General features: G+C 70.1%; 50 protein-coding genes and 1 riboswitch (1 of these 51 running past the window's edge). Of the genes, 34 read left to right on the top strand and 16 right to left on the bottom strand.

Going from position 1 to position 57,671, the window contains the following annotated elements:
• Both C4B68_RS10115 and C4B68_RS10110 read left to right on the top strand, forming a co-directional pair.
• Positions 1-489, top strand: a complete 489-nt coding sequence (locus tag C4B68_RS10115; RefSeq protein WP_099503862.1) for a DUF485 domain-containing protein — start codon at positions 1-3, stop codon at positions 487-489.
• Positions 486-2,078: a solute symporter family protein gene (locus C4B68_RS10110; protein WP_099503861.1), complete on the top strand. Its 1,593-nt coding sequence runs from the start codon at positions 486-488 to the stop codon at positions 2,076-2,078. The genes C4B68_RS10115 and C4B68_RS10110 overlap by 4 nt, the downstream gene beginning before the upstream one ends.
• Positions 2,079-2,110: 32 nt before the next feature.
• Here C4B68_RS10110 and C4B68_RS10105 read toward each other — a convergent pair whose 3' ends face one another.
• The 5 genes from C4B68_RS10105 to C4B68_RS10085 form a co-directional block, all read right to left on the bottom strand.
• Positions 2,111-2,791: a response regulator gene (locus tag C4B68_RS10105; RefSeq protein ID WP_099503859.1), complete on the bottom strand. Its 681-nt coding sequence runs from the start codon at positions 2,789-2,791 to the stop codon at positions 2,111-2,113.
• Complete coding sequence (locus C4B68_RS10100) at positions 2,788-4,527, bottom strand: sensor histidine kinase (RefSeq protein WP_240634285.1); 1,740 nt, start codon at positions 4,525-4,527, stop codon at positions 2,788-2,790. The genes C4B68_RS10105 and C4B68_RS10100 overlap by 4 nt, the downstream gene beginning before the upstream one ends.
• A 194-nt stretch (positions 4,528-4,721) precedes the next feature.
• A complete protein-coding gene (locus tag C4B68_RS10095) occupies positions 4,722-5,666 on the bottom strand; it encodes a sucrase ferredoxin (protein ID WP_099503857.1) in 945 nt (314 codons plus the stop codon).
• 381 nt (positions 5,667-6,047) lie between these two features.
• Positions 6,048-6,284, bottom strand: a complete 237-nt coding sequence (locus C4B68_RS10090; RefSeq protein ID WP_099503855.1) for a hypothetical protein — start codon at positions 6,282-6,284, stop codon at positions 6,048-6,050.
• Between the two features lie 126 nt (positions 6,285-6,410).
• Positions 6,411-6,944: a DUF6082 family protein gene (locus C4B68_RS10085; RefSeq protein ID WP_306511433.1), complete on the bottom strand. Its 534-nt coding sequence runs from the start codon at positions 6,942-6,944 to the stop codon at positions 6,411-6,413.
• 371 nt (positions 6,945-7,315) lie between these two features.
• Between C4B68_RS10085 and C4B68_RS10080 the strand changes: the two genes are divergently transcribed.
• Positions 7,316-8,371, top strand: coding sequence for a CobW family GTP-binding protein (locus C4B68_RS10080; protein WP_099504011.1), 1,056 nt, complete (start codon positions 7,316-7,318; stop codon positions 8,369-8,371).
• A 1-nt stretch (position 8,372) separates the two neighbouring features.
• On the opposite strand, the gene C4B68_RS10075 is transcribed toward C4B68_RS10080, so the two are convergent.
• The gene (locus C4B68_RS10075; RefSeq protein ID WP_099503851.1) at positions 8,373-10,829 is read right to left on the bottom strand and encodes a DNA gyrase/topoisomerase IV subunit A; all 2,457 of its coding nucleotides are present in this window, start codon (positions 10,827-10,829) and stop codon (positions 8,373-8,375) included.
• Between the two features lie 262 nt (positions 10,830-11,091).
• On the opposite strand from C4B68_RS10075, the gene C4B68_RS10070 reads away from it, so the two are divergent.
• From C4B68_RS10070 to C4B68_RS10055, 4 genes are all read left to right on the top strand, one after another.
• A complete protein-coding gene (locus tag C4B68_RS10070; RefSeq protein ID WP_099504009.1) occupies positions 11,092-12,438 on the top strand; it encodes a M16 family metallopeptidase in 1,347 nt (448 codons plus the stop codon).
• A complete protein-coding gene (locus C4B68_RS10065; RefSeq protein WP_099503849.1) occupies positions 12,435-13,823 on the top strand; it encodes a M16 family metallopeptidase in 1,389 nt (462 codons plus the stop codon). The genes C4B68_RS10070 and C4B68_RS10065 overlap by 4 nt, the downstream gene beginning before the upstream one ends.
• A gap of 214 nt (positions 13,824-14,037) precedes the next feature.
• Positions 14,038-14,198: riboswitch (cyclic di-AMP (ydaO/yuaA leader) on the top strand.
• Between the two features lie 13 nt (positions 14,199-14,211).
• Positions 14,212-14,976 (top strand): M23 family metallopeptidase, encoded by a 765-nt coding sequence (locus tag C4B68_RS10060; RefSeq protein WP_099503847.1) that lies wholly within the window; start codon positions 14,212-14,214, stop codon positions 14,974-14,976.
• 330 nt (positions 14,977-15,306) lie between these two features.
• Positions 15,307-16,002 carry a GntR family transcriptional regulator gene (locus C4B68_RS10055; RefSeq protein ID WP_099503845.1) on the top strand — a complete coding sequence of 232 codons (696 nt, stop codon included), beginning with the start codon at positions 15,307-15,309 and terminating at the stop codon, positions 16,000-16,002.
• Between the two features lie 226 nt (positions 16,003-16,228).
• Here C4B68_RS10055 and C4B68_RS10050 read toward each other — a convergent pair whose 3' ends face one another.
• Complete coding sequence (locus C4B68_RS10050; protein WP_099503843.1) at positions 16,229-16,510, bottom strand: HPr family phosphocarrier protein; 282 nt, start codon at positions 16,508-16,510, stop codon at positions 16,229-16,231.
• 175 nt (positions 16,511-16,685) lie between these two features.
• Between C4B68_RS10050 and C4B68_RS10040 the strand changes: the two genes are divergently transcribed.
• The 5 genes from C4B68_RS10040 to C4B68_RS10020 all read left to right on the top strand — a co-directional run bounded on the left by C4B68_RS10040 (position 16,686) and on the right by C4B68_RS10020 (position 24,373).
• Entirely contained in the window at positions 16,686-19,568 is a 2,883-nt protein-coding gene (locus C4B68_RS10040) for a bifunctional acetate--CoA ligase family protein/GNAT family N-acetyltransferase (RefSeq protein WP_099503842.1), read from the top strand.
• Positions 19,569-19,688: 120 nt separating this feature from the next.
• On the top strand, positions 19,689-20,276 hold the full coding sequence (locus C4B68_RS10035) for a DUF5998 family protein (RefSeq protein ID WP_180289322.1): 588 nt from the start codon (positions 19,689-19,691) through the stop codon (positions 20,274-20,276).
• Positions 20,276-21,517: an alkaline phosphatase family protein gene (locus C4B68_RS10030; protein ID WP_099503838.1), complete on the top strand. Its 1,242-nt coding sequence runs from the start codon at positions 20,276-20,278 to the stop codon at positions 21,515-21,517. The genes C4B68_RS10035 and C4B68_RS10030 overlap by 1 nt, the downstream gene beginning before the upstream one ends.
• A 49-nt stretch (positions 21,518-21,566) precedes the next feature.
• Positions 21,567-22,217: a thymidine kinase gene (locus tag C4B68_RS10025; RefSeq protein ID WP_099503836.1), complete on the top strand. Its 651-nt coding sequence runs from the start codon at positions 21,567-21,569 to the stop codon at positions 22,215-22,217.
• Positions 22,218-22,933: 716 nt separating this feature from the next.
• Positions 22,934-24,373, top strand: coding sequence for an ATP-binding protein (locus tag C4B68_RS10020; protein WP_099503834.1), 1,440 nt, complete (start codon positions 22,934-22,936; stop codon positions 24,371-24,373).
• Between the two features lie 209 nt (positions 24,374-24,582).
• Here the strand turns inward: C4B68_RS10020 and C4B68_RS10015 are convergent, their stop codons facing one another.
• Positions 24,583-25,029: an IS110 family transposase gene (locus tag C4B68_RS10015; RefSeq protein WP_099503833.1), complete on the bottom strand. Its 447-nt coding sequence runs from the start codon at positions 25,027-25,029 to the stop codon at positions 24,583-24,585.
• Positions 25,030-25,193: 164 nt separating this feature from the next.
• On the opposite strand from C4B68_RS10015, the gene C4B68_RS10010 reads away from it, so the two are divergent.
• The gene (locus tag C4B68_RS10010; RefSeq protein ID WP_206337074.1) at positions 25,194-28,580 is read left to right on the top strand and encodes a phosphodiester glycosidase family protein; all 3,387 of its coding nucleotides are present in this window, start codon (positions 25,194-25,196) and stop codon (positions 28,578-28,580) included.
• A gap of 342 nt (positions 28,581-28,922) precedes the next feature.
• On the top strand, positions 28,923-29,519 hold the full coding sequence (locus C4B68_RS10005) for a thymidine kinase (RefSeq protein WP_099503829.1): 597 nt from the start codon (positions 28,923-28,925) through the stop codon (positions 29,517-29,519).
• Between the two features lie 72 nt (positions 29,520-29,591).
• Here C4B68_RS10005 and C4B68_RS10000 read toward each other — a convergent pair whose 3' ends face one another.
• The gene (locus C4B68_RS10000) at positions 29,592-30,395 is read right to left on the bottom strand and encodes a VOC family protein (RefSeq protein WP_099503827.1); all 804 of its coding nucleotides are present in this window, start codon (positions 30,393-30,395) and stop codon (positions 29,592-29,594) included.
• Positions 30,396-30,735: 340 nt separating this feature from the next.
• Here C4B68_RS10000 and C4B68_RS09990 point away from each other — a divergent pair, with 340 nt between their 5' ends.
• Positions 30,736-31,563: a sulfurtransferase gene (locus tag C4B68_RS09990; RefSeq protein ID WP_099503823.1), complete on the top strand. Its 828-nt coding sequence runs from the start codon at positions 30,736-30,738 to the stop codon at positions 31,561-31,563.
• A gap of 88 nt (positions 31,564-31,651) precedes the next feature.
• Here the strand turns inward: C4B68_RS09990 and sepH are convergent, their stop codons facing one another.
• Positions 31,652-32,737, bottom strand: coding sequence for a septation protein SepH (gene sepH, locus C4B68_RS09985; protein WP_099503821.1), 1,086 nt, complete (start codon positions 32,735-32,737; stop codon positions 31,652-31,654).
• A 439-nt stretch (positions 32,738-33,176) separates the two neighbouring features.
• Between sepH and C4B68_RS09980 the strand changes: the two genes are divergently transcribed.
• A complete protein-coding gene (locus C4B68_RS09980) occupies positions 33,177-33,758 on the top strand; it encodes a hypothetical protein (protein WP_306511430.1) in 582 nt (193 codons plus the stop codon).
• A 134-nt stretch (positions 33,759-33,892) separates the two neighbouring features.
• Here C4B68_RS09980 and C4B68_RS09975 read toward each other — a convergent pair whose 3' ends face one another.
• Both C4B68_RS09975 and C4B68_RS09970 read right to left on the bottom strand, forming a co-directional pair.
• Positions 33,893-35,212, bottom strand: coding sequence for a D-arabinono-1,4-lactone oxidase (locus tag C4B68_RS09975; protein ID WP_099503819.1), 1,320 nt, complete (start codon positions 35,210-35,212; stop codon positions 33,893-33,895).
• A complete protein-coding gene (locus tag C4B68_RS09970) occupies positions 35,172-36,410 on the bottom strand; it encodes an MFS transporter (RefSeq protein ID WP_099503817.1) in 1,239 nt (412 codons plus the stop codon). The genes C4B68_RS09975 and C4B68_RS09970 overlap by 41 nt, the downstream gene beginning before the upstream one ends.
• A 337-nt stretch (positions 36,411-36,747) precedes the next feature.
• Here C4B68_RS09970 and C4B68_RS09965 point away from each other — a divergent pair, with 337 nt between their 5' ends.
• Both C4B68_RS09965 and C4B68_RS09960 read left to right on the top strand, forming a co-directional pair.
• Complete coding sequence (locus C4B68_RS09965) at positions 36,748-37,875, top strand: ferrochelatase (protein WP_099503816.1); 1,128 nt, start codon at positions 36,748-36,750, stop codon at positions 37,873-37,875.
• A gap of 8 nt (positions 37,876-37,883) precedes the next feature.
• On the top strand, positions 37,884-38,699 hold the full coding sequence (locus C4B68_RS09960; RefSeq protein WP_099503814.1) for an inositol monophosphatase family protein: 816 nt from the start codon (positions 37,884-37,886) through the stop codon (positions 38,697-38,699).
• 88 nt (positions 38,700-38,787) lie between these two features.
• Here C4B68_RS09960 and C4B68_RS41820 read toward each other — a convergent pair whose 3' ends face one another.
• Positions 38,788-38,961, bottom strand: a complete 174-nt coding sequence (locus C4B68_RS41820) for a hypothetical protein (RefSeq protein WP_167459062.1) — start codon at positions 38,959-38,961, stop codon at positions 38,788-38,790.
• Positions 38,962-39,450: 489 nt separating this feature from the next.
• Between C4B68_RS41820 and C4B68_RS09955 the strand changes: the two genes are divergently transcribed.
• The 4 genes from C4B68_RS09955 (at position 39,451) to C4B68_RS09940 (ending at position 42,958) form a co-directional block, all read left to right on the top strand.
• Positions 39,451-40,104: a response regulator transcription factor gene (locus C4B68_RS09955; RefSeq protein ID WP_099503812.1), complete on the top strand. Its 654-nt coding sequence runs from the start codon at positions 39,451-39,453 to the stop codon at positions 40,102-40,104.
• Positions 40,105-40,110: 6 nt separating this feature from the next.
• The gene (locus C4B68_RS09950; RefSeq protein WP_099503810.1) at positions 40,111-41,343 is read left to right on the top strand and encodes a sensor histidine kinase; all 1,233 of its coding nucleotides are present in this window, start codon (positions 40,111-40,113) and stop codon (positions 41,341-41,343) included.
• 393 nt (positions 41,344-41,736) lie between these two features.
• A complete protein-coding gene (locus C4B68_RS09945; RefSeq protein WP_003997302.1) occupies positions 41,737-42,033 on the top strand; it encodes a DUF4193 domain-containing protein in 297 nt (98 codons plus the stop codon).
• Between the two features lie 13 nt (positions 42,034-42,046).
• Positions 42,047-42,958, top strand: a complete 912-nt coding sequence (locus C4B68_RS09940; protein WP_099503808.1) for a hypothetical protein — start codon at positions 42,047-42,049, stop codon at positions 42,956-42,958.
• A 40-nt stretch (positions 42,959-42,998) separates the two neighbouring features.
• Here the strand turns inward: C4B68_RS09940 and C4B68_RS09935 are convergent, their stop codons facing one another.
• Entirely contained in the window at positions 42,999-43,460 is a 462-nt protein-coding gene (locus C4B68_RS09935; protein ID WP_099503806.1) for a DUF3093 domain-containing protein, read from the bottom strand.
• Positions 43,461-43,728: 268 nt separating this feature from the next.
• Between C4B68_RS09935 and C4B68_RS09930 the strand changes: the two genes are divergently transcribed.
• From C4B68_RS09930 to C4B68_RS09900, 7 genes are all read left to right on the top strand, one after another.
• Positions 43,729-44,313 carry a PaaI family thioesterase gene (locus C4B68_RS09930; RefSeq protein ID WP_099503804.1) on the top strand — a complete coding sequence of 195 codons (585 nt, stop codon included), beginning with the start codon at positions 43,729-43,731 and terminating at the stop codon, positions 44,311-44,313.
• Positions 44,310-44,825 (top strand): dUTP diphosphatase, encoded by a 516-nt coding sequence (dut, locus tag C4B68_RS09925; RefSeq protein WP_099503802.1) that lies wholly within the window; start codon positions 44,310-44,312, stop codon positions 44,823-44,825. Before C4B68_RS09930 ends, dut begins: the two co-directional genes overlap by 4 nt.
• A 1-nt stretch (position 44,826) precedes the next feature.
• Positions 44,827-45,585 carry a DUF3710 domain-containing protein gene (locus C4B68_RS09920; protein ID WP_099503800.1) on the top strand — a complete coding sequence of 253 codons (759 nt, stop codon included), beginning with the start codon at positions 44,827-44,829 and terminating at the stop codon, positions 45,583-45,585.
• A gap of 262 nt (positions 45,586-45,847) precedes the next feature.
• Complete coding sequence (locus tag C4B68_RS09915) at positions 45,848-48,403, top strand: sensor histidine kinase (RefSeq protein WP_104879970.1); 2,556 nt, start codon at positions 45,848-45,850, stop codon at positions 48,401-48,403.
• Entirely contained in the window at positions 48,400-49,083 is a 684-nt protein-coding gene (locus C4B68_RS09910; RefSeq protein ID WP_099506154.1) for a response regulator, read from the top strand. The genes C4B68_RS09915 and C4B68_RS09910 overlap by 4 nt, the downstream gene beginning before the upstream one ends.
• A 113-nt stretch (positions 49,084-49,196) precedes the next feature.
• The gene (locus C4B68_RS09905) at positions 49,197-49,595 is read left to right on the top strand and encodes an OB-fold nucleic acid binding domain-containing protein (RefSeq protein ID WP_099506153.1); all 399 of its coding nucleotides are present in this window, start codon (positions 49,197-49,199) and stop codon (positions 49,593-49,595) included.
• A gap of 3 nt (positions 49,596-49,598) precedes the next feature.
• Positions 49,599-50,318, top strand: coding sequence for a DUF3159 domain-containing protein (locus C4B68_RS09900; RefSeq protein ID WP_099506152.1), 720 nt, complete (start codon positions 49,599-49,601; stop codon positions 50,316-50,318).
• Positions 50,319-50,584: 266 nt separating this feature from the next.
• Here the strand turns inward: C4B68_RS09900 and C4B68_RS09895 are convergent, their stop codons facing one another.
• On the bottom strand, positions 50,585-51,262 hold the full coding sequence (locus C4B68_RS09895) for a potassium channel family protein (protein WP_099506151.1): 678 nt from the start codon (positions 51,260-51,262) through the stop codon (positions 50,585-50,587).
• Complete coding sequence (locus tag C4B68_RS09890) at positions 51,262-51,933, bottom strand: potassium channel family protein (RefSeq protein ID WP_099506150.1); 672 nt, start codon at positions 51,931-51,933, stop codon at positions 51,262-51,264. The genes C4B68_RS09895 and C4B68_RS09890 overlap by 1 nt, the downstream gene beginning before the upstream one ends.
• 555 nt (positions 51,934-52,488) lie before the next feature.
• Here C4B68_RS09890 and C4B68_RS09885 point away from each other — a divergent pair.
• The 5 genes from C4B68_RS09885 to C4B68_RS09865 all read left to right on the top strand — a co-directional run.
• Entirely contained in the window at positions 52,489-54,537 is a 2,049-nt protein-coding gene (locus C4B68_RS09885; protein ID WP_099506163.1) for an APC family permease, read from the top strand.
• Between the two features lie 113 nt (positions 54,538-54,650).
• Complete coding sequence (locus tag C4B68_RS09880; protein ID WP_099506149.1) at positions 54,651-55,982, top strand: class I SAM-dependent RNA methyltransferase; 1,332 nt, start codon at positions 54,651-54,653, stop codon at positions 55,980-55,982.
• 295 nt (positions 55,983-56,277) lie between these two features.
• Complete coding sequence (locus tag C4B68_RS09875; protein WP_099506148.1) at positions 56,278-56,556, top strand: hypothetical protein; 279 nt, start codon at positions 56,278-56,280, stop codon at positions 56,554-56,556.
• Positions 56,553-56,951: a type II toxin-antitoxin system VapC family toxin gene (locus C4B68_RS09870; RefSeq protein WP_099506147.1), complete on the top strand. Its 399-nt coding sequence runs from the start codon at positions 56,553-56,555 to the stop codon at positions 56,949-56,951. The genes C4B68_RS09875 and C4B68_RS09870 overlap by 4 nt, the downstream gene beginning before the upstream one ends.
• A gap of 84 nt (positions 56,952-57,035) precedes the next feature.
• Positions 57,036-57,671, top strand: partial view of a TIGR02677 family protein gene (locus C4B68_RS09865; RefSeq protein WP_099506146.1) — the start only. It continues 921 nt past the right edge of the window; only the first 636 of its 1,557 coding nucleotides appear in the window; it begins with the start codon at positions 57,036-57,038; its stop codon lies beyond the right edge, outside the window.

Raw genomic sequence — 57,671 nt, 5'->3', positions numbered from 1 at the left:
GTGGAGAAGCACGACGGCGTCGACACCGGGAAGGCCCGGTTCGACGACCCCTGGTACGACGCGCTCGCCTCCGGCTGGGGTGAGTTGGACGGCACGGGTGCGCCCGCTCCCGCCGTGCCGGCGGCCCGCCCGGAGCACGAAGGACGGGCGGGCGGGGCGGCCGGTGTCTATGTGGAGGTGCAGCGCAGTGCGGCCTTCCAGGAAGTGCGCAGCCGGTACCGGAGGTTCGTGGTCCCGGGCGTCGCGGTGTTCTTCACCTGGTACGTGGGCTATGTGGTGACCGCGACGACGGCGCCCGAGTTCATGGCCCGGCCGGTCGCCGGTGCCGTGAACGTGGCGCTGCTCGCAGGGCTCGGGCAGTTCCTCACGACGTTCCTGTTCACCTGGGCGTACGCGCGCCATGCGCGGCTGCGGAGGGACCGGGCCGCACTCGACCTGCGCTGGGACACCCAGGAGCTGACGCGGAACGTCAGAGGTGGTGAGCGGTGACCGGCAACCATCAGACGCTGGCGTTGCTGCTGTTCAGCGCGTTTGTGGCGGTGACGCTGGCGATCACGACGTGGGTGAGCCGCAACCGGCATGGGTCGGCGGAGGAGTTCTATGCCGGTGGGCGGCTGTTCTCGCCGATGGAGAATGGTTTTGCCATCTCCGGTGACTACATGTCGGCGGCCTCCTTCCTCGGGGTGACGGGACTCATCTCGCTCTACGGCTACGACGGGTTGTTGTACGTCGTGGGGTTTCTCGTGGCGTGGCTCGTGGTGCTGTTCCTGGTGGCCGAACTGGTGCGCAACTGCGGGCGGTTCACGCTCGCGGACGTGGTCGCGGCGCGGATGAGCGAGCGGCCGGTGCGGATCGCGGCGGGAACTTCGTCGGTGACCGTGTCCGTTCTGTATCTGGTGGCGCAGATGGTGGGAGCGGGCAGCCTGGTCGCGCTCCTGCTGGGGGGCACGAGCGACGCCGCGCGGAACTGGACGGTGATCGGCGTCGGCGCGCTCATGGTGATCTATGTGTCGCTGGGAGGGATGCGGGCCACCACGTGGATTCAGATCGTCAAGGCCGTCCTGCTGCTGAGCGGGGCCATGGCACTGACCGTGCTCGTCCTGGTGCGATTCCACGGGGACTTCAACGAGTTGCTGCGGGCGGCGGCGGCGCGCAGCGGGCACGGTGACGCGTTCCTGGCGCCCGGGCTGAAGTACGGCGGGGACTGGACGGCGCGCTTCGACTTCATCAGCCTTGGCCTTGCGCTGGTGCTCGGCACGGCCGGGCTGCCGCACATCCTGTCCCGCTTCTACACCGTGCCGACGGCGCGGGCCGCGCGCCGCTCGGTGGTCTGGTCGATCGGACTCATCGGGGGCTTCTACCTGATGACGATCGTCCTGGGCTTCGGCGCGGCCGCGATCGTCGGTCCGCAGACGGTGCGGGGGTCGAACGCGGCGGGGAACACGGCGGTCCCGCTGCTGGCGCTCGATCTGGGCGGTGGCACGAATTCAACGGGAGGAACGGTTCTTTTCGCGATCGTCGCCGCCGTTGCCTTCGCCACGATCCTGGCGGTCGTCGCCGGAATCACCCTCGCGTCCTCGGCGTCCGTGGCCCACGACCTGTACGCGTCGTTGCGCCGTCGGCACGCGAAGCCGCGCAGCGAGGTGGCCGTGGCGCGAGCGGCGGCCGTCGGCATCGGCGTCGTCGCGATCGGCCTGGGGCTGCTCGCCCGCGATCTCAACGTGGCCTTCCTGGTGGGCCTCGCCTTCGCGGTCGCCGCGTCCGCGAATCTGCCGGTGCTGCTGTATTCGCTGTTCTGGCGGTCCTTCACGACGCGCGGCGCGGTGTGGGCCGTCTACGGCGGCCTGGTGCCGGCGCTGGTGCTCGTGCTGCTGTCGCCGATGGTGTCGGGGAGCCCCGCATCGCTGTTCCCGGGCGTGGACTTCCAGTACTTCCCGCTGGAGAACCCGGGCCTCGTCTCGATCCCCCTGGGCTTCCTCGCGGGCTGGCTCGGCACGGTCACCTCGGCGGAGCCTCCGGACGAGGCCAAGCACGCCGAGACCGAGGTGCGCGCGCTCACCGGAGCCGGGGCCGTCTGAGAGCGCCCAGAGCCGCCCCGTGCGAGGCGCGATCAGGCGCGGGTCGCCCAGACGTAGCGATGTTCCGGGCGGCCCGCGTCGCCGTATTTGAGGGTCAGTCTGGCCCGTCCCGTGCGCTCCAGGAGCTTCAGATAGCGCTGGGCGGTCTGCCGGCTCAGTCCGGTCTCCTCCGCGACCTCCTGGGCCGACAGCGGGCCTTCGGCGCTCACCAGGGCGCGGCGTACGAGCTCCGCGGTCGTGGGGGAGTGGCCCTTCGGCAGATCCGGCTCCGCGCTTGCCGAGAGGGCGCCGAAGATCCGGTCCACCTCGGACTGTTCGGCCTCGCCGCCGCCGTCGAGGGTGCGGCGCAGATCCGCGTATGCCTCCAGCTTGGTGCGCAGGCCCGCGAACGCGAACGGCTTGACCAGGTACTGGAGGGCGCCCTGCCGCATCGCCGCCTGGACGGTCGAGATGTCACGGGCCGCGGTCACCATGATCACGTCGGTCTGGTGGCCGCGCCGACGCATCTCCTGGACGACCGCGAGGCCCGTCTCGTCCGGCAGATAGTGGTCCATGAGGACCAGGTCCAGGCGGGGCAGTGCCTCCATCCGGCGCAGCGCCTCGGCCGCGCTGTGCGCCTGGCCCGCGACATGGAAGCCCGGAACCTTCTCCACGTAGGCGGCGTTGACCCGCGCCACGCGGGTGTCGTCGTCCACGACCAGGACCTCGATCATCGCGACCCCTCCTTGGCGCCCTCGGCGTCGTCCTTGGCTTCCGTGACAGCGGTGACGGCGGTCTTCGGGGAGGGCTCCGCCGCGAGCCCCGGATCCGTCGGTGCCTCCGGGTCCGTCAGTGCTTCCGGGTCCGTCAGCGCCTCCGGCAGTACGACCGTGAACTCCGCGCCCCCGCCCTCCGCCTCGGCGACCGCCGCGCTGCCACCCTGCCGCTCGGCGAGCCGGCGCACCAAGGAGAGACCTATTCCGCGCTTTCCGTGCGCCGGGGGCTTCTTGGTGGTCCAGCCGTCGGTGAAGATCAACTCCCGGCGCTCCTCCGGTATGCCCGGCCCGGTGTCCCGTACCCGCAGCACGGCGGTACGCCCCTCGGCGCGCAATTCGACCTCCACGCGTGCGTGGGGCGTGCCCGCGACGGCGTCGAGCGCGTTGTCGACGAGGTTCCCGACGACGGTCACCAGTCCCCCCGGGTCGATCAAACGATCCGGCAACAGTGTCCTGTCCGAGATCCGCAGGGCCACACCGCGCTCGGCCGCGACGGTCGCCTTGCCGACCAGCAGGGCGGCGAGCAGGGGATCGTGGATCTTCTCGGTGACCTGTTCCGCGGTCACCCTGTGGTCGCCGACCACCTCTCCGACGAACTCCACGGCCTCGTCGTACATCTCCAGTTCGAGCAGCCCCAGGAGCGTGTGCATGCGGTTGGCGTGCTCGTGGTCCTGGGCGCGCAGGGCGTCGATCAGACCGCGCGTCGAGTCGAGTTCACGGCCGAGTTGCTCCAGCTCGGTGCGGTCGCGCAGCGTGGCGACGGCACCGCCGTCGTCGGTGGGCATGCGGTTGGCGACCAGGACGCGGTGGCCGCGGACGGTGAGGAGATCGGTGCCGGTGACGCGGCCGGCCAGCACATCGGTCGTACGTCCCGGACCGAGCGCGTCGTCGAGCGGCTGCCCGATGGCCTCGGCATCGACGCCCAGGAGACGTTGGGCCTCGTCGTTGAGGAGGCGTACGCGGCCGCCGCGGTCCAGGGCGACGACACCCTCGCGGATGCCGTGCAGCATCGCCTCGCGCTCCGCGAGCAGCGCGGAGATGTCGGAGAACGCCAGGTCGCGGGTCTGCCGTTGCACCCTGCGGGAGATCAGATACGCGGCCAGCGCACCGACGGCCAGGGCCCCGCCCGCGTACGCGAACAGTCCGGGGATCGCGTCGATCAGCCGGGCCCGCACGCTGTCGTACTTGATACCGACGGAGACCGCGCCGATGATCTTCCCGTCCGTGTCGCGCAGCGGTACCTTGCCGCGCGCGGAGCGGCCCAGTGTGCCGGTGTCGATCTCCATGACGTTCTGGCCGGCCAGGGCCTGCCTCGGGTCGGTCGAGACGAGGTGGCCGATCTCCGCGGTGTCGGTGTGAGACCAGCGCACGCCGTGCATGTTCATCACCACGACGTACTCGGCTCCGCTGGCCTTCCGTATCCGCTCCGCCTCGACCTGCACGGGCCCGCCCGCGGACGGCCGTGTCATCTGAAGGTCCTCGGCGATCTGCGGCTGGACCGCCGTGGTCTGCGCGATCGCGAGAGCCCGGCGCATCGCCTGGTCGTCCAGCAGTGCACTGAGGGGCGCGAGGAACAGCCCGGTGGCGAGCACGGCGACGCCCGCGGCGATCGCGACCTGCATCAGCAGCACCTGCTGGAACACCCGCCGCGGCAGGCCGAGGCGCAGTCGTCGTACGGGAGGAGTGGGGCTCATGCCCTTGACGGTACGGCGGCGTGCGGGCCCCGCCGTAAGGGGGTGTGGCGTGGATCTCTTGATCGTCGCGTGGGGGAGCCGTGCGGGAGCTATATGGGTACCGGGCCGACGGGCGCGGGCGGTGCCGTCGCACACGTGCGGGAACCGCGGTCGTACGAGCGCCGAAGCCGCCCTGGGGCGCAGCCGGAGACGCCTCAGCAGGGTACGACGAGCGCCGTCCGCGTCAGCTCTTGTACCGCCACCACGTCCATCCGGGCGGGCGACCCGAGCGCCGAACCGCAGCTCTCCGGGCGGGGCGGCAGCGAGGCGCCCTGCGTGACGATGACACGCCACAGACGGCCGTCGGTGTGCGCGACGGTGACCTCCCAGCGCGGGGCGGCACCATCCGTGCCGACCACGGTCAGGGCAGCGGCGGCGCGCTCTCCCGTGGCCGTACGCACGGCCAGCTCGGCCGCCTGGCCCGGCCGCTCCCAGGCGGAGCTCCCCCGACAGCCCTCGGTGACGACACGCCCCTCCCGGATGCCCTGGAGGATCTCCTTGACGGCGTGGGCCTCGGCGCGCCCGTACGCGTATCCATACGGCAGGACGAGCAGCGTGGGCGAGAAGCGGTGACCGCCCAAGTGGGTGACCTCCCAGACGCCCTGCAGCCCGGAGGCGGCGAGCGCGGCCGCGAGGGGGCGTCCGAGCAGGGCGCAGCAGCGATCGCGCTTGCCGTTGGTGCAGACGAGGGCGAGCGGGTCGCCTGTGTGGGGCCGGCCCTGGAGAACCGTGTCGAAGGTATGCGGGTCACCCATGCCCAGCGCGGCGAAGTCGAGGTTGAGCAGCTGCTGGGGGTCGGACGTTATGGCGCCGTGCAGCCATACGTTTCCCGGAGTGGTGTGGGCCGCATACACATGACGTTCGGAGGGAGTACCGCAGTCGGCGTGCCGGCCGGGGCGGCGGATGAGTGCGATCCGTACGCCGGTGCCTTCCGCGGCCGCCTCAAGGGCGCGGCCGAGCACGGGGTCCAGGTGGCTCGCGGTGAGCGCCTTGGCACCCCAGGGCCCGGGCTGTTCGATCAGCAGCCATGTCCTGGCGGTGGCCGCCGTCCCCCCGAGGGGCTCGTCGAGGTGCCGCGACGCGGTCGTGCACGTACTCACAGAGGTGAGCCTAACCTGACTTGGGACGGGGCACTTCCAGCCGTGCGAACCGGGGCCCGGCCGAGCTGCACACCAACGTGGAGTTCTACGCCGGCGGATCGGTATGTGGGACCGGGGCGCCGGTGGCGGTACCGGGCGTGGCCCAGGACGCGAGAGGTCCAGCACCGATCGGTGCTGGACCTCGGGAAGCCTGTGTCGAGCGGCGCGGTGCGTGGTGGGCGTCGGCGTTGCTCGGACGCTCCGGCGGCAGGGGATACTGCGCGGGGCGTGTGGTGCAAGTGTGGGGGGCCGGGGAATGAGGCCGTCGTCCGGAGATGGGTCGGGGTGACCGATGAATCTCGACGGACCACGGACGTGTCCTGTCTCAGCCCTGCGACCGCTTCACCTGTCAGGGATGTCCGACTTTGCACGGATGAGCGTTTCCCGGCTGATGACCACGATGCGCTCGTAGTCCGCGCGCGCCGCGTCGCGAGGGAGTTGGGGGTCGAGCTTCGCGGTGGCCTCTGTGCCGATGACAGCGAAATTTCCGTCGCTGAGCTCAAAGATGTCTGGGCACGTCTCGCCCGACAGGCTGCCTCGCTCGCGTGGAGACGCGCCGATGCGGCGCACGATGTTCAAGGTGATCCCGGTCCTCAGGTTTAGACAGTGAAAACGGGGACACAGTAGCCGAGACTTTAGCAGGTTAAACTCCGGCCCTGGTTAGTCCAACTGGCCTATTGGGATTGATGGTTCGACTCTCGGACGTCAGTCCTGTTCCGACGGAGGCTCGCCCACGACCCACCACTCCTCCGTGTCTGATTCGTCCAGATCGCGGATGAGCGCGTCCACCATTTGGCCCACCCGCGCCTCCTGCGACCTCTCCTTGAGGCTCGCGCGATGATGGCGGGTCGCATCCCAGTAGTCCCGAAAGATCGCACTCTGGCAGATCACTCGAAGATGGCCGTGCAGCTCGTCCCAGTTGACGTCCCCCGCCCGGTGGGCGCGCAGGGCGTTGGTGTACAGCGCGTTGGCGAAGAGGTATTGACGCCGCCTGGTCGGGTCCAGCTCGTTGATGGTGCTCAGAACCTCGGCGAGGTCCTGATCGTCCAGGGCCTTTTCGAGCAGGTACGTCTGAAAGCGTTGCTGTTCCGCGAGCCTCGCGTTCCGGCCGTCGGCCTGCTCCACCTGCGCGACCCTCAGGCGAAGAGCCTCGAACCGTCGCTGTTGAGCGGCCAGGACCACGAGGACCCCGACCGCGAAGGCAAGCCCTGCCGTTGCGGCAGAACTCAACCTTTGCACCCCAAATTTCTGTGTGGCCATGTCAACCCCCGAATCAGGCGACCATCCGCCGGTCGTCGGTTGTGGGCGACAGGGAGCGGACCGGCGAGCGGTGGGCGGCGCGCTTGCCGTCTCCCAGTTTTGCCGAGCGGCTCTGATCGGCAGGGAGGCGGAGAGGAGGCGCACGGAGGGAAGTGCGGGTCGCGTTTACCGGCGCCATGTCCAACGTGTGCCCCGCGAGCGCCGCTAACAATCGTTCACTTCGGGGCGTTTCCTCCCGCTCGTATGCTGGGTCGGCATTCATTCCTCGTACGAGTGCCCGTGCGTGAGCCGCCCTCGTACAGGAGCCGGTCCGTGAGCCGGTGTACGCGACGGTTCAGAGAGGGCGCACGTTGAGTCAGCAGAGTCCACAGCAGATCCCGGTCGTCGTCCTCGCCGGATTCCTGGGCTCCGGTAAGACCACACTCCTCAATCACCTGCTGCACCGCAGCGGAGGCAGCCGGATCGGAGCCATCGTCAACGACTTCGGCGCGATCGAGATCGACGCCATGGCGGTGGCGGGAGCGCTGGGGGATTCCACCGTTTCGCTGGGGAACGGGTGTCTGTGCTGTGCCGTCGACGCGAGTGAGCTCGACGTCTATCTGGAGCGGCTCGCCCAGCCCTCGGCCGGCATCGACGTCATCGTCATCGAGGCGAGCGGGCTCGCCGAGCCGCAGGAGCTGGTGCGGATGGTGCTCGCCAGCGAGCATCCGAGGGTCGTCTACGGGGGGCTCGTCGAGGTTGTCGACGCGGCCGAGTTCGACGGTACGCGCGAGAAGCACCCCGAGATCGACCGGCACCTGGCCCTCGCGGATCTTGTCGTCGTCAATAAGGCCGACCGGGCCGACGACGGCGGGCGTGTGCTGCGCGTCGTCCGGGATCTGGCCGACCGCGCCGCCGTCGTACCCGCCACCTACGGCCGCATCGACCCCGAGTTCCTCTTCGACTGCCGGCCGAGCGAGGAGCGCGTTGGGCAGCTGTCCTTCGACGATCTCCATGATCATGAAGCGCACGACCACACCGACCACCTGCACTCGGCCTATGAATCCCTCTCCTTCACCTCCGAAGCGCCGCTCAACCCCCGCCGGTTGATGGACTTCCTCGACAGCAGGCCGGAGGGCCTCTACCGCATCAAGGGGTACGTCGACTTCGGCGTCCAGGACAGTGCCAACCGGTACGCGGTGCATGCCGTCGGACGGTTCCTGCGCTTCTGGCCGGAGCCCTGGGCCCGCGCCGAGGCGCGTCTCACCCAGCTCGTCCTCATCGGGTCCGGCATCGACACGGCGGCTCTGACCAAGGAGCTGGAGGCGTGCGAAGAGGACGCCCCACACGCCGACGAGCACAGCATGTGGGGCGTCCTTCGCTACGTACAGGACAGGGATCCCGAGGACCTCGAAGCGGTCGGCTGACCTACACCGGGCCCGCCAAAACCGCCACCGTCTTCGTCAGGGACACGCCCGAACCGTCGCGGCGCGGGTCGATCTCCGGCAGCTCGACGGGCGTGCCGTTCTTCTGCGCCGCCCGCGCCGGTGCCGCGCCGGCCCAGGCCAGCGCGAGGCAGTCCTCGCCCTTCAGGAACCGCTGGCAGCGCACGCCACCCGTGGCGCGGCCCTTGCGCGGGTACTGGTCGAAGGGGGTCAGCTTGGCCGTGGTCTGGACGGAGTCGTCCAGCGTGCCGCGCGAGCCCGCCACCGTGAACACCACCGCGTCCACCGCCGGGTCGATCGCCGTGAAGGAGATCACCTTCGCGCCGTCGGCGAGCTTGATGCCCGCCATGCCGCCCGCCGCGCGGCCCTGCGGGCGCACCTGCGAGGCCTGGTAGCGCAGCAACTGAGCGTCGTCCGTGATGAAGACCAGGTCCTCCTCGCCGGTGCGCAGCTCGACCGCGCCGACGATCCGGTCGCCTTCCTTGAGCGTGACGACCTCCAACTCCTCCTTGTTCGAGGGGTAGTCGGGCACCACACGCTTGACGACACCCTGCTCCGTGCCGAGCGCCAGGCCCGGCGACGACTCGTCGAGCGTCGTCAGGCAGACCACCGTCTCGTCCGGCTCCAGGGAGGACAGGAACTCCGAGATCGGCGCGCCCCCGGAGAGGTTGGGCGCCACCGCCGTCTCCGGCAGCTGCGGGAGGTCGATCACGTTCAGGCGGAGCAACCGGCCCGAGGACATGACCGCGCCGATCTCGCCGCGGGCCGTCGCCGGCACCGCGGAGACGATCACGTCGTGCTTCGTGCGCCTGCCGTCCGTGTCCTCCCCGAAGGGGGCACCGTTCACCGTGCGCGCCGTCAGCCCCGTCGAGGACAGCAGGACGCGGCACGGGTCGTCCGCCACCTGGAGCGGGACCGCTGCGACGGGGGCGCCCGCGGACTCCAGGAGCACGGTGCGCCTCTCGGTGCCGAACTTCTTGGCCACCGCGGCCAGTTCGCCGGAGACCAGCTTGCGCAGCTCCGCGTCCGAATCCAGGATGCCGGTCAGCTCGTCGATCTCGCCGTTGAGCCGGTCGCGCTCCGACTCCAGCTCGATACGGTCGAACTTGGTCAGGCGGCGCAGCGGCGTGTCCAGGATGTACTGCGTCTGGACCTCGCTCAGCGCGAAGTGCTCGATCAGGCGCTCCTTGGCCTGCGCCGAGTTCTCGCTGGAGCGGATGAGGCGGATGACCTCGTCGATGTCCAGGAGGGCGACGAGGAGGCCCTCGACCAGGTGCAGCCGGTCGCGCTTCTTGCTGCGGCGGAACTCGCTGCGGCGGCGTACGACGTCGAAGCGGTGGTCGAGGTAGACCTCCAGGAGCTCCTTGAGGCCCAGCGTGAGCGGCTGGCCGTCCACCAGCGCCACGTTGTTGATGCCGAAGGACTCCTCCATCGGCGTCAGCTTGTAGAGCTGCTCCAGGACGGCCTCCGGCACGAAGCCGTTCTTGATCTCGATGACCAGACGCAGGCCGTGCTCACGGTCCGTGAGGTCCTTGACGTCGGCGATGCCCTGGAGCTTCTTCGCCCCGACCAGGTCCTTGATCTTGGCGATCACCTTCTCCGGGCCGACGGTGAACGGCAGCTCGGTGACGACGAGCCCCTTGCGGCGCGCCGTCACGGTCTCCACTGCCACGGTGGCACGGATCTTGAAGGTGCCGCGGCCCTTCTCGTACGCGTCCCTGATCCCGGAGAGGCCGACGATCCGGCCGCCGGTGGGCAGGTCGGGGCCCGGGATGTGCTTCATCAGCGTCTCGAGGTCGGCGCCCGGGTGCCGGATGAGGTGGCGGGCGGCGGCGATGACCTCGCTCAGGTTGTGCGGCGGCATGTTGGTGGCCATGCCGACGGCGATGCCCGACGCGCCGTTGACCAGGAGGTTCGGGAAGGCGGCGGGCAGGGCGACGGGCTCCTGCTCCTGACCGTCGTAGTTCGGCGTGAAATCGACCGTGTCCTCGTCGATGGACTCGGTCATCAGTGACGTCGCGTCGGCCATCCGGCACTCGGTGTAACGCATGGCGGCCGGCGGGTCGTCGTTGCCGAGCGAGCCGAAGTTGCCGTGGCCGTCCACGAGCGGCAGGCGCATCGAGAAGGGCTGGGCCAGGCGCACCAACGCGTCGTAGATCGACGCGTCGCCGTGCGGGTGGAGCTTACCCATGACCTCGCCGATGACGCGGGCGCACTTCACATAGCCGCGGTCGCGGCGCAGCCCCATCTCGTTCATCTGGTACACGATGCGGCGGTGCACGGGCTTGAGGCCGTCGCGGGCGTCCGGCAGGGCTCGCGAGTAGATGACCGAGTACGCGTACTCGAGGAAGGAGCCCTGCATTTCGTCCACGACGTCGATGTCGAGGATCTTCTCCTCGTACGAGTCGTCGGGCGGGGTCTTCGTGCTGCGGCGGGCCATCGCTGCTGCGACTCCTTCACAGTCTCTGCCGGGGCATGAGTGGGATCTGACGCCGACCATTGTGGACCGCCCCACTGACAACGCCGACCGCGACCCGTCCGTAGCGGGCCCGGGAGGGCTCCTGGGCCGCGGCCGTGACGTCCGGGAGTCTCGCTCTCGGCGTACGAGGTGCGGGAACTTCGCCAGCTGTCGGCGCGCTTGCATACAGTGGCAGGACCGACAGGATTTCGCAGTTTCCGCGATCGAAGGGACGTACATGCCCATGGGTCACACGGCCACAGCCGAGGCAGGCTCCGGCGGCCTGACAGCGACCGAGCACCGCCTGGCCAACGGCCTGCGCGTCGTGCTGTCCGAGGACCACCTGACCCCGGTCGCGGCGGTGTGCCTCTGGTACGACGTCGGCTCGCGCCACGAGGTCAAGGGGCGTACCGGCCTGGCTCACCTCTTCGAGCACCTGATGTTCCAGGGCTCCGGGCAGGTGAAGGGCAACGGCCACTTCGAGCTCGTCCAGGGCGCCGGCGGCTCGCTCAACGGCACCACGAGCTTCGAGCGCACCAACTACTTCGAGACCATGCCCGCCCACCAGCTGGAGCTCGCCCTCTGGCTGGAGGCCGACCGCATGGGCTCCCTGCTCGCCGCGCTCGACGACGAGTCCATGGAGAACCAGCGGGACGTCGTCAAGAACGAGCGCCGGCAGCGGTACGACAACGTGCCCTACGGCACCGCGTTCGAGAAGCTGACCGCGCTCGCGTACCCCGAGGGCCACCCGTACCACCACACCCCGATCGGGTCGATGGCGGACCTGGACGCGGCCACCCTGGAGGACGCCCGCGCGTTCTTCCGCACCTACTACGCGCCCAACAACGCGGTCCTGTCGGTCGTCGGCGACATCGACCCGCAGCAGACGCTCGCCTGGATCGAGAAGTACTTCGGCTCCATCCCCGGGCACGAAGGCAAGCCCGCCCCGCGCGACGGCTCGCTGCGCGAAATCATCGGCGAGCAGCTGCGCGAGGTCGTCGAGGAGGAGGTCCCGGCGCGCGCCCTGATGGCCGCCTACCGGCTCCCGGAGGACGGCACGCGCGTGTGCGACGCGGCCGACCTGGCGCTGACCGTCCTCGGCGGCGGCGAGTCCTCCCGGCTCTACAACCGGCTGGTACGCCGCGACCGCACCGCCGTCGCGGCCGGGTTCGGCCTGCTGCGCCTGGCCGGGGCGCCCTCCCTGGGGTGGCTGGACGTGAAGACGTCCGGCGACGTCGAGGTCCCGGTCATCGAGGCCGCCGTCGACGAGGAGCTCGCCCGGTTCGCCGAGGAGGGCCCCACGGCCGAGGAAATGGAGCGTGCCCAGGCCCAGTTGGAGCGCGAGTGGCTGGACCGGCTCGGCACGGTCGCGGGCCGCGCCGACGAACTGTGCCGGTACGCCGTCCTGTTCGGCGACCCGCAGCTCGCCCTGACCGCCGTGCAGCGCGTACTCGCGGTCACCGCCGAGGAGGTCCAGGAGGTCGCCAAGTCCCGCCTGCGCCCCGACAACCGCGCGGTGCTCGTCTACGAGCCGACCGCCACCGAAGACACCGACGCCGCCGACGGCACCGACGAGGAGGCGGCGAAGTGACCGAGCTCGCCACCATGGACTTCCACCCGCAGCCCCAGGCCGGCAAGGCCAAGCCGTGGGCCTTCCCGGCACCCGAGCGCGGCACGCTCGACAACGGCCTGACCCTGTTGCGCTGCCACCGCCCGGGCCAGCAGGTCGTCGCCGTCGAGGTGATCCTCGCCGCGCCGCTGGAGGCCGAACCGGCGGGCCTCGACGGCCTCGCCACGATCATGGCGCGTGCCTTCTCCGAAGGCACCGACCGTCACTCCGCCGAGGAGTTCGCCGCCGAGCTGGAACGCTGCGGCGCCACCCTCGACGCGCACGCCGACCACCCCGGCGTGCGCCTGTCACTCGAAGTCCCCGTCTCGCGCCTTTCCAAGGCGCTGGGCCTGCTCGCCGACGCCCTCAGGGCACCGGCGTTCGCGGACAGCGAGGTCGAGCGACTGGTCCGCAACCGGCTGGACGAGATCCCGCACGAGATGGCCAACCCGGCCCGCCGCGCCGCCAAGGAGCTCTCCAAGGAGCTGTTCCCGGCGACCTCGCGCATGTCGCGCCCGCGCCAGGGCACCGAGGAGACCGTCCAGAAGATCGACTCGGCGGCCGTACGCGCCTTCTACGAGAAGCACGTACGCCCCGCGACGGCCACCGCCGTCATCGTCGGTGACCTGACCGGTGTCGACCTCGACGAGCTGCTCGCCGACACGCTCGGCGCCTGGACCGGCTCGTCCGCCGAGCCGCGCCCCGTGCCGCCGGTGAGCGCCGACGACACCGGCCGCGTGATCATCGTGGACCGCCCCGGCGCCGTCCAGACGCAGCTGCTCATCGGCCGTGTGGGCGCCGACCGGCACGATCGCGTCTGGCCCGCCCAGGTGCTCGGCACGTACTGCCTCGGCGGCACCCTCACCTCGCGCCTGGACCGCGTCCTGCGCGAGGAAAAGGGCTACACCTACGGTGTGCGGGCGTTCGGCCAGGTGCTGCGCTCGGCACCGGACGCCACGGGCGTCGCCATGCTCGCCATCAGCGGCTCTGTGGACACCCCGAACACCGGTCCGGCGCTCGACGACCTCTGGAAGGTGCTGCGCACCCTCGCCGCCGAGGGGCTGACGGACGCCGAGCGCGACGTCGCGGTACAGAACCTGGTGGGTGTGGCGCCCCTCAAGTTCGAGACCGCGGCGGCCGTCGCGAGCACGCTCGCCGACCAGGTCGAGCAGCACCTGCCGGACGACTACCAGGCGACGCTGTACCAGCAGCTCGCCGCGACCGGCACCGTGGAGGCCACCGCGGCCGCCGTGAACGCGTTCCCGGTGGACCGTCTGGTGACGGTCCTGGTGGGTGACGCCGCGCAGATCGAGGAGCCGGTCAAGGCGCTCGGAATCGGCGAAGTGACCGTCGTCCGGGCCGAGTAGAACGGCGCGACTCCCTGAGGGCCCAGGTGACTGCAGAGTCACCTGGGCCTCCTTTTACCCTGCCTTCGTCCTCAGTTGTCCGTATTGGTAGGGAGGTTGCCTGTCTGACCTGTGGCATGCGCTACAAAAGCCGTGATCCGTTTGTTGTTTGAAAGATGTCCCGTTTAGCGTCGGTCCGGCTGTTCGTCAGGCAGTGCGCCGCGCCCGCGGCACCGGACAGTCATCGCCGAGTCCCCGTACGGCGCGAGCCAGGGGAGCCGGGGACCCACACGCAGTCCCTGGGGTGAATCGGACGGCCCTCCTCGGAGGGGGTCCGTAGGAGACCTTCCTGCTCCGAACCCGTCAGCTAACCCGGTAGGCGAGAAGGAAGGAAAGGATCAGCCTCTCCATGGCGTTCATCTGTGGCACCGGGAAGCACCGCCGACCGGGCCGGGTGAAGCGTACGACCACGAACGCCGTCGGCGTCGCGGCGCTCACCACCACCGGTGTCATCGGAACCCTGGCCTCCCCGGCGCTCGCCGCGGACACCTCCGTCGAGCAGACCGGGCTCATCCCGGTCATCACGATCGGCGACTCGGTCGCCGAGCAGATCGACGCGCAGGCCGCCGCCCAGCAGCAGGCCGCCGACGAGGCCGCCGCGGAGAAGAAGGCCGAGGAGGCCACCCGCAAGCGGGCCGCGGAGAAGGCCAAGAAGGAGCGCGAGGCCAAGGAGCGGGCCGCCCGCGAGGCAGAACGCAAGCGCCTCAACTCCTTCGTGCCGCCGATCACCGGCTCGTACATCTCCACCGGCTACAAGGCAGGCGGCAGCCTCTGGTCCTCCGGTAGCCACACCGGTGTCGACTTCCACGCCGCGTCCGGCACCACGGTGCACGCCGTCGGCTCCGGCACGGTCGTCACAGCCGGCTGGGGCGGTGCCTACGGCAATCAAGTCGTGATCAAGATGCATGACGGCACGTACACCATGTACGGCCACCTGTCGTCCGTCGGTGTCTCCGTGGGGCAGACGGTCACCCCGGGCCAGCGGATAGGCGTCTCCGGGGCCACCGGCAACACCACCGGGCCGCACCTCCACTTCGAGGCGCGTACGACCTCGGAGTACGGCTCGGACATCGACCCGGTCGCGTACCTGCGCTCGCACGGCGTGAACGTCTGATCCCCGCACGGTCCGGCCGCACGGCATGCACGTCTGATCCCCGCACGGTCCGGCCGCACGGCGTGAGCTCTGACACACACACGGTCCGGCCGCACGGCATGCACGTCTGACGGCCGCATTCCTCACTGCCTCACCGCCGCTTCACCGCATCCGATGCCCCGGCTCGCCGAGCCGGGGCATCGGCGTTTCGTGAGACCGTCGTTACGGGGGCTGTCCAAAAAATATCCATGGATTCCGGGCCGCCATCGGAAATTCGGGCTTCCTGCAATAGAGTCACTGAACAAGCGTCAATCGATGGCGTTTCGCGGGGATTAAAGCGGAGGTCCGGTCATGCGTATTCCGGCGCACTCGGTATGCACGGCGATCCGTGACGACATCGTCGCGGGTGTCTACGAGCGAGGCGGCCGGCTCACCGAGGAACTGCTCGCGCGCCGCTACGGCGTCTCGCGCGTCCCCGTGCGCGAGGCCCTGCGCACGCTGGAGGCCGAGGGCTTCGTGGTCACCCGCCGGCACGCGGGCGCGTGCGTCGCGGAGCCCACCGAGCAGGAGGCCTCCGACCTGCTGGAGATGCGCATGCTCCTGGAGCCGCTGGGCGCCGCGCGGGCCGCGCAGCGCCGCACCGAGGCCCACCTCAAGGTGCTCCGAGGCCTGGTCAGGCTGGGTCAGGAGCGGGCCAGGAGGGGCAACAGCGAGGATCTGCGTTCCCTGGGCGGCTGGTTCCACGAGACGCTCGCGCAGGCCTCCGGAAGCCCCGCACTGACCTCCACGCTGGCCCAGCTGCGGCACAAGATCGCCTGGATGTACGCGGTCGAGGCGCCGGCCGACCCCGCGGAGTCCTGGGCGGAGCACGGCGGCATAGTGGACGCCGTCGCACGCGGCGACAGCGAGCGGGCCCGGGCGATCACGGCCCTGCACACCGAGCGCGCGACGGCCGCGCACCGGCTCCGATTTCCCGGTAACGGAGATCGGCCGGAACGTGTGAGGACTTCGCAACATCCCGTAAACATGACGGGCCCGCGGCATTAACAAGGACACCGTATACAAAGAGAAGTAATGCGCGGGGGATTATTTCTGCTGCCCGTAATCCCCAAAGCGAAGGGCCCGCCCGAGGTTTTCGAGCGAGCCCTTCACCATGTGTGCGGCGCGACGTCTTTTGGAACGAAGGCCACCGCAACCATCAATTGAGCAACCCCAACGGCGAGCAACCACCTCCGCGAGAGCGGCGCCGGCTCAGGCGCAAAGGGGTGCGCGCTCAGACGGTCTCGGGGAGCTCCTCGAGACCCTCCGAGACCAGCTTCGCCAGACGGTCAAGGGCGACTTCCGCACCCTCGGCGTCGGAGGTGAGGACGATCTCCTCACCGCCCTGGGCGCCCAGGCCGAGGACCGCGAGCATGGAGGCCGCGTTGACGGGGGTGCCGTCGGCCCTGGCGATCGTCACGGGGATGCCTGAGGCCGTGGCGGCCCGGACGAAGATGGAAGCGGGGCGGGCGTGGAGGCCCTCGGCCCAGCCGACGTTGACGCGGCGCTCAGCCATGTGATGCTGCCCTTCATTTTTCAGGGTTGTCTAGACCAGTGTTCCATATGGTGAAGCATGCCCGGAGCGGTCCTTCGTCCCGTCCGGAAGCGAGTCGAACCGCGGCCTCGGTCCGACGTCGTTCTCCACAGATTGCCTCGCGCCGTTGTCGGACGCGAGCCGTACTCTGGGGCCCATGCAGACCTCGTCGGACCGGCACGAGTACCCCGCCCACTGGGAAGCCGACGTGGTGCTGCGCGACGGCGGCACCGCGCGCATCAGGCCCATCACCGTTGATGACGCCACACGCCTGGTCAGCTTCTACGAGCAGGTCTCGGACGAGTCGAAGTACTACCGCTTCTTCGCGCCCTACCCGCGTCTGTCCGCCAAGGATGTCCACCGCTTCACGCACCACGACTTTGTGGACAGGGTGGGGCTCGCGGCCACGGTGGGCGGCGAGTTCATCGCCACCGTACGCTATGACCGTATTAATGCCGAGGGCCTGCCCGCCTCCTCCCCGGCCGACGAGGCCGAGGTCGCCTTCCTCGTGCAGGACGCCCACCAGGGCCGCGGCGTCGCATCGGCCCTCCTCGAACACATCGCGGCCGTGGCCCGTGAGCGCGGTATCCGTCGCTTCGCCGCCGAGGTGCTGCCCGCCAACTCCAAGATGATCAAGGTGTTCACGGACGCCGGCTACACCCAGAAACGCAGCTTCGAGGACGGCGTCGTACGCCTGGAGTTCGACCTGGAGCCCACGGACCGGTCGCTCGCCGTGCAGCGCGCGCGGGAGCAGCGCGCCGAGGCCCGCTCCGTGCAGCGGCTACTCGCGCCCGGCTCGGTCGCCGTCATCGGCGCGGGCCGCACACCTGGCGGCGTCGGCCGCAGCGTCCTCACCAACCTCCGGGACGCCGGATTCACCGGACGCCTGTACGCGGTGAACAAGGCGCTCCAGGAGGAGGAGCTCGACGGAGTCCCCGCGTACCGCTCCGTCCGCGAGATCGACGAACCCGTCGATCTCGCCGTCGTCGCCGTGCCCGCGCCGTATGTCCCCGAGGTCGTCATGGAGTGCGGCGAACACGGGGTGCAGGGGCTCGTGGTCGTGTCCGCGGGGTACGCCGAGAGCGGCCCCGAGGGGCGTGAGCGCCAGCGCGAACTCGTGCGCCAGGCGCGTACGTACGGGATGCGCATCATCGGGCCGAACGCCTTCGGGGTCATCAACACGTCCCCCGATGTGCGGCTCAACGCCTCGCTCGCCCCCGAGATGCCCCGCCCCGGACGGATAGGCCTCTTCGCGCAGTCCGGCGCCATCGGCATCGCGCTGCTGTCCCGGCTGCACCGGCGCGGCGGCGGTGTCACGGGCGTGACTGGCGTGTCGACCTTCGTCTCCTCCGGGAACCGGGCGGACGTGTCCGGCAACGATGTACTCCAGTACTGGTACGACGACCCGGACACCGATGTCGCGCTGATGTACCTCGAATCCATCGGCAACCCGCGCAAGTTCACGCGCCTCGCACGGCGGACGGCCGCGGTGAAGCCGCTGGTCGTGGTCCAAGGGGCGCGGCATGGCGGGGCGGCTCCCCAAGGACATGCCGTACGGGCCACGCGGTTGCCGCACGCCACGGTGTCGGCGTTGCTGCGGCAGGCCGGGGTGATCCGGGTGGACACGATCACGGAGCTCGTCGACGCGGGGCTTCTGCTGGCACGCCAGCCGCTTCCTCCTGGGCCCCGGGTGGCGATCCTCGGGAACTCCGAGTCGCTCGGTCTTCTTACGTACGACGCGTGCCTCGCCGAAGGGCTTCGGCCGTTGCCGCCTCTGGACCTGACGATGGCGGCTTCGGCGGAGGACTTTCACCGGGCGCTGTCGGACGCGCTTGCCGACGACGGGTGCGATGCGGTCGTCGTGACCGCCATTCCGGCGGTGGGGGAGACCCCGGCCGCGGACGCCGCCCTTGCCGAGGCGCTCCGTTCCTCGGCCGCGGCGGCTCCTTCGAAGCCGGTACTTGTGGTGCACGTCGAGCTGGGCGGGCTCGCGGAGGCCTTGTCCGCCGCGGCCAGCACCGCACCACAAGCCGGTGACACGGCACCCGGCGCTGCAGGCGGTGCCCACCCTCCCCCCCTCTCGGCTTCGCTCGAGAGGGGGGATCCCCATCGCCCCGCGGGACGACTGCCCACCGCGGGACCGGCGGACGCCCCCGCGGTAGCGCCCCCCGAAGGAGCTCGTCTCATCCCCGCCTACCCCGCTGCCGAGCGCGCCGTCCGGGCTCTTGCCGAAGCCGTCAGGTACGCGCAGTGGCGGCGGGACGCCGTCGAGCCCGGCAAGGTGCCCGAGTACGAGGACATCGACGAGAAAGGGGCCGCCGAGCAGATCGACGAGCTGCTCGCGCGGGGCGAGGGGCTGACGCTCGGCCCGGAGGAGACCTGTGTGCTGCTCGGGCGGTACGGCATCGACGTACGCCGTGCGCTGCCCGCGCCGACGCCGGACGCCGCCGTGGCGGCCGCGCGCACCATCGGTTACCCCGTGGCTCTCAAGACCACCGCCCCGCACCTGAGGCACCGCGCCGACCTGGGCGGCGTACGGCTCGACCTGGCGGACGAGGAGCAACTGCGGCGGGCATACACGGAGTTGACCGAGCTGTTCGGGAAGCCGGAGGAGCTGCGCCCGGTCGTGCAGGGCATGGCGCCACGCGGCGTCGACACGGTCGTACGAACCGTGATCGACCCGGCGGCGGGGGCGGTGCTGTCGTTCGGGCTAGCCGGGGCCGCCTCGGACCTGCTCGGGGACACCGCGCACCGGCTGATTCCGGTCACCGACCGGGACGCGGCGTCGCTGGTGCGGTCGATCCGGACGGCGCCGCTCCTCTTCGGCTGGCGCGGCTCCGCACCGGTGGACACGGCGGCCCTCGAGGAGCTGATGCTGCGCGTGTCCCGGCTGGTCGACGACCACCCGGAGGTCGTCGCCGTCTCCCTGGAGCCCGTGGTCGTCGCCCCGCGCGGCCTGAGTGTGCTCGGCGCCACCTTGCGGCTGGCCCGTGCGCCCGTCCGCGACGACCTCGGCCCGCGGACTCTCCCTGTCGTCTGAGCCGCCCCTGGTCCACGCGGTTGTCCGAGCCGTGCTGGTCCACGCGCGTATCTGTTCGGTCCACGACAGAGACCCGCGAGCGGTGCCTCGCAGTCAGTGGGCCCCCGTAGGATGGACGTCATGGCCAAGACCAGTACGACGACCCAGGGGCTGCGAGCGGCGATCGAGCGCAGCGGCTACTACCCGGCCCTCGTGGCCGAGGCGGTGGAGGCCGCGATCGGCGGCGAGGCCATCCGGTCGTACCTGGTCCACCAGGAGACGACGTTCGACGCGAACGAGGTGCGCCGGCACGTCACCGTGCTCGTCCTCACGGGCAACCGCTTCATCGTGAGCCACACCGACGAGCAGGCCGCGGACACCACGTCGCCGACCCCGTACGCCACGACGTCCACCGAGTCGGTGAAGCTCGGCCGGATCTCGTCGGTCGTCGTCAGCCGCGTCGTCGCCAATCCGGAGGAGTACACGCCGGGCACGCTGCCCCGCGAGGTCGTCCTGACCATCGGCTGGGGCGCGGTCTCCCGCATCGACCTGGAGCCCGCCGCCTGCGGCGACCCCAACTGCGAGGCGGACCACGGCTACACGGGCAGTTCGACGGCGGACGACCTCAGCCTGCGCGTCAGCGAGGCCGGGGACGGGCCGGAGACGGTCCGCCAGGCCCTCGCCTTCGCGCAGTCCCTCTCCGAGGCGACCGCGGACATCACGCGCTGATGTCTCACCCGTCCTCCCCCGCCGCCCATGATGGAGGGCGCTTCGCCCCCGCCCCGCCCGCTTCCACCTGGGACCACCCGGAACCGCTCGCCGTCGGCTCCGCACCCGTCCCCGAATACGGCGCCGGGTCGCTGGCCGACCTGCTGCCCACGCTCGCCGCAGGCATGGCCGTACCCGGCATGACCGCCGCGATCCCGGAACTGACCGAGGCCGACCGGAACTGCGTCTTCCTGATCGATGGTCTCGGCTGGGAGCAGCTGAAGGCGCACCCCGACGAGGCCCCGTTCATGACGTCACTCCTGGCGTCCTCGCGCGGCGGCACCGGCCGCCCGATCACCGCGGGCTACCCCGCGACCACCGCGACCTCCCTCGCCTCCGTCGGCACCGGCCTCCCGCCCGGTGCGCACGGCCTGCCCGGCTACACCGCGCGCAACCCCCAGACCGGCGAGCTGATGAACCAGCTCCGCTGGAACCCATGGACGGAACCGCGCGCCTGGCAGCCCTACCCCACGGTCTTCCAGCTGGCCGACGCGGCGGGCGTGCACACCGCCCAGGTCTCGTCGCCCGCCTTCCAGAACACGCCCCTGACAAAGATCGCGCTCAGCGGCGGGACGTTCCACGGGCGGCTGTCCGGCGAGGAGCGCATGGACCTCGCGGCCGAGCAACTGGCCGCCGCTGACCGCTCGTTGGTCTACACGTACTACGCCGAGGTGGACGGCAAGGGCCACCGCTTCGGCGTCGACTCGGACCCCTGGCGCGGCCAGCTCATGTACGTCGACCGCCTCGTCCAGCGCCTCGCGGAGCAACTGCCGCCGCGCAGCGCCCTGTACGTGACCGCCGACCACGGCATGATCGACATCCCCTTCGACGAACAGCACCGTATCGACTTCGACGAGGACTGGGAGCTGCGCGCAGGCGTCGCCCTGTTCGGCGGCGAGGGCCGCGCCCGGCACGCCTACGCGGTGCCGGGCGCCGAGGCGGACGTCCTGACCTGCTGGCGCGAGGTGCTGGGCGAGCAGTTCTGGGTGGCCTCGCGGGACGAGGCGATCGCGGCGGGCTGGTTCGGCCCGCACGTCGACGAGCGGGTGTACGCCCGGATCGGCGACGTCGTCGCGGCGGCCCGCGACGACGTCCTGATCATCGCGTCGGAGCGGGAGCCGAAGGAGTCGGCGATGGTCGGCAACCACGGCTCGATGACCCCCGCCGAGCAGCTCGTGCCCCTCCTGCAAGTACGTTCCTGAAGCGCGGCCCGCCCTCATGTCTCCCTCGCCGAAAGGTGCTCAACTTCCCATGCCCGAGCTGGTGTTCTTCTCCGGAACGATGGACTGCGGGAAGTCGACTTTGGCGCTTCAAATTGCGCACAACCGTTCGGCGCGCGGCTTGCAGGGTGTGATCTTCACGCGTGATGACCGTGCGGGTGAGGGGAAGCTGTCGTCGCGTCTGGGGTTGGTGACGGAGGCGGTCGAGGCTGCTCCGGGTATGGATCTGTACGGGTATCTGGTGGAGCAGATGTCGCACGGCGCGCGGGTCGATTACGCGATCGTGGATGAGGCGCAGTTCCTCGCACCCGGGCAGATCGACCAGCTGGCGCGTGTCGTGGATGACCTGGAGATGGACGTCTTCGCGTTCGGCATCACCACGGACTTCCGGACCAAGCTGTTCCCCGGTTCGCAGCGGATGATCGAGCTGGCGGACCGTATAGAGACGTTGCAGGTCGAGGCGATGTGTTGGTGCGGCGCCCGGGCAACGCACAACGCCCGCACGGTGGGCGGGGCGATGGTGGTCGAGGGCGACCAGGTTGTGGTGGGGGATGTTGACAGGCCGGCCGATGAGGTCGGCTATGAGGTGCTGTGCCGACGCCATCACCGCAAGCGGATGACGAGCGCGGCGGCCCGGGCAGCGGCGCTGTCGCCCGACGTATTGCCAGTCACCCCCGCCTGACCCCGGCTGTGACGCCAGGGCTCAGGTCTGGCTCGCTCGCCGAAGGCCCCGGAAAGCGGAATCGCCGCAGGCTACCGTTGGGTCGCTGGTGGCGACAGTGACCGCCTCGCTGTAACGAGAAGCCCCACGGCAGGGGTGTGTCCTGATCAACCCGGACGCCGGCACGCACAGGCTGGCGGTGACGGGACAAAGTCATGAAGTTCCGCTTCAACGTGTGACGCCTGATTCCTTGATCGGCTGAAGTGGCTGGTCAGGTTAAGAAACCCTAGGTCAGGGGCCAGATGTTCGGGTCTGGCCCCTTCCTGTTTTCTCCGGCTGGATCAGCCTGTTTCCTGTCCCTGTGCTGACTTGGTGCTGACCCTCCGGCAGGGCGCCGTCCGGAGATCAAGTACGTAAGCGGCTTCGCGCTGTCGGCCCCGGAAGGGGCCGCACAACGGTTTGAACCGCCCCGGGTTCGGTAGAGATCTCAGTTCCGCAGCTCCACGAGCGGCTTCTGATCAGCCGCGATGCTCGTTGCGTGTGAGTTTCGTTCGTGGGGCTGGTGGAGCCACCGCCTTCGCGCCCCCTGACAGTCACCCTCGCCGAGCAGGGTGTTGGCTCCAACCGCAATCTCGCCCTCCGTACCCGCCTCTGCACTCGATCCGCTAGGTCGCCCGGGATGAAGTAAGATTCAATCTACGTAATAATCTATCTACGTTAATCGCCTGGGGTGTGTCGTGGAGTTCCAAGGTCGGGCCGGAGATCTTGAACTGCTGGCCGAGCAGTACCGGACGGTGGCAGAGGGTGTTGGAGCCACTCGAGGGCGGGCTGTGATCATGACGGGCCGGCGCCGAGTGGGGAAGTCGCGACTGGTCCAGGAGTTCTGCGACCGCTCGGGAGCGCCGTACGTGGTGTTCCAGGCCACCCGGGGGCGTAACCCTGTGACGGAGCGCGCCGACTTTGCCGCGACCCTCGCGCAGTCCCCACTGCCGGGGGTGGAGCTGGTCGCCGGCCTCCAGGCGCAGGACTGGAACCAGGCCCTGCGCTCGCTGGCGCTCGCGGTACCCGATGACTCACTCAGCATCGCGGTGATTGACGAGGTGCCCTGGCTGGTCGAGCAGGATCAGGAATTCGAGGGCGCACTCCAAACTGTCTGGGACCGTCACCTCTCTTCCAAGCCCGTGCTTCTGCTGCTGGTTGGCAGCGATACATCGGTGATGGAGGCACTGCAGTCGTACGGGCGCCCGTTCTTCGGCCGGGCGGCGAAAATGACCGTCCGTCCCCTGAACCTGGCCGACGTGCAGGCCATGACCGAGCTCGACGCCGCAGGGGCCGTCGACGCCCAGTTGATCACTGGAGGATTCCCCGAGATCGTGCAGTCATGGCGGCCGGGAATGGGGCGTACGGCGTTCTTGCAGGCTTCGGTCGCCAATCCTCTCTCGCCCCTGCTGGTGGCTGGCGAGCTGTCCCTGCTGGGCGAATTTCCTGAGGCTTCGCACTCACGGGCTGTACTGGAAGCGGTTGGCAGCGGTGAGCGCACGTTCAGCGCGATCGCAGCCCAGGCCGGCGGCGCCAGCGCGCTGCCGTCCGGCACGCTCTCCCCGCTGCTGGCCATGCTGCAGGCCAAGCGAGTCCTGGCCGCTGATCTCCCCCTGTCCGTCAAGCCGGACAGCAAGAACAAGCGCTACCGGATCGCCGACCCGTATCTGCGGTTCTGGCTGGCCTTTCTGGCGCGCGCGATCCCACTCATCGAGCGTGGCCGCGGTGACTTGGCGCTGGAACGCATCGAGCGGTCATGGACCACTTGGCGCGGGCGAGCGGTCGAGCCACTGATCCGCGAGTCCTTGCTGCGTCTGATGCCCAATGACGAGTGGCCCGAGACCGAGGCCATCGGCGGTTGGTGGAACCGTCAAAACAACCCCGAGATCGATCTCATCGGTGCAGACCGCGAACCGGTGGCCCGGCAGGTGCACTTCGTCGGATCGGTCAAGTGGCTGGAGACCCAGCCCTTCGGCCGTCATGAGTACGACGCCTTGGTACGCGACATGCTCGCTGTCCCCGGTACCGCGCCGGACACTCCGCTGGTCGCGGTCTCCCGCTGCGGGGTGGTCGATGATCTGCCGCTGACCGCGCACTGGGGACCGGAGGACCTCGTACGGGCGTGGCAGCCCCGATAGTCGCGGAACCCGAGGTCTCTCACCTCGCAAGTGCCCCTGGAACTACGGAGCTGCTTGAGGTTCACGCTGTGAACGGTGATGGGAGGTGCCTGAGCCCACGTAGGTCTCCGCATCCGACAGCAGGCGCCCTCTTTCGATGATTCCGTGTGTCGGTGATTCCGTGGGGCGTCGGACCGGAATGTGCAAGGGAGCCCCGCACAAGAGCACCGTCAACAGTGCGCTCCTCCTCGCACCTTGCGAGATGCGAGCGGCGACGAGGCACGGTGTGCACCTGGGCCTTCAGCCCGGAGCGCAAAGCGACGAGCTTGGCCCGCTAGCGCACTAGTTCCCGCAGCTAGTTCCCGCAGCTCGCGGACCTGCGGTGGTGCGATCCAGGCTTCCGGCAGCCGTCCCATCCGCAGCAGGTCGGCCAGGTCCGCGGCGTCGCGGATGTCGTTCTTCACGCGCCGATAAGCGAAGCCCTTCACGCCCAGCGGGTGGGCCAGGTGGACGCGTGCCCCGGCGGCCTGCAGGACGTCGGCCACCCAGTACCAGCCGTAAGTGGCTTCCAGGACCACGTCGGGGTCGCGTCCGGCCTGCTCGGTCTGAGATTCGTCGCAGGTTTGAGTCCCGGGCAGGGCGCCAGACTGTCGGCGGTGCGCGACCTCACGCCACATGAACGCACAGGCGACGGCAAGTCAAATGATCGATCAAAAGGTTCCGGATCTGGTCACTCGCAGGACGCAGTCCCAGCAACAGACTCAGTCATCGTTCGGTGGTGCGAAATACATTGATACGGCTTGGGGTGACTGCTTTCTCGGCAGGGCTGGTCATGGGTTCCATGGCCCCCTCGGCAGCGGCAAGCGAATCAGACGGTGACGACCACGGACCCCTCAACTCCGCCCCGGTACTTGAGGGAGCCGATCCCGAGCTGGGGCGGACCCCGGCGGCCTCGTCCAAGCTCGACGAACCGAACCTGGTCCTCGGGGAAGCCGGAGACCGGCGCATCGTCCTCGATGAGGACAAGCGGCCGGTGGCTCCCGGGCTCGACCTGACCTCCTTTCAGTGGCTCGACTCCGTCGGCTTCATGCGTGGCGACGTGCTCGTGGCCGACCTCGGCACGGACGGCCTGTCCGGCGACTATCTGTTCCCCGGTGAAGTGGCACGGAGCCAGGCGCTGTCCGAGCAGGCCGAGCGCGAGGGTGCGGTCGCCGCCGTGAACGGCGACTTCTTCGACATCAACAACTCCAGTGCCCCTCTGGGCATCGGTGTCTCCCAGGACGGCGCGGTCAAGGGCCCCGTTCCGGGCTGGAACAACGCCGTCGGCGTCGATGCCGAGGGTATCGGGCGGATGACCCGGATGTTCCTCGAGGGCTCGGTGTCCATGCCCGAGGGGCGCACCGCGCGCCTCGATGGGCTCAACCAGCACCAGCTTCCGGCCAACGGCATCGGCGCCTACACCTCGCTGTGGGGCAGCTACTCGCGGAGCGGCTCGGCAGGCACCGGTCCGGTCCGTGAGGTCACGGTCGTCGACGGCAAGGTGACGGCCACCGCCACCCAGGCCGGGTCCGGTGCCATCCCCGAGAACGGCTTCGTGCTCCTCGGCCGTGGTTCCGGAGCCGACGCCATGGCCGCGTTGAGCGTCGGCGACGCCGTCTCGCTGGACTACGCGCCGCGCTCCGAGGACGGCAAGGACATGGGCTTCGCGATCGGCGGCAACACCGTGCTGCTGCGCGACGGCGTCGTACAGCCGCAGGGCGACAAGGCTGTCCATCCCCGTACGTCCGTGGGCTTCTCGGCCGACGGAAAGAAGATGTTCCTGGTCACCATCGACGGGCGCAGCGCCGAGAGCCGCGGCATGTCGTACGACGAGCTCGGCTCCTTCATGAAGGAGCTCGGGGCCAACGACGCGCTCAACCTCGATGGCGGCGGCTCCTCCACCCTCGTCGCCCGCGAGGCCGGCGAGGAGGGCGTCGACCTGGAGAACACCCCCTCCGACGGTGCCGAGCGCCCTGTCCCGAACGGCCTCGCGCTCTTCGCGGAGGAAGGCAGCGGCCGACTCACCGGCATGCGGGTCGCGCCGACAGCCGACGAGGAGGACGAGTCGCTCAGCCGCGTCTTCCCCGGCCTCACCCGTGAACTGGACGCGCTCGGCCACGACGAGACCTACGCGCCCGTCAGTGCGGAACCGCACTGGCATGTGGCGGTGTCCGCGGTCGGCAAGGTCGAGCAGGACGGCACCTTCGCCGCCCGCCGGCCGGGCGACGCCGAGGTGGTCGCGCAGGCCGGGGACGCCACCGGACGGCTGCGGATGACCGTGCTCGGTGAACTCGCCCGCACCCGGCCGGACGTGGACAAGATCTCGCTCAAGGACGGGAAGGCAACCGGAGAGTTCGGCATCGTCGGCTACGACGGGGACGGCTTCCAGGCCCCCATCGAGCCGGCCGACGTCACGCTCGACTACGACCACGAGCTGCTGGAGCTCACCCCCACCGAGGAGGGCACCTTCTCGGTCACGCCGAAGAAGGACAGCCTCGGCACCGTGGTCACCGCCACCGTGCAGGGCGTTGTCACCCAGGTGCCGGTCAGCGTGGGGCTCCAGGATGTCGTGGCCGCCGACATGGCCGATGCCGCACAGTGGCGGTTCGGCACCGCCCGGGGTGCCGGCTCGGTCGAGGCGGCGACCGGTCGCGACGGCGGCCCCGCCCTGAAGCTGAACTACGACTTCACCCGGTCCACGGCGACCAGGACCGCCTACGCCACCTCGCCGAAGCCCATTCAGCTTCCCGGCCAGCCGCTGTCGCTGGGCGCCTGGGTGTACGGCTCGGGCAAGGGCGAGTGGACCGCGTTCAACATCATCGACGCCCAGGGCAAGTCCCAGTCCCTCTACGGGCCCTACATCACCTGGACCGGCTGGCGGTACATGGAGGTGCAGATCCCCCAGACCGTCGCGTTCCCGGTGAGCGTCAACCGCTTCTACACGATCGAGACGTCGGCGAGCAAGCAGTACACCGGCTCCGTGCTGGTCGACGACATCACGGCCCGGGTCGCGCCGCAGGTCCAGGTGCCCGCCGCGCCCGTGGTGCCGGACCCGGTCATCCTGCAGGACGGCTCCGTGGCCGGCGACTCGCGCCGCTGGCGCTTCGCCGTCGTCTCGGACGCCCAGTTCATCGCCGCCGACCCGGACAGCCCGCTCGTCGACGCCGCGCGGCGTACCCTCCGCGAGGCGCTGGCGGCCGATCCGGACTTCATCGTCATCAACGGAGACTGGGTCGACACCGGTTACCCCGAGGACCTGGCGCTGGCGCACCGCATCATCGACGAGGAGCTCGGCGACAAGGTGCCCTGGTACTACAACCCGGGCAATCACGAGGTCTACGGCTCGGGCAGCCAGGACAACTTCCGCAAGGAGTTCGGCGACACCCACCGGACCTTCGAGCATGAGGGAACCCGCTTCATCCTGCTGGACTCCTCGCTCGGCACGCTGAACGGTGGCGGATTCGACCAGTGGGAGATGCTCCGGGACGAGCTCGACAAGGCGGCCGAGGACGACAGCGTCAACGGTGTCGTCGCGATGTGGCACCACCCGCCGCGTGACCCGTCGCCGCTGGCGAACAGCCAGATGACCAACCGGACCGAGGCGGCCGTCGTCGAGGACTGGCTGGCCGACTTCCGCCGCGACACCGGCAAGGGCGCGGCCTTCATCGGGTCCCACGTCGGCCAGTTCTCCGCCAACAGCATCGACGGCGTCCAGTACCTCGTCAACGGCAACAGCGGCAAGGCGCCGTCCACATCGGTCGGAGACGGCGGTTTCACCGGCTGGTCGCTGGTGGGCATCGACCCCCACGGCGACCGGGCCCCCGTCGACGCACGGCACCGCGCGGCGCCCGAGTCGCGCTCGGCCCACCCGTGGATCCAGGTCGAGTTCCGGGCGCACGTGGACAAGCTTGCCCTCGCCCCGGTCGGTGAGCTGTCCGCCGGAGCGCAGACCGACATCCGGGCGAGGGTGACCCAGCGCGGAGTCACGGTGCCTGTGGCCTACCCGGTCAGCGCCGACTGGTCGGGAACGGACAACATCCACATCGGCCCGGCCGACCAGGCCGGGACGCAGGACATCGCCGCCTACGACCCGCGGACCGGGGTGCTCACCGCACTGCGGCCGGGCAGCGGATCGCTGTCCGTGACCATCAACGCGGTGACCGCCACCCAGCCGGTGGCGGTCGGTTAACTCCACCGCTGCTGTCTGCTCCACCCGGTGCCCCGGCCCGCTTCGTGCGGTCGGGGCACCTCCTCCTTCCTGCTGCTCGTCGTGGTGGTCGCGTTGCCTTTCCTGCTCGGCTGATCGCGACCCACGGGGACGGAGGCCGGTCACGCAGAGGAGGGCCGCCATCGCAGTCATCCGGACCTCAGCACGGATGCGTACCGCCGCGACAGGGAGTGTCTGAATTGACACACCCGCCGCCGGAGACGTCGGTATCCATCGCCCAGCCGACGATTCTCGCGTCACGACCGGGAGCGTGGGCCTCATTCTGAGAGATCAGCAGATGGTGGATGGTCAAGCAAAAGGACGCTGGCTCTCCAGATCGAGCACAACCGCTCGGCGCGGGGTCTGCAGGGCATGATCTTCACGCGGGACGACCGCGCTGGCGAGGGCAAGCTCTCGTCGCGCCTGGGCCTGGTCACGGACGCGGTGGAGGTCGAGGACGGGCAGGACCTGTACGTCTACCTGGTCGACCACCTCTCCCAGGGCGGGCGCGCGGACTACGTGATCGCCGACGAGGCGCAGTTCCTCACGCCGGAGCAGATCGACCAACTCGCCCGTGTGGTCGACGACCTGGGCCTCGACGGCTACGCCTTCGGCATCACCACAGACTTCCGCTCCAAGCTCTTCCCCGGTTCGCAGCGGCTGGTGGAGCTCGCGGACCGGGTCGAGGTGCTCCAGGTCGAGGCCCTGTGCTGGTGCGGCGCCCGCGCCACCCACAACGCCCGCACCATAGGCGGCGAGATGGTCGTCGAGGGCGCCCAGGTGGTCGTCGGCGACGTCAACCAGTCGGAGGACATCGGCTACGAAGTGCTGTGCCGTCGGCACCACCGTCGCCGTATGACGGCCGCGGCGAGCCGCGCGGGCGCCCTGTCGCCGGACGTACTGCCGATCGCCTCCTCCTGATCGGCTGCCGCGAGGCGGCCGTTGTGGCAGCCGCGAGCCAGCCGTTTCGGCGGCGCGCCGCGGCCCCGCCGCTCAGCGCACGGAGTGGATCAGCGAGAACATCGCTCCCTCCGGATCCGCCACCGTCGCCACCCGCCCGTACGGCGAGTCGCGCGCGGCCTTCAGGAGGTGCCCGCCGAGCTCGAGGACATGGTCGACGGCGTCGTCCACGTCCGCGACCTCGAAGTACGTCATCCAGTGCGGGCCGCGGTCGCGGGGCAGACCGCGTCCGACGCCGTGGATGCCGGCCACCGGGCGGCCCTCGACGTGGAGGGTCACGTAGTCGAAGTCGGCCGAGACGACCGCCTCCTGCTCGAAGCCGAAGACCCCTTGGTAGAACTTGACGACGCTCTCGGAGTCGCGGGTCACGAGCTCGTTCCAGGCGGGCGTGCCCGGCACGCCAGTGATTCCGGTGCCCAGGTGGGCGGCCGCCTGCCAGATGCCGAAAACGGCGCCCGCCGGGTCCGAGGCGATCGCCAGCCGCCCGGCCTCCCCGGCGTCGAGGGGGCCGACGCCCACGGTGCCACCGCTGTGGCGGACCGTCGCGGCGGTCTGGTCCACGTCGTCCGAGGCGAGGTACGGCGTCCATGCGATGGGCAGATGCCGGTCGGGTGGCAACTGGCCGATCCCCGCCACCTCTTGGCCGCCGAGCAGGGCCCGCACGTACGGGCCGAGCTGCTGCGGTCCCGGCCGGAACTCCCAGCCGAACAACGCTCCGTAGAACTCCTGGGTCGCGGCCATCCCGTGCACCATCAGACTCACCCAGCAAGGTGTGCCGGGCGTGTGCCGGGCGTGCGTTGCGCCGTTCAGGCCGGCCGACCCCCGTGCCTCGGTCATCGTCACTCTCTTCTCGGCCCCTCGCGGTGGCCGGTCACCTTCCGCCTACGAACACGTACCGCGGTCGCCTGCGAGCACGCGTACCGCGTCCGTGCACGCCCCGTGCCGATGTTCGCACCACCGGTCGTACGGTGCGTCCCGGCGAGGCCGTCCTTGGCGGCTTTCGGCCGGAGAATGCCCGGTCTGCCGTTTCCCATCCGTTTCGGCGTCATTGCCGCGTGGTGGCCATCGGCTGTACAGCATGTGCCCGATCCCATACGCCTCGTGATCGGACCTGTCCGGCGGAGCAGAGTAGTCGGACCTGGGCCACGCGGCCACCCCGTACGCAAGGATGGAGGCCATGAACGCCATCATTTCCGCGTCCGAACTCGCGAGTGACCTGGCCGGTCCCAACCCTCCGGTCCTCCTCGACGTCCGCTGGCAGCTGGGCGGCCCGAACCTGCGCTCCGTGTACGAGGAGGCGCACATTCCAGGGGCCGTTTTTGTCGATTTGGATTCCGAACTTGCTGGTCCGGCCGGGTCCGGGGGCCGGCATCCGCTTCCCGGCCTGGAGGTCTTCGGCGCGGCGATGCGGGCCGCCGGAGTCTCGGCGGACCGCGATGTCGTTGTGTACGACGGCGGGCAGGGCTGGGCCGCCGCGCGCGCCTGGTGGTTGCTGGGCTATATGGGTCATCCGTCGGTACGCGTGCTTGACGGCGGGCTCGCCGCCTGGAGCGGGCCGGTCTCCTCGGAGATCCCCGCGCCCGTCCCCGGGAGCTTCGCACCGGTCCCGGGTGCGCGGCGGTTGCTCGACGCGGACGGAGCGGCGGCGCTCGCCCGCACCGGCGTGCTGCTCGACGCCCGGGCCGGTGAGCGGTACCGGGGCGAGGTCGAGCCGATCGACCCCGTCGGCGGGCACATCCCCGGGGCGGTCTCCGCGCCGACCACGGAGAACGTCACCGACGACGGACGGTTCCTGCCGGGCGCGGACCTCGCCGACCGCTTCAAGTCCCTTGGCGCGACCGGCACTTCCGAGGTCGGCGTCTACTGCGGATCGGGTGTCTCCGCTGCCCACGAGGTGCTGGCCCTCGCCGTCGCGGGCATTCCCGCCGCCCTGTACGTGGGCTCCTGGTCGGAGTGGTCCCAGGACGCGAACCGCCCGGTCGCGGTGGGCCCGGACCCTCAGTGACGGCGAAGACTTCAGCGACGGCGAAGACTTCAGCCACGGCGATGGGGCCCGCACCTGCCTGGCGCGGGCCCCATCGCCGTACAACCGACTAGTCCTGCTTCTTCCGACGCGTGCCGAAGACGATCTCGTCCCAGCTCGGGACCGCCGCTCTGCGGCCCGGGCGGACGCCGTCGGCCTCGGCCTGGCGGTCGGTGGCGCCGACGAGACGGTCGCGGTGGCTGCCGACCGAGCGGGGCATGAGGACGTCCGCGTAGGCGGAACCGGCGCCGGCCGAGGCCGCGGGAGCCGGGGGCTCCTCCGACTCGGGCTCGGGAGCCGGCTCCTCCGCGGCGGGACGCTCGGTGGTGGAGGGCCGCTCGGGCACCACCATGTCGCCCCGGAAGCTGGGCACCGCCTCCAAGAGGCTGGTGAGCGAGTCCCGTTCGCCCGACTCCTCGACCGGCTCCGGGGACGGCGACGGCAGGCTCGGCCGCTCCGTCTGCCGGTCCAGGGCGCGGTCGAGCGGGCGGTCGCGGGGCAGCCGTGCGATCCGCGGTACGAACGGGAAGCTCGGCTCGGGCGCCGCGAGGTCGTCGGACTCGCCGATCAGCGAGCGCGCCTCGTCGTCGACGGCCTGGACGAGCCGCCGCGGCGGGTCGTACGTCCAGCTCGCCGAGTGCGGCTCACCCGCGACCCGGTAGACCAGCAGTACTTCCCAGGTGCCGTCGTCACGGCGCCACGAGTCCCACTGGACGGTGTCCTTCTCGGCGCCGCGCAGCAGCAGTCGCTCCTGGACGGCCTCGCCGAGCTGGGGTCCGGCGTTCTCACCGGGGCGGCGGACGGGGGTCTTCCGCGCGCGCTCGGCCATGAAGGCGCGCTCGGCGAGCACCGGGCCCTCGAAGCGGCGTACGCGGTCGACAGGGATTCCGGCGAGCTGGGCGACTTCCTCCGCGGAGGCGCCGGCACGTATCCGCGCCTGGATGTCTCGGGGGCGGAGATGGCTCTCCACCTCGATCTCGATCTGGCCGAGGCGGGGACGGTCGCCGCGTACGGCGGCGCGCAGACGCTCGTCAATCGGAAGCGTGTACTCCGTGCTGTCCGCAGCCTTCAGCACCAGCCGTGTGCCGTCGTTAGAGACGGCCACGACACGCAGTTCCGGCATGGGGACCTCCCGGGTGGTGCCTGCCGACGTCACGTGCGTCGCTGCTTCCGCTAGTCGAGTGTGGCCTGCCCGGGTGCAGCCTGCCACAACCTTGCCGAGTTGCCCGGCGTGTCGGGCGCGGGCCCGGGATCGCCGTTATGGCACGGTTACCTATTCGCAACGCTAAGTGACGAACTCCATCACCCTGTGCAACGAGCCCCCTCCCGGCGGTCCTGCAAGGCCCCGGACACCCTGGCGGGAGTCCGGACCCAGGGCTCGCAACAGTACTCCATTCGGACCACGTGCGTGGATCGGCGCGCCGCTCAACTTCCGGTGGGGGGTGGCGGTTCGCCGCCCGATGCGCCGTTTTCGTGACCATGAAACGTGGCGTACTCCACGTAATCACCTGAAACGGAACTAATGGTTTCGCTAGTACGTCCCTTTGTCCTGCAGTCGGTAGGTGAAGTACGGGAAAGGCAGGCAAGGTCCGGGGATGCGTGAGAAGTCGGATGCCGAGGAGGAGCCGAAGAAGAAGCGGTTGGATCTGAACGTTCCGCAAGTAGCGGGCAGTGCCGTGGCCGCGGCGGTGGCCAAACTCGCCTCCTACTTCGGGGTGTACGGGACGATCCTGGGCGCCGGAGTGGTGAGCGCCATCGCCACCTTCGGAGGCACCGTCTTCCAGAACTTCTTCAAGCGCACGGGCGAGCAGATACGCGATGTGACGGTCCAGGCCAAGCCGAAACCCGAGCGGGCCCCCGCCGTGGGGGAGTTCACCGAAGGGACCGTCTACCGCGCGCGGGTCAAGAGCTGGCGGCGGCCGCTGGTCGCCGCGGCGCTCGTCTTCGGCATCACCATGACGCACCGTGTACGAACTCGCGTCGGGGCAGAGCTTCAGCGGCGACGGGAAGAGCACGACCGTCGGCAACGCGTTCCGGGGCAGCGGCTCCAACTCCCAGGATTCGGTGCCCGATACGACGCCCTCGACTGGCTCCTCCTCCGACTCGGCTTCCGGGTCGCCCTCGGATTCCGCCTCCGGCTCCCCCTCCGGTTCATCCGAGGAGCCGGCCTCCGGTGACAGCGGTGCCGGCGCCGGTGCCGCTCAGGAGGACGGCGACAGCGGTACGACTCCCACGCCGACGCCGAGTTCGAGCGTGCCCTCGGGGGCCGGGAACACCACCGCGACCCCCACGCCCAGTTCGCCGACGACGACTACGAGCCCAGCACCCGACGCAAGTAGTCGTTCCCGAAGCGCCGATCCGGGTCGAGACGATTCCTCAGCGCCGTGAACTCGCCGAAGCGCGGATAGACCTCGGAGAAGTACTCCGCGTCGCGCGTGTGCACCTTGCCCCAGTGCGGCCGTCCCTCGTGCGCCGTGAAGATCCGCTCGGCGGCGGTGAAGTACGCCTGATAGGGGGTGCCCCTGAACATGTGGACGGCGATGTACGCGCTGTCCCGGCCCGACGCCGTGGAGAGCGTGATGTCGTCGGCGGGCGCCGTGCGCACCTCGACGGGGAAGCTGATCCGCAGGTTCGAGCGGTCGACCATCGCCTTCAGCTCGCGCAGCGTCTCGACGAGGGCCTCGCGCGGGACGGCGTACTCCATCTCCACGAACCGCACCCGGCGCGGAGACGTGAAGACCTTGTAGGGAATGTCGGTGTACGTCCGGGCGGACAGCGCGCGGCTGGAGATCTTCGTGATCGCCGGGATGGCGGCGGGCACGGCGCGGCCCACCAGATTGGCCGCGTGGAAGACGCCGTTGGAGAGGAACTCGTCCTCGATCCAGCCGCTCAGCTGTGACACCGGCTTCTCGGGTCCTGCGCTGCGGTTGTTGCGCTTGGTGTTGCAGTTGCCGGTGTGCGGGAACCAGTAGAACTCGAAGTGCTCGTTCTCGGTGAAGAGTTCGTCGAAGTCGGCCGTGACCTTGTCGAAGGTCATCGGCTCCTCGCGGGCCGTGAGCAGAAAAAGGGGCTCTACGGAGAGGGTGATCGCGGTGATGATCCCCAGGGCGCCGATTCCGACGCTGGCCGCCGCGAAGACGTCGGGATTCTCCTTCTCGGAGCAGGTGAGCACCGAACCGTCCGCCGTGACCAGCTCAAGTTCCTTGATCTGCGCGGCGATCGAGGCCGAGTCACGCCCCGTGCCGTGCGTTCCGGTGCTGGTCGCGCCCGAAACCGTCTGCTCCATGATGTCGCCCATGTTCGTGAGCGACAGCCTCTCGCGCGCGAGAGCCACATTGAGACGCTTGAGCGGGGTGCCCGCGTCGACCGTGACCGTCCCCGCCTCACGGTCGATCTTGCGGATACCGGTCAGCAGTTGAGGGCGGATCAATATGCCGTCGGTCGCGGCGGCGGCCGTGAAGGAGTGCCCCGTGCCGACGGCCTTCACCGTCAGACCGTCGTCGGCGGCCTTCCGTACGACGGCGGAGAGTTCCTCGACCGAGGCGGGAGTGATCTCCCGTACCGGCCGGGCGGTGACGTTCCCCGCCCAGTTACGCCACGTGCCGCTCTTCCCGCTCGCTGTGGTGCTCATGGGACCCTCCCCGCCGCGGAACCGGCTTGCTCAGCCGGCGGTACCCGAGGAAACCGACCGCGGCCGCGACGGTCCCGGACACCGCCGGAACCCCGTACCCGGCCTTCGCGCCGGCGGCGTCGATCACCCAGCCGGCCACGGAGGAGCCGAGCGCGACCCCGACCGCGAGTCCGGTGCTCACCCAGGTCATGCCCTCGGTCAGTTTCGCGCGTGGTACGTGCTGTTCGATGAGGGACATCGTCGTGATCATCGTGGGCGCGATGGACAGACCCGCAACGAACAGCGCCACGGCCAGGAACGGCAAGTTTCCGACCAGTAGGAGGGGGATCATACTCACGGCCATCGCGCATATGCCCAGCAGCCACCGAGGTTCGGGCGCTCCGCTGAAGCGCAGCAGCCCGAACACGGCTCCTGCTACGCAGGAGCCCGCCGCGTACAGGGCGAGCACGACGCTCGCGGCGCCCTTGTGGCCCTGCTCGTCGGCGAAGGCGACGGTGACCACGTCGACGCCCCCGAAGATCGCTCCGGTCGCAATGAAGGTGGCCACCAGCACCTGGAGGCCGGGCGCGCGCAGCGCCGAGCCGCCGCCGTGCTGCTCGCGCGGATGCGGCTCGGGCTCGGTGGCGCGCTGCGCGGTCAGCCAGAAGACGCCGACCGCCAGGAAGCAGGCCGCCAGCAGCGGTCCGGCCTCCGGGAACCAGGCCGTGGACAGGCCGATGGAGATGATCGGCCCGAAGATGAAGCAGACCTCGTCGACCACGGACTCGAAGGAGTACGCGGTGTGCAGCTGCGGTGTGCCCCGGTACACGGCCGCCCAGCGGGCGCGGATCATCGCGCCGAGGCTCGGTACGCAGCCGATGCCGGCGCTGAACAGGAACAGCGTCCAGTCCGGCCACCCGTAATGCGCGGCGAGAAGCAGTCCGGCCGAAGCCGCGAGCGCGAAGAGCGTGGCCGGGCGCAGTACCCGCCGCTGCCCGTACTGGTCCACCAGGCGCGAGACCTGCGGGCCCGCCACCGCGGCGGCCAGCGCGATGGTGGCGGACAGCGCGCCCGCGAGGCCGTACCGACCGGTGAGCTGGGAGATCATCGTGACCACGCCGATGCCCATCATCGACAGCGGCATACGGCCGAGGAAGCCCGCGGCGGAGAAGCCCTTGGAGCCAGGGGCGGCGAACAGAGCGCGGTACGGGCTGGGCACGGGGGTCTCCGGTCGGCTCGGCTCGGCCGCTCGGTCACTACGGGCGGTCGGACTCCGGTTGGGCGTGACGCTGGCGGGTAAGGCGTGAAGCCAGCCGATACAGCTTACGGGTGAGGTGACCCTCAACGCACGCCCCCCTGCACGCCACCGTGGCCTGACGTAACCGCCACGCCGCCCGGTGTGGCGGGCTCGCCGCGTCCGTTGGCGCGGGGTGGGTTTTCCTCGCCCCCGGCCGCCCCTTCCCATTCCCGTCACCTGGGGCTCCGCCCCAGACCCCGCTCCTCAAACGCCGGAGGGGCTGGTTCTTCTGTCAGTGGTGGGTGGCAGGATCGGTGGTATGCCAGATGCGCTCGATGCCACCCCCTACGACGCCCTGCTCCTGCTCTCGTTCGGCGGTCCCGAAGGCCCGGACGACGTGCTCCCGTTCCTGGAGAACGTGACGCGGGGGCGCGGCATCCCCAAGGAACGGCTCAAGGAGGTGGGGCAGCACTACTTCCTGTTCGGCGGGGTCAGCCCCATCAACGACCAGAACCGCGCCCTGCTCGAAGCCCTCCGCAAGGAGTTCGCCGGCCACGGCCTGGACCTGCCCGTCTACTGGGGCAACCGCAACTGGGCGCCGTACCTGACCGACACCCTGCGCGAGATGATCGGCGACGGCCGCCGCCGCATCCTCGTCATCGCCACCAGCGCGTACGCCTCGTACTCGGGCTGCCGCCAGTACCGGGAGGACCTCGCCGGGGCCCTGGCCACGCTCGAAGCCGAAGGCCTGGAGCTGCCGAGGATCGACAAGCTGCGGCACTACTTCAACCACCCCGGCTTCGTGGAGCCCATGATCGAGGGCGTCCTGAAGTCGCTCGCCGAACTCCCCGAGGACGTACGGGAGAGCGCGCACCTCGCCTTCACCACGCACTCCATCCCGACCTCCGCCGCGGACACCTCGGGACCGGTCGAGGGCCACGGCGACGGTGGCGCATACGTCGAGCAGCACCTGGTCGTCGCGCAGCTGATCGCCGACGCCGTGCGCGAGGAGACCGGGATCGAGCACCCCTGGCGGCTCGTCTACCAGTCGCGCTCCGGAGCCCCGCACATTCCGTGGCTGGAGCCCGACATCTGCGACCACCTGGAGGAGCTGCACGGCTCCGGGGTACCGGCCGTCGTGATGGCCCCCATCGGCTTCGTGTCGGACCACATGGAGGTCCTGTACGACCTCGACACGGAGGCGAAGGCCAAGGCCGAGGAGCTGGGTCTGCCGGTGCGCCGCTCGGCCACCGTGGGCGCCGACCCCCGGTTCGCCGCGGCGATCCGTGAACTCGTCCTGGAGCGCGCCGCGACCGAGAGAGGGCGGCCAGTGACCCCGTGTGCCCTCGGCGCGCTCGGCGCGAGCCACGACCTGTGCCCGGTCGGCTGCTGCCCCGGCCGAGTCCCCAAGCCCGCCGCCGCGGGCGCCGACAGCCCCTACGCATGAGGAGCCCCGTGACCGACCCCCTGCGCACCGATCTGCTCCAGCTCGCCCAGGAGGCCGCCCGTCGCGCCGGGGAGCTGCTGCGGGACGGCCGGCCCGCGGACCTTACGGTCGCCGCGACCAAGTCCAGCCCGATCGACGTCGTCACCGAGATGGACATCGCCGCCGAGAAGCTGATCACCGACCTGATCTCCGTGCACCGCCCGGACGACGGCTTCCTCGGCGAGGAGGGTGCCTCCACGGAGGGCACCAGCGGCATCCGCTGGGTCATCGACCCGCTCGACGGCACGGTCAACTACCTGTACGGACTGCCGACCTGGGCCGTGTCCATCGCGGCCGAGCAGGACGGCGAGAGGGTCGTCGGGGTCGTCGCGGCTCCGATGCGCGGCGAGACGTACCACGCGGTGCGCGGCGGCGGGGCCTGGGCCGTCGGCGCCTGGGACGGGGAGCGCCGGCTCGCCTGCCGCCCCGCGCCGCCCCTGGACCAGGCCCTGGTCTCGACCGGGTTCAACTATGTGGCCGAGGTCAAGGCCCACCAGGCCGACGTCGCCCAGCGGCTGATCCCGCTGCTGCGCGACATCCGGCGCAGCGGCTCGGCGGCGGTCGACCTGTGCGACGTCGCGGCCGGCCGCCTCGACGGCTACTACGAGCGGGGGCTCAACCCCTGGGACCTCGCGGCGGGTGACCTGATCGCCCGTGAGGCCGGCGCCCTGACCGGTGGACGTCCCGGAGAGCGCCCCGCACGCGATCTCACGGTGGCCGCGTCGCCGGGGGTCTTCGAGCCCCTCCAGCGGCTGCTGGAGGACTTCGGCGCCTGGCACGACTGACGGCTGCACGAGCCACCCGTAGGCGATCGGGCAAAAAGCGGGGCCCCGGCACTGGATCGATGCCGGGGCCCGCTCTCGTACAGACTGCTCAGACGCGTGTCGCGCCGACCTCCACACCGTGCTCGGCGGCGAGGCGGTGCAGGTCGTCGAGCTCGGCCTGCTCGACCTCCGCGAGGAAGTCGTCGCCTGTTTCGCGAGCCCGCGTCAGGTCGGACTCGGTCGCCCTTATGCGCTGCAGAAGTCCTGCGGTGAATGCGTCCATGCTGCGCCCCCTCGTCCTGGGTCGTGGGTCGGTGGCACGGGGGTGTGCCGTTCGGAAGGGGCGATCACGTCTCCAGATGGGTGCCCAGCGCTGCCCGGGCTGGGCGGCGACGGTGCCGGACACCCACGCCGCTCTGCGGAAGCGGTTGGACGTACCACAAGGTGGCTTGCCACATGCAGAGCGTGATCGCGGGGTGTAAAGCCGTCCTCCCCCCGCTCCCTTCCGGGGAAACCTCAACGCGACGAGAAAATCTCGCATTCCCGGTCCCGCAGACCGCTTTCCCGCCTGCTTCCCTCGCGCTTCCCAGGTGGATGCCGGGCGGATCCGGGGCGCTGCTCAGGCACTTCTCCCGCTCCTGCCGGCCCCTCCCGACGCCTTACAGCCGGTTTACGGCCGAAAAGGGCAGGATGGAGGTCACACCCGTGACAGACCCACCCGTGTGGTGCCCAGAAACGCGCTACCCGGGTGGACAGAGGAAGGACAAGCGACGTGCGCGTACTCGTCGTCGAGGACGAGCAACTGCTCGCCGATGCGGTGGCCACCGGACTGCGCCGGGAGGCCATGGCCGTCGACGTCGTGTACGACGGTGCGGCCGCCCTGGAGCGCATCGGCGTCAACGACTACGACGTGGTCGTCCTCGACCGCGACCTCCCGCTGGTGCACGGCGACGACGTCTGCCGCAAGATCGTCGAACTCGGCATGCCCACGCGCGTGCTGATGCTCACGGCCTCCGGCGACGTCAGCGACCGGGTCGAGGGACTGGAGATCGGCGCCGACGACTACCTCCCCAAGCCGTTCGCGTTCAGCGAGCTGACGGCACGCGTGCGTGCCCTCGGACGCCGTACGAGCGTGCCGCTGCCGCCCGTCCTGGAGCGCGCCGGGATCAAGCTCGACCCCAACCGCCGCGAGGTGTTCCGCGACGGCCAGGAGGTCCAGCTCGCGCCCAAGGAGTTCGCCGTCCTGGAGGTGCTGCTGCGCAGCGAGGGCGCGGTCGTCTCCGCCGAGCAGCTCCTGGAGAAGGCCTGGGACGAGAACACGGACCCCTTCACCAACGTCGTGCGCGTCACCGTGATGACCCTGCGCCGCAAGCTTGGTGAGCCGCCCGTCATCGTCACCGTGCCCGGCTCCGGCTACCGGATCTGATCCACGGTGGCCACGACTCCCGCGCCCCCCACGGCGCCTCCGAAACCCACTTGGGACCCGAGAAGGGCGGAGCCGCCGTTCCCCTGGCTGCGCCCGACCATCCGGATAAGGCTCACGCTGCTGTACGGCGGCATGTTCCTGATCGCCGGCATCATGCTGCTGTCGATCATCTACCTGCTCGCGGCGCAGGCGCTGAACGTCGGCACCGAACTGCCCTTCAAGATCACTGAGGGCAGGGTCACCAGCACCATCTGCAACCTTCCCGACAGTGCCTCGCCCGACGTGTTCAACAACGCCATGAACGCGTGCGTCAACGAACAGCGCCAGCACGCCCTGGACAACCTGCTCAGCCGCTCGCTGCTGACCCTGCTCGGCCTCGCGATCATCGCGTTCGCCTTCGGCTACGCCATGGCGGGCCGCGTCCTCGCGCCGCTCGGCCGGATGACCCGCACCGCGCGCGCGGTGGCGGGCTCGGACCTGTCCCGGCGGATCGAGCTGGACGGCCCGGACGACGAGCTGAAGGAGCTGGCGGACACCTTCGACGACATGCTGGAGCGGCTGCAGCGGGCCTTCACCGCCCAGCAGCGGTTCGTCGGGAACGCCTCGCACGAGTTGCGCACACCCCTCGCGATCAACCGCACGCTTCTCGAAGTGCACCTCTCGGATCCCCACGCACCGGTCGAACTGCAACAGCTCGGCAAGACCCTGCTCGCCACGAACGAGCGCAGCGAGCAACTCGTCGAGGGTCTGCTGCTGCTCGCCCGCAGCGACAACCAGATCGTCGAGCGCAAGCCCGTGGACCTTGCCGAGGTCGCCTCGCAGGCCGTCGACCAGGTGCACGCCGAGGCGGAGGCCAAGGGCGTGGAGATCCGCGGGCAGCGGGCTCCGGCGGTCGTCCAGGGCAACGGCGTCCTGCTGGAGCGGATCGCCCTGAACCTGGTCCAGAACGCCGTTCGGTACAACGTGCCGCAGGGCGGCTGGGTCGAGGTCACGACCGAGGTCCAGCACGGTCAGGCGGTCCTGGTGGTGTCGAACACGGGGCCCGTGGTGCCCGCGTACGAGATCGACAATCTCTTCGAGCCCTTCCGGCGGCTGCGTACGGAGCGCACGGGCAGCGACAAGGGCGTGGGCCTCGGCCTTTCCATCGCCCGGTCGGTGGCGCGCGCCCACGGGGGCCACATCTCCGCGGAGCCGCGCGAGGGGGGTGGCCTCGTGATGCGCGTGACCCTTCCCGTCTGAGATCCTGTCGCCGACACGCGACGATGTTCGCTTTGCGCGGAATTTTCTGGTCACCCACCCGGGCGGCCCGTGTGCGATCGATCACAAGGGCGATTTTCCGGCCATCTACTCTCCGTGATCATGCAGGCTGTCGGAAAGCCGGGAAAATCCGGGTTTTCGGGGGTCTTGATCACGGGAAGTACACGGTGGGACGCCTTTGAAGTGCGGCCCGCGGACGGTGTACGGTCCGCATCGCCATCCAAGCCGATCACTCTTGAGGAGTCCGGTTGGGTGTCGATTGAGTAACAGACCTTGATGTGAGGCAAAATCTCCGCCTCGGGTCGGGCACAAGTCCGGCCTCTCACGCGTTACGTGCGCTGGAGACACCGCAGACACCCAGAGGGGGAGAGCGACATGGCAACGGATTACGACACCCCACGCAAGACCGACGACGACGTCGACTCGGACAGCCTTGAAGAACTGAAGGCCCGCCGGAACGACAAGTCGACCTCGTCCGTCGACGTAGACGAGTTCGAGGCCGCAGAAGGCCTCGAACTGCCCGGAGCCGACCTCTCGAACGAGGAGCTGGCCGTCCGGGTACTGCCCAAGCAGCAGGACGAGTTCACCTGCATGAGCTGCTTCCTGGTGCACCACCGCAGTCAGCTGGCCCGCGAGAAGAACGGTCAGCCGATCTGCCGCGACTGCGACTAAGGCAGGGTCGGCCGTGACTGGCTCGACCCCTCCCTGGAAGCGCCGCTCCTCCACGCGGGGAGCGGACGAAGGGCCGTCCTACGGCTCTGAAGGCGTGCGTGACGACGAGCGGGGCTCTTCCGAACCGGGATCAGCCTCGCTCGAGCCGGCGCGCGCCACAGGCGGCCTGCCGGCCTCCGCGGGCACTCCCGCGCCCGCCGCCAGGCGCCGCGCGGCAGTAGTCCGGGACGGGCTCAGGAAAGGCATCCAGAAAGGCGGCAGCCGGGCCAGGGCGGGCCTGACGTATCTCGCCGACCGGATCATCGACCTCGCCCCGCGCGTCCCCGTACGGGACCTCGCGACCCTCCGCAAGCAGTTCCCGGGTCTCGGCCCGGAGGAGCTCGCGGACAAACTCGTCGCGGGCGCGGCCGCCGCGACGTCCACGGTCGGCGCCGGGATCGGCGCAGCCGCGATGCTGCCCGTGCCACCCGCGATGCCCACGGAGCTCGCCACCGAGATCACCGGTGTCGCCGCGATCGAGCTGAAGCTGATCGCCGAGCTCCATGAGGTCTACGGCCTGCGGCCGCCGGGCAATCTCAAGCAGCGCAGTACCGCGTATCTGAACTCCTGGTCCGGGGAGCGCGGGATCGACGTGACGAAGCCGTCGACGATCAACGCCGCGTTGGGCGGCCGGATGAAGCGCGAGCTGCGCCAGCAGATCATGAAGCGCATGGTCCGGGACCTGCCCAACCTGATGCCGTTCATGGTCGGCGCGGCGGTCGGGGCCGTCATGAACCGCCGCGACACGAAGCGCCTCGCGGGGCGCATCCGGCAGGACCTGCGGAAGATGCAGGTGCCGTGGGACGCGCTTTCCGACCTTCCGCCGCTGGAGCCTCCGGCGGATCCGTTGCGGATGGGAGAGATCCCTAGGGAGCTGGGGCGCTGAGCCCCTGCCGGGCGGCGCCCCCCGCGGTCCTTAAGGCGGTCTACGCCGTCACCCGCGCCGCCTCCAGCGCCGCCGACAGTTTCTCCGGCTCGCGAGTCGACAAGTACAGGTACGGCGTCGGGTCGGCCGGGTCCGTGACCTGGACGCGCAGGGCCGTGGGGATGTAGGCGCGCAGGAGCATGAAGGCGCGGGGGTCCGCCTTGTGCGTGCGCCAGGCGCGCGCCTCCTCCTGATCCAGGATCTCGGCGTCGCCGAGGGCCGCGACCGGGATCTTCGCCTCGCCCGCGATCAGGGAGTCCCCGACGACACGGATGCGGATCGAGCCGTACGAGCTGACCACGACCGCCGAGACCGCCGTGCCGCCGACCAGGCCGCCCAGCAGCGGCAGCGTGCCGAACGGGAGCAGGATCAGGGCCATCGCGACCCCGGCCAGGCAGCAGACCAGCCACCAGGTGCGGGGGGCGGTGAGGCGTTCTTCGTACGGCGAGGCGGAGAGCTGCATGAAACCAAGCTTGGCATGGTGCGTACCGGCGGCCTGGATGAGGGGGGCGGCGCGGAGCGCTGTCCGGCAGGGTGAGAGGGGCGGATGAGGGCCCCCGGGCTGAGCGCTGTTGGGCAGGGCGGTGGTGGGAGAGGGGCGGATGAGGGGGCCAGGGCTGAGTGCTGTCGGGCAGGGCGGTGGTGGGAGACGAGCCGATGAGGGGGCCAGGGCTGAGCGCTGTCCGGCAGGGCGGTGGTGGGAGACGGGCGGGCGGGTAAGGTCTGCGGCTGTGAGTGGTAATTCCGCAGCTCTGCAGCCTCCCGCCGACGCCGTCGCGCCGGTGCGGCACCCCGACGCGCCCGCCCCCGGCGAACTCCTCGGCGCGCACTACGAACAGTGTTTCGGGTGCGGCGGCGAGCAGTCCCACGGACTGCACCTGGAGGCCCGCGCGGGGGAGGGGGTCCGGATCACGGCGGAGTTCACCGTACGGCCCGCCCATCAGGGCGCCCCGGGTCTCGCGCACGGCGGCGTCCTCGCCACCGCGCTCGACGAGACGCTCGGCTCGCTGAACTGGCTGCTGCGCACGATCGCCGTGACCGGACGGCTGGAGACCGACTTCCGGCTCCCGGTGCCGGTCGGCACGGTGCTCTATCTGGAGGCCGAGGTCACCGCGGTGGCCGGCCGGAAGATCTACTCCACCGCCACCGGGCGGATCGGCGGCCCCGACGGTCCCGTCGCCGTCCATGCCGACGCCGTCTTCATCGAGGTGAAGGTCGACCACTTCATCGACAACGGCCGCCCTGAGGAGATCCGGGCCGCCATGAACGACCCGGACCAGATCCGGCGCGCCCGCGCTTTCGAGGTGAACCCGTGACCCGTAATCCCGTAGACGTGCTGATCCGGCGCGTCGACCCGGACGTCCCGCTTCCCGCGTACGCGCACCCCGGTGACGCGGGAGCCGATCTGCGCACCACCGAGAGCCGCGAACTGAAGCCGGGCGAACGTGCGGTTCTGCCCACGGGAGTTTCCATCGCGCTGCCCGAGGGGTACGCGGCCTTCGTGCACCCACGTTCAGGGCTCGCCGCCCGCTGCGGTGTCGCCCTCGTGAATGCCCCGGGGACGGTGGATGCCGGGTACCGTGGGGAGATCAAGGTGATCGTGGTGAATCTCGATCCGCGCGAGTGTGTGCGGTTCGAGCGCTTCGACCGGATTGCCCAACTGGTCGTTCAGCAGGTCGAGAAGGTCCGCTTCCAGGAGGTCGCGGAGCTTCCCGACTCGGCGCGGGCCGCAGGGGGCTTCGGGTCCACCGGTGGTCATGCCGCCGTGGGCAGTACAACGGGTGGGAATCGATACGCTTCGGTCGTATCCGACCGGGAAGGACAGTGACGTGTTCGGACGTCGCAAGAAGGGCAGTGCCGCCGAGGACGCGGCGAGCGCGGCCGAGCAGGTCGTCGACGACGTCGACACCGAGGCGGACGAGGCGGCGGAGCGCGTGAGGCTCGAACCCGAGCCGCGCCCCGACGGGCCCTGGGACAGCTCGGAGGTCCGCGACCCGGCCGAGGGCCGGGTGGACCTGGGCGGTCTCTTTGTGCCCGGAGTAGACGGCATGGAGCTGCGGGTCGAGGTCGCGGGCGACGCGATTGTCGCGGCGACCGTGGTTCTCAAGGACAGCGCCGTCCAGTTGCAGGCCTTCGCCGCACCCAAGCGCGAGGGCATCTGGGGCGAGGTGCGCGAGGAGATCGCCTCCGGGATCACCCAGCAGGGCGGTGTCATCGACGAGGTCGAGGGCCCGCTGGGCTGGGAGCTGCGGGCGCAGGTGCCGGTACAGCTGCCGGACGGCACGGGCGGTTACCAGGTCGTGCGGTTCGTCGGTGTGGACGGCCCGCGGTGGTTCCTGCGCGGAGTGATCTCCGGGCAGGGCGCGGTGCAGCCGCAGGCCGCGGGCCTGCTGGAGCAGATCTTCCGGGACACGGTGGTCGTGCGCGGCGAGGGTCCGATGGCCCCCCGCGACCCGATCGTCCTGAAGCTGCCGAACGACGCGCAGATGGTCCCCGAGGGTGTCCAGCAGGAGGAGCAGAGCGGATCCCGCTTCTCCGGCGGCATGGGGCAGCTGCAGCGCGGACCGGAGATCACCGAGGTTCGCTGACGGCTGTGTGAAGCACGAGTGGGCCGCACCCCTTTCACCGGGGGGCGGCCCTTTCTCATGTCCCGCCTCCGGTCTCCCGGTCCTTCAGGCACCCCGCACCAGGGCCGGAAGACGCATCAGGGTTGTGTCAAAGCCGCCCCCTGCGCACCCCTCCGCCCTTTTGTCGGGATTGTTGGCCGTAAGGTCGACGCTGCGTAGGCACTCGGCGCTGTGTACACAGCCGACGCTGCCTACCCAGTGGCGACAGGAAGACAATGGGCTCATGGGACGCGGCAAACTCCGGATCTACCTGGGCGCGGCTCCGGGCGTCGGCAAGACGTACGCGATGCTCTCCGAGGCGCATCGTCGTGTCGAGCGGGGCACGGACTGTGTGGTGGCGTTCGTGGAGCACCACAGCCGGGCGCGCACCGAGGTGATGCTGCACGGCCTGGAGCAGGTGGCGCGCAAGGAGCTGGAGTACCGGGGCTCGGTGTTCACCGAGATGGATGTGGACGCCGTGCTCGGGCGTGCCCCGGCCGTCGCCGTGGTGGACGAGCTCGCGCACACCAACATCCCGGGCTCCCGCAACGACAAGCGCTGGCAGGATGTCGAGGAGCTGCTCGCTGCCGGGATCGATGTGATCTCCACGGTCAACATCCAGCACCTGGAGTCGCTGGGTGATGTCGTGGAGTCGATAACGGGTGTGCGGCAGCGGGAGACGGTGCCGGACGAGGTGGTGCGCCGGGCGGACCAGATCGAGCTGGTCGACATGTCGCCGCAGGCGCTGCGACGGCGGATGGCGCACGGCAACATCTACAAGTCCGACAAGGTCGATGCGGCCTTGTCCAATTACTTCCGGCCCGGGAATCTGACCGCGCTGCGGGAGCTGGCGCTGCTCTGGGTCGCCGACCGGGTCGATGAGTACCTCACCGAGTACCGCAGTGAGCACCGGGTCTCGAAGATCTGGGGTTCCAGGGAGCGGATCGTCGTCGGGCTGACGGGCGGTCCCGAGGGCCGTACGCTCATCCGCCGCGCCGCCCGCCTCGCGGAGAAGGGCGCGGGCGGCGAGGTCATGGCGGTCTACATCTCCCGCAGTGACGGGCTGACCTCCGCCTCGCCCAAGGAACTCGCCGTCCAGCGCACCCTTGTCGAGGATCTGGGCGGAACCTTCCATCACGTCATAGGAGAGGACGTCCCCGCGGCACTGCTGGAGTTCGCGCGCGGGGTCAACGCCACCCAGATCGTGCTCGGGGTGTCCCGGCGCAAGGGCTGGCAGTACGTCCTCGGGCCGGGCGTCGGCGCGACGGTGGCCCGGGAGTCGGGGCCAGACCTCGACGTCCACCTGATCACCCACGACAAGGCGGGCAAGGGGCGGGGCCTGGCCACCATCCCGCGCAGCCAACTCGGCCGCGCCCGGCTCATCTGGGGCTGGCTGGTCGGCGTGGTCTGCCCGGTCGCACTCTGGGTGCTGCTGGGCATGGTCGACCTCGGGCTCGCCAACGGCATGCTGCTGTTCCTGTCGGTGACGGTGGCGGCGGCGCTGCTCGGCGGCCTCTATCCGGCCCTCGCCTCGGCGCTCTTGGGTTCGCTGCCGCTGAACTACTACTACACAGAGCCCCTCCACCGGCTCACGATCTCCGACCCGAGGAACATCGTCGCGCTGGTGATCTTCGTCGGTGTCGCCGTGTCCGTGGCGTCGGTGGTGGACCTGGCGGCCCGCCGCACCCATCAGGCGGCGCGGCTGCGCTCGGAGTCGGAGATCCTCTCCTTTCTGGCGGGCAGCGTGCTGCGCGGCGAGACCAGCCTCGAAGCCCTGCTGGAGCGGGTGCGGGAGACCTTCGGGATGGAGTCGGTCGCGCTGCTGGAACGCGAGAGCGACGTCGATCCGTGGACGTGCGCGGGCAGTGTGGGCCCGGCACCCTCAGTCCGTCCCGAGGACGCCGATGTCGACATGCCGGTGGGCGACCACATGGCCCTCGCGCTCTCGGGCCGCGTGCTGCCCGCCTCGGACCGCCGGGTGCTCGCCGCCTTCGCCGCCCAGGCGGCGGTGGTCCTGGACCGCCAGCGGCTCCAGCACGAGGCCGACCAGGCCAAGGAGCTGGCCGAGGGCAACCGCATCCGTACGGCGCTGCTCGCCGCTGTCAGCCACGACCTGCGCACCCCGCTGGCCGGCATCAAGGCCGCCGTGACCTCATTGCGGTCCGACGACGTCGCCTGGTCCGAGGAGGACCAGGCGGAACTTCTCGAAGGCATCGAGGAGGGCGCCGACCGCCTCGACCACCTGGTCGGCAACCTGCTGGACATGTCCCGCCTCCAGACCGGCACGGTCTCCCCGCTGATCCGCGAGATCGACCTCGACGAGGTGGTCCCGATGGCACTCGGCGGCGTCCCCGAGGACAGCGTCGAGCTGGACATCCCCGAGACCCTGCCGATGGTCGCCGTCGACGCGGGGCTGCTGGAGCGCTCGGTCGGCAACCTCGTCGAGAACGCCGTCAAGTACAGCCCGGTCGACGAACCGGTCCTGGTCTCCGCGAGCGCCCTCGCCGACCGCGTGGAGGTGCGCGTGGTGGACCGCGGCCCCGGCGTCCCCGACGAGGCCAAGGAACGCATCTTCGCCCCCTTCCAGCGCCACGGCGACTCCCCGCGCGGCGCGGGCGTAGGCCTCGGCCTCGCGGTCGCCCGCGGCTTCGCCGAGGCGATGGGCGGCACCCTCAACGCCGAGGACACCCCCGGCGGCGGACTCACCATGGTCCTCACGGTCCGGGCGGTGGACCACCGGCCCGACCAGGCCACGGCACCAGACCTGGCCACGGCAAGCGCAGAAAGGCAGGCTTCATGACCCGGGTCCTCGTGGTCGACGACGAACCGCAGATCACCCGAGCCCTCGTGATCAATCTGAAGGCACGCAAGTACGAGGTCGACGCGGCCCCTGACGGAGCCACCGCACTTCAGCTCGCCGCCGCGCGGCACCCCGACGTGGTCGTGCTCGACCTGGGCCTTCCCGACATGGACGGCGTCGAGGTGATCAAAGGGCTGCGCGGCTGGACCCGAGTGCCGATCCTGGTGCTCTCTGCCCGGCACTCCTCCGACGAGAAGGTCGAGGCGCTCGACGCGGGCGCTGACGACTACGTCACCAAGCCCTTCGGCATGGACGAGCTGCTCGCCCGGCTGCGCGCCGCCGTCCGCCGCGCGGAGCCCACCGGGGGCGGCGAGGACGACGTGATCGTCGAGACCGAGGACTTCACCGTCGACCTGGCCGCCAAGAAGGTCAACCGCGGCGGCCGCGACGTCCGCCTGACCCCCACGGAGTGGCACCTCCTGGAGGTCCTGGTGCGCAACACGGGCCGCCTGGTCAGCCAGAAGCAGCTGCTCCAGGAGGTCTGGGGACCGTCGTACGGCACGGAGACGAACTACCTCCGGGTCTACATGGCCCAGCTGCGCCGCAAGCTGGAGGTGGACCCCTCGCACCCGCGGCACTTCATGACGGAGCCGGGGATGGGGTACCGGTTCGAGAAGTGAGCCGCGAGTCGGCCCGGGCCCGGTTCGAGTGTGAGCGGTGGCTTTAGGAAACCGGTTCGGGCGCCGGCGCGAGGGGGGCGTCGGCGCCGGCGTCCCCCCGGTACGCTTTCCCTATGAACGCTGTTCCTCGTTCCGAAAAGCCGGCGGGCCGGTTCCGGCGCATGATGGACCGGCTCTCCTCGTCGCAGGAGGACCTGGAGTCCGAGGAACTGCGGGAGGACGCCGAGACCGCGGGCTGTACGCGCATAGGCGACTGTCACGACCGGCAGATCGTCACGGTTACTGGTACCTTGCGCACGGTCACTCTGCGGCCACGGGCCGGTGTCCCGGCCCTGGAGGCCGAGCTGTTCGACGGCTCGGCCGCTCTGGACGTGGTCTGGCTCGGCCGCCGCTCCATCGTCGGAATCGAACCGGGGCGCAGGCTGATCGCCTCGGGCCGCATTTCGATGAGCCGGGGCCGTAGGGTGCTGTTCAACCCGAAGTACGAACTCAGACCGCTTGGACGGGAGTAGCCGGTGACGTCGCTCGACAAGCCGACCGAAGACGCCCACAAGGATTCGAGGGCGGTGACCGAGGCCGCGCTCTTCGAGGCGTTCGGCGGAGTCCGGGGCATGGTCGAGACGGTGCTGCCCGGTCTCCTCTTCGTCACCATCTTCACGATCAACAAGGACCTCCACTGGTCGGCGATCGCCGCCCTCGGAGTGTCCCTGCTGCTCGTCGTGGTCCGACTCGTGATGCGGGACACCATCAAGCACGCCTTCGGCGGCGTCTTCGGTGTCGCGTTCGGCGTGGTCTTCGCGATGATGACGGGCAACGCGAAGGACTTCTATCTGCCGGGCATGCTCTACACGCTCGGCCTGGCCATGGCCTACATCATCACGACCCTCGCGGGCGTCCCGCTGATCGGCCTGATCCTCGGCCCGGTCTTCAAGGAGAACCTCTCCTGGCGCACCCGCAACCCCGGCCGCAAGAAGGCGTACGCGAAGGCCAGCTGGGCCTGGGGTCTGATCCTGCTCGCCAAGTGCGCCGTGCTCTTCCCGCTCTACTGGTGGGCCGACACCACCAAGTTCGGCTGGGTTCTGGTCGCCCTCAAGATCCCGCCCTTCCTCCTCGCCGTCTGGCTCACCTGGCTCTTCCTGGTCAAGGCCCCCGCGCCGATCGACGTGTTCGCGGAGATGGAGGCCGAGGAGAAGGCCGAGAAGGAGCGGAAGGCTGCCGCGCCGTCGGCCGAGTAGGTACCTGGCGCCGTCCGCCGTGTAGGTACCCGGCGCGGGTGTCGGCGTCCCTGGGGGCTGCCGCCCCCAGACCCCCGCTGTCGGCCTGAACGGCCTCGTCCTCGAACGCCGGACGGGCTGGAACCGTCGGCCTGAACGGCCTCGTCCTCGAACGCCGGACGGGCTGGAACCGTCGGCCTGAACGGCCTCGTCCTCGAACGCCGGACGGGCTGAGGATGGGGGCGCCCGGAAATCTCCGGGCGCCCCCATCCTCGTACCGGAAGCGACTAGCTCGTCGCGTCTTCCCGCCGCACCGACAGCAGGTCCTCCAGCTGCTCCTCGCGGGCCTGGGCGGCCACGAAGAGGAGTTCGTCGCCCGCCTCCAGGGAGTCCTCCCGGGAGGGGGTGAGGACGCGGGTGCCGCGGATGATGGTGACCAGGGAGGTGTCCTCGGGCCACTCGACGTCGCCCACAGTCGTCCCGGCCAGGGCGGACTCCGGGGGCAGGGTCAGCTCGACGAGGTTGGCGTCGCCGTGGCTGAAGCGGAGGAGGCGGACCAGGTCGCCGACGCTGACGGCCTCCTCGACCAGGGCCGACATCAGGCGCGGGGTGGAGACGGCGACGTCAACGCCCCAGGCCTCGTTGAACAGCCACTCGTTCTTGGGGTTGTTGACGCGGGCGACGACCCGCGGCACCCCGTACTCGGTCTTCGCGAGCAGGGAGACGACGAGGTTGACCTTGTCGTCACCCGTGGCCGCGATGACCACGTTGCAGCGCTGGAGCGCGGCCTCGTCCAGCGAGGTGATCTCGCAGGCGTCGGCGAGCAGCCACTCCGCCTGCGGCACGCGCTCGACCGAGATGGCGGTCGGCGCCTTGTCGATCAGCAGGACCTCGTGGCCGTTCTCCAGGAGCTCGCCCGCGATCGAGCGGCCCACGGCACCGGCACCGGCAATGGCGACTCTCATCAGTGACCGGCCTCCTCTTCAGGGCCCTTGGCGAACGCCGCCTCGACCTTGTCCACCTCGTCGGTGCGCATCATCACGTGCACCAGGTCGCCCTCCTGCAGCACCGTCTGGGAGGAGGGCAGGATCGCCTCGCCCAGCCGGGTGAGGAAGGCCACGCGCACGCCGGTCTCCTCCTGGAGGCGGCTGATCTTGTGGCCCACCCAGGCCGACGACGCGTGCACCTCGGCGAGCTGCACGCCGCCGGTGGGGTCGCGCCACAGCGGCTCGGCGCCCGAGGGCAGCAGCCGGCGCAGCATCTGGTCGGCCGTCCAGCGGACGGTGGCGACGGTCGGGATGCCGAGGCGCTGGTAGACCTCGGCGCGGCGGGGGTCGTAGATACGGGCCGCGACGTTCTCGATGCCGAACATCTCGCGGGCGACCCGGGCGGCGATGATGTTCGAGTTGTCACCGCTGGAGACCGCGGCGAACGCGCCGGCCTCCTCGATGCCCGCCTCGCGCAGGGTGTCCTGGTCGAAGCCGACTCCGGTGACACGACGGCCACCGAAGCCGGAGCCCAGTCGTCGGAAGGCGGTGGGGTCCTGGTCGACCACGGCGACCGTGTGCCCCTGTTGCTCCAAGGTCTGCGCGAGAGCGGAACCCACTCTGCCGCAGCCCATGATGACGATGTGCACGACCGTCCTTCCGATGTCAAGAGTCGTTGCTTGGTCTTAACAGGGTCTCAGACCGTCGCCCAAGCTACACACGTGCCGTGCACGGAGGGGACCCCCGTGCACGGGTTGGGTGATCAGCGGCGGCCGATGCTGCGGACGCTGACCAGTGTCAGGATTCCGAGGCCGAGGAGCGTGACGACGGCACCGATCAGCTCTGCGGACGCGTGCATGGGACCTCCGTGAGGCGGTGACAGAAGGGGTTTTGTCATATAGGCATGCGGATGGCTCGACCTGCGGAATCCGCAGCCGGACCCGAGCCCGATTTCACTCGTGAGGCAGATCGGGGGAGGCCCGTGCGGCGGGTGGACGGGGTTTCGTGCAGCGGGCCGGCGGAGGTTCGTACGGCGGGCCGACGGGGGGTCCGTGCCGCGGGTCGGCGGAAATTCATGCGGCCGGTCGGCGGAGGTTCGAGCGGCGAGTCGATGGGGGTCCGTGCGGCAGATCACGGCGATCGAGGTCAGATCGGCGGCAGTGGGTGGGGACGCCCGCCTGTTCGACCCTTTAGCATTCACTGTCGTGTCCAAACTGACCGACGTGCCCAAACGGATCCTCATCGGGCGCGCCCTGCGCAGCGACCGGCTCGGGGAAACGCTCCTGCCCAAGCGCATCGCGCTCCCCGTCTTCGCTTCCGACCCGCTCTCCTCCGTGGCGTACGCGCCCGGAGAGGTACTGCTGGTCCTCTCCATCGCGGGCGTGTCGGCGTACCACTTCAGTCCCTGGATCGCGGTCGCGGTCGTCGTGCTGATGTTCACGGTGGTCGCCTCCTACCGGCAGAACGTCCACGCCTACCCGAGCGGCGGCGGCGACTACGAGGTGGCCAACACCAACCTCGGGCCCAAGGCCGGACTCACCGTCGCCAGCGCCCTGCTCGTGGACTACGTCCTCACCGTCGCCGTCTCCATCTCCTCCGGCATCGAGAACCTGGGCTCGGCGATCCCCTTCGTGGTCGAGCACAAGGTGCCCTGCGCCGTGGCCGTCATCGTGCTGCTCACGCTGATGAACCTGCGCGGGGTCAAGGAGTCCGGAAAGCTCTTCGCGATTCCGACGTACGTGTTCGTCGCGGGCGTCTTCATCATGATCGCGTGGGGCGCGTTCCGCGGACTGGTCCTCGACGACACCCTGCGGGCGCCGACAGCCTCGTACGAGATCAAGGCCGAACACCAGGGCCTCGCGGGCTTCGCCCTCCTCTTCCTGCTGCTGCGCGCCTTCTCCTCCGGCTGTGCCGCGCTCACCGGCGTCGAGGCGATCTCCAACGGCGTCCCCGCCTTCCGCAAGCCGAAGTCCAAGAACGCCGCGATCACGCTCGCGATGATGGGCCTGCTCGCCGTCACCATGTTCTGCGGCATCATCGCCCTCGCCATGGCGACCAACGTCCGGATGGCCGAGAACCCGGCCACCGACCTGATACACGACGGCGTCGCGCTCGGCTCCGGCTACGTCCAGAACCCGGTGATCTCGCAGGTCGCCGAGGCCGTCTTCGGCAAGGACAGCTTCCTGTTCATCGTGCTGGCGACCGCCACCGCGCTGGTCCTGTTCCTCGCGGCCAACACCGCGTACAACGGCTTCCCGCTGCTCGGCTCGATCCTCGCCCAGGACCGCTACCTCCCGCGCCAGCTGCACACCCGGGGCGACCGCCTCACCTTCTCGAACGGCATCGTCCTCCTTGCCGGCGCGGCCGGACTCCTCGTGTGGATCTACGGGGCCGACTCGACCCGGCTGATCCAGCTGTACATCGTCGGCGTGTTCGTCTCCTTCACGCTCAGCCAGACCGGCATGGTCCGGCACTGGAACCGCCTCCTGGCCACCGAGAAGGACCCGGCCAAGCGCCGCCGCATGAACCGCTCGCGCGGCATCAACACCTTCGGCGCCTTCTTCACGGGCCTGGTCCTGGTCGTCGTACTCGTCACCAAGTTCACCCACGGCGCCTGGGTCGCTCTGCTCGGCATGGTGATCTTCTACGCGACGATGTCGGCCATCCGTAAGCACTACGACCGGGTCGCCGAGGAACTGGCCGCCCCCGAAGAGCCGTCCAACGACACGGTCCGCCCCTCCCGCGTCCACTCCGTCGTCCTGATCTCCAAGATCCACCGGCCGACGCTGCGCGCCCTCGCCTACGCCAAGCTGCTGCGCTCCGACACCCTCGAAGCGCTCAGCGTCAACGTCGACCCGGCCGAGACGAAGGCACTGAGGCAGGAGTGGGAGCGGCGCGGCATCGACGTACCGCTGAAGGTCCTGGACTCGCCGTATCGCGAGATCACGCGGCCGGTCATCGATTACGTGAAGGGCCTGCGCAAGGAGTCGCCGCGCGACGCGGTCTCCGTGATCATCCCGGAGTACGTGGTCGGCCACTGGTACGAGCATCTCCTGCACAACCAGAGCGCCCTGCGCCTGAAGGGGCGGCTGCTGTTCACGCCGGGCGTCATGGTGACCTCCGTGCCCTACCAGCTGGAGTCCTCCGAGGCGGCCAAGCAGCGGGCCCGCAAGCGGCAGGACTGGAACGCGCCGGGTGCGGTGCGCCGGGGACCGGCCCAGGAGCGCCCGAAGGAGCCCAGCGAGAAGAAGTGAGGCCAGGGGCGGGGCGAGCAGGCAGCCGCGAAGGACTGACGGCATCCGCGAGCACGTAGACTGGTGGGCTGTTGTCCCGCCGTTCCCCTTTTCTCAACTGGAGTCACCCCACCATGCAGGCAGAACAGAAGAAGTCGCTGGTGGGGGAGGAGTACGAGGTCGAGATCGGCCCCGTCGCACACGGTGGGCACTGCATCGCCCGTACGAGCGAGGGCCAGGTCCTGTTCGTCCGGCACGCCCTGCCCGGCGAGCGCGTCGTGGCGCGGGTGACGGAGGGCGAGGAGGGCGCGCGCTTCCTGCGCGCGGACGCCGTGCGGATCCTGGACGCGTCGAAGGACCGCGTCGAGGCCCCCTGCCCCTACGCGGGTCCCGGCCGCTGCGGCGGCTGCGACTGGCAGCACGCCAAGCCGGGCGCGCAGCGCCGTCTCAAGGGCGAGGTCATCGCCGAACAGCTCCAGCGCCTCGCGGGCCTCACGCCCGAGGAGGCCGGCTGGGACGGCACGGTGATGCCCGCCGAGGGTGACAAGCTGCCGGCGGGCGAGGTCCCGGCATGGCGTACGCGCGTGCAGTACGCGGTGGACGCCTCCACCGGCAAGGCGGGTCTGCGCCGCCACCGCTCGCACGAGGTCGAGCCCATCGAGCACTGCATGATCGCTGCGGAAGGGGTCAGCGAGCTCGGCATCGAGCAGCGCGACTGGTCCGGCATGGCGTCGGTCGAGGCGATCGCGGCGACGGGGTCCCAGGACCGCATGGTGATCCTGGAGCCCCGGCCCGGCGCCCGGCTGCCCCTCGTCGAGCTCGACAGGCCCGTCTCCGTCATGCGCGTCGAGGAGAAGGACGGCGGCATCCACCGCGTGCACGGCCGCGCGTTCGTGCGTGAGCGTGCCGACGGCCGTACGTACCGCGTCGGCAGCGGCGGCTTCTGGCAGGTCCACCCGAAGGCCGCCGACACCCTCGTCACGGCGGTCATGCAGGGCCTGCTGCCGCGCAAGGGCGAGATGGCGCTCGACCTGTACTGCGGCGTCGGCCTCTTCGCGGGCGCCCTCGCGGACCGGCTCGGCGACCAGGGCGCGGTCCTGGGCATCGAGTCCGGCAAGCGCGCGGTGGAGGACGCCCGGCACAACCTCGCCGGCTTCGACCGTGTCCGCATCGAACAGGGCAAGGTCGAGTCCGTCCTCCCGCGGACCGGCATCACCGAGGTCGACCTCATCGTCCTCGACCCGCCCCGTGCGGGCGCCGGCAAGAAGACCGTCGAGCACCTGTCCTCGCTGGGAGCGCGTCGGATCGCGTACGTGGCCTGCGATCCCGCGGCGCTGGCCCGCGACCTGGCGTACTTCCGCGACGGCGGCTACCAGGTGCGGACGCTGCGGGCGTTCGATCTGTTTCCGATGACGCATCACGTGGAGTGCGTGGCGATTCTTGAACTGGTGAAGAAAGCGCGCTGACCTGCATCTTCTTGGGTCGGTGCGTCTGCTCGACCTGTTTCCGCTTATCCAACGGGTGAATCGTTGGATTGCCTGCCCGCATACCGTCTGACCTGCGGAATCAGGCAGTGGCGTCAACTGCTGGGCCGGCGGCGGCGCAGTCCTTGGCTTGTTGACGCTCAAACGACGCACGGTCTGGAGCCCCATCACACTCCCCGGTCGCGTATGCGTGCGCGACCGGGTCCGCTGGTTTCCGGGAGTCGCGCCGCACCGTAGGCGGGTGGCGTTTTAGCATTCCGAATGCCAAACTAGTTCCATGGCTGATGACGCTGACTTCCTCCCGGGCGACGGTCCGAGTAGCGGTATCTCCGTGTCGCTGACCGCCGGCACTCTGCAGGCGATCCGCGAGCGGGTGGGTAGGCGTGGTGTCTCCGCGTATCTCGAGCGAGCTGCGCAGCGACAGATCGAGCGCGACAACCTGGACGAGCTCATCGCAGACTTCGAGAAGGCCCACGGCCCGGCAGATCCGGAGGCCGTGGCTGCCAAGCGGGCCAAGCTCACTGGCTCTGCGTCCGAGTCCGGGGCTGCTGCGTGAGTGGAGCCCTGGTTCTGGACAGTGAGGGTCTGGCCAAGGCCGTACAGCGGGCTCAAGAGGTTCACGAGTGGCTGACGGCAGCTCGTGACGCGGATCTCCCTGTGATCACCTCGGCCGCGGTACTGGTCGAGGTCATCCACCCGAGGATCAATGACGCCGCGCTGAAGTGGACCCTTTCCCGTCTCCGCGTCGAGCCGGTCACCCAGGCTGTCGCGCAGTCGGCGGCAGCCCTACTGCGGGGTGCCGGGCTGCACGGGCACAAGTACGCCATTGACGCCATGCTGTGTGCGACGGCGCTGGCGCAGCCGGGGCGGGTGACGATCCTGACCTCTGACGTAGAGGACGTCGAGATGCTTACGGTCGAGCACTCCCGGGTGGTGGTTGAGAAGGTCTAGTAGCGCAGGTGGAAAGATCAGGCTTCGGGTGCATTCTGATATCTCGTACCCGGCGTGGGCGCGGGTCAGGAAGAATGATCGACGATGACACCCCGGATCGAGGGCCCCGAGCAGCCCGACTACAGCTCCTTTGCCCACCTGACCGTCCCCAACGCCGCCCTCTACCGGCAGGTGATGCGCACGTTCCTGGCCGCCAAGGAGCGGTTCGCGGTCCACCTGCGGCCGGAGGACGTGCACACCGCGATGGAGCCGGGGGAGCGCCCCGCCGACGTGGAGACGGTGACGAAGGCGCTGGACAGCCTGGTCGACTGGGGCAATCTGCGGGCCGACCCGGACACCGCACGGGTGATCGCGGTCGAGGACTTCTACCGCAAGCGGTTCATCTACCAGCTCACGCGGGCCGGCGAGGCCGCCGAGGCGGCTCTGGGGGCGTACGACGAGACACTCGGGCGGCGCGGCGCCCTCCAGGCCGTAGCTCTGCACGACATCGTCACCCAGCTGCGAGCCCTCCTCGTGGTGGCCGCCGACGACCGGCCCGACCCTGCCAAGACACATCTGGCGCTGGACGCGCTGGCGAGCCGGTTCACCGCCCTCGCCGACAACGCCCGTGCCTTCATGGGGTCCCTGCAGCGCACTATCGACCTCCATGAGGTGGAGGAGGAGGTCTTCCTCGCCTACAAGGACCGGCTCATCCAGTACCTGGAGCGCTTCATCCAGGAC

The organism is Streptomyces dengpaensis (assembly GCF_002946835.1).
GTDB lineage: Bacteria > Actinomycetota > Actinomycetes > Streptomycetales > Streptomycetaceae > Streptomyces > Streptomyces dengpaensis.
The sequence above is the reverse complement of the archived record's forward strand: the minus strand, read 5'-3'. Positions and strand labels throughout refer to the sequence as shown.

What these genes read in the sequence shown, in the direction of transcription:
- C4B68_RS10105 (WP_099503859.1), bottom strand. Translation starts at nt 2,791, where the DNA reads ATGATCGAGGTCCTGGTCGTGGACGACGACACCCGCGTGGCGCGGGTC.
- C4B68_RS10100 (WP_240634285.1), bottom strand. Translation starts at nt 4,527, where the DNA reads ATGAGCCCCACTCCTCCCGTACGACGACTGCGCCTCGGCCTGCCGCGG.
- C4B68_RS10075 (WP_099503851.1), bottom strand. Translation starts at nt 10,829, where the DNA reads ATGGCCCGCCGCAGCACGAAGACCCCGCCCGACGACTCGTACGAGGAG.
- C4B68_RS10070 (WP_099504009.1), top strand. Translation starts at nt 11,092, where the DNA reads ATGGGTCACACGGCCACAGCCGAGGCAGGCTCCGGCGGCCTGACAGCG.
- C4B68_RS10060 (WP_099503847.1), top strand. Translation starts at nt 14,212, where the DNA reads ATGGCGTTCATCTGTGGCACCGGGAAGCACCGCCGACCGGGCCGGGTG.
- C4B68_RS10055 (WP_099503845.1), top strand. Translation starts at nt 15,307, where the DNA reads ATGCGTATTCCGGCGCACTCGGTATGCACGGCGATCCGTGACGACATC.
- C4B68_RS10050 (WP_099503843.1), bottom strand. Translation starts at nt 16,510, where the DNA reads ATGGCTGAGCGCCGCGTCAACGTCGGCTGGGCCGAGGGCCTCCACGCC.
- C4B68_RS10040 (WP_099503842.1), top strand. Translation starts at nt 16,686, where the DNA reads ATGCAGACCTCGTCGGACCGGCACGAGTACCCCGCCCACTGGGAAGCC.
- C4B68_RS10035 (WP_180289322.1), top strand. Translation starts at nt 19,689, where the DNA reads ATGGCCAAGACCAGTACGACGACCCAGGGGCTGCGAGCGGCGATCGAG.
- C4B68_RS10030 (WP_099503838.1), top strand. Translation starts at nt 20,276, where the DNA reads ATGTCTCACCCGTCCTCCCCCGCCGCCCATGATGGAGGGCGCTTCGCC.
- C4B68_RS10025 (WP_099503836.1), top strand. Translation starts at nt 21,567, where the DNA reads ATGCCCGAGCTGGTGTTCTTCTCCGGAACGATGGACTGCGGGAAGTCG.
- C4B68_RS10015 (WP_099503833.1), bottom strand. Translation starts at nt 25,029, where the DNA reads ATGTGGCGTGAGGTCGCGCACCGCCGACAGTCTGGCGCCCTGCCCGGG.
- C4B68_RS10010 (WP_206337074.1), top strand. Translation starts at nt 25,194, where the DNA reads ATGGCCCCCTCGGCAGCGGCAAGCGAATCAGACGGTGACGACCACGGA.
- C4B68_RS10000 (WP_099503827.1), bottom strand. Translation starts at nt 30,395, where the DNA reads ATGACCGAGGCACGGGGGTCGGCCGGCCTGAACGGCGCAACGCACGCC.
- C4B68_RS09990 (WP_099503823.1), top strand. Translation starts at nt 30,736, where the DNA reads ATGAACGCCATCATTTCCGCGTCCGAACTCGCGAGTGACCTGGCCGGT.
- C4B68_RS09980 (WP_306511430.1), top strand. Translation starts at nt 33,177, where the DNA reads ATGCGTGAGAAGTCGGATGCCGAGGAGGAGCCGAAGAAGAAGCGGTTG.
- C4B68_RS09975 (WP_099503819.1), bottom strand. Translation starts at nt 35,212, where the DNA reads ATGAGCACCACAGCGAGCGGGAAGAGCGGCACGTGGCGTAACTGGGCG.
- C4B68_RS09965 (WP_099503816.1), top strand. Translation starts at nt 36,748, where the DNA reads ATGCCAGATGCGCTCGATGCCACCCCCTACGACGCCCTGCTCCTGCTC.
- C4B68_RS41820 (WP_167459062.1), bottom strand. Translation starts at nt 38,961, where the DNA reads ATGGACGCATTCACCGCAGGACTTCTGCAGCGCATAAGGGCGACCGAG.
- C4B68_RS09945 (WP_003997302.1), top strand. Translation starts at nt 41,737, where the DNA reads ATGGCAACGGATTACGACACCCCACGCAAGACCGACGACGACGTCGAC.
- C4B68_RS09935 (WP_099503806.1), bottom strand. Translation starts at nt 43,460, where the DNA reads ATGCAGCTCTCCGCCTCGCCGTACGAAGAACGCCTCACCGCCCCCCGC.
- C4B68_RS09915 (WP_104879970.1), top strand. Translation starts at nt 45,848, where the DNA reads ATGGGACGCGGCAAACTCCGGATCTACCTGGGCGCGGCTCCGGGCGTC.
- C4B68_RS09910 (WP_099506154.1), top strand. Translation starts at nt 48,400, where the DNA reads ATGACCCGGGTCCTCGTGGTCGACGACGAACCGCAGATCACCCGAGCC.
- C4B68_RS09905 (WP_099506153.1), top strand. Translation starts at nt 49,197, where the DNA reads ATGAACGCTGTTCCTCGTTCCGAAAAGCCGGCGGGCCGGTTCCGGCGC.
- C4B68_RS09895 (WP_099506151.1), bottom strand. Translation starts at nt 51,262, where the DNA reads ATGAGAGTCGCCATTGCCGGTGCCGGTGCCGTGGGCCGCTCGATCGCG.
- C4B68_RS09880 (WP_099506149.1), top strand. Translation starts at nt 54,651, where the DNA reads ATGCAGGCAGAACAGAAGAAGTCGCTGGTGGGGGAGGAGTACGAGGTC.
- C4B68_RS09875 (WP_099506148.1), top strand. Translation starts at nt 56,278, where the DNA reads ATGGCTGATGACGCTGACTTCCTCCCGGGCGACGGTCCGAGTAGCGGT.